Consider the following 57,671-nt stretch of genomic DNA (forward strand, 5'->3'; position numbering starts at 1 on the left):
CTGGTACGAAATTGCACGTTTAGATCATTCATTTGAACGCGGCCTTGAGGGCATTACCGCTGAATACTCAATTAACCCTGATGGCAGTGTAAAAGTTATCAATAAAGGTTACAGCGCCGAAGATAAAGAATGGCAGCAAGCTGAAGGTAAAGCGAAGTTTGCAGAGCAACAAGACATTGGTCACTTAGAGGTATCATTCTTTGGGCCATTCTATAGCTCATATGTAGTGTTTGAATTAGATAAGCAAGACTATCAATACGCTTATATTACTGGCTATAACAAAGAGTATTTATGGTTTTTGTCGCGCACTCCTAACGTTACTGAACAGCAAATGCAGGACTTTATAAACACAGCAAAAAAATATGGTTTTAAAACAGACGAACTTATTTATGTTGACCATGAGAGCTTGTAAAGGGGCTTTACAACTGTCTTTAAACTATCACGAATTTGCAACACAACTGTAATGGATGCTAGGCAAACTTAGCGTCGTTAATTTGAAACAACATGTGATCCCCCAATTTAACCCCCTGCTTGGGTAGGCATTGCCTACCCATTTTTTTATTACTTAATTAAGCACTATTGCGAATTGGTATCAGATCAGTTTTTTACTAACTACACTACAAAATCATCACCGAAAAGCCACTCAACAGCAAAACAGACATAGTTAATACACTGACATGCTTTACCCATGAAACAGTAAAACTGTATAAAATCATGAGCATAAGTACACTTAAAGCCATATAACCGCAAAATAGCAATGCGCCGTACCCAGCATCTGACAGCACGCAAAGCACCAAACTTAGTAAAATACTGATCCAGCCGCTGAATAAAAAGCTACTTCGCTGTTTTTCGGTTAATTTCTTTTTAAATACATCACGGAAATGATTGAATTTTGCAAGTGCAAAACAATTAAAGCCTAAAAAGCAGAGACTAAATTGCAGTAACTCCATCATCCTTGTTGCTCCTTTAACAGCCTGTTTTTATTTAATTTAGTCTTATTTGTAGCGGTTTTATGGCTAGGTATTTTTTTGCTTTGTAGTAAAAACAGCAGCCCAGCACAAATAAACGCACTATCAATACCTAATAAGGCCCACTGCTGAGTTAGTAAATACGTGATCCAATTACCATCTGTTGTCAACGCATTTACCACAGGTACTAATAAGCAAGCAGCAGCGTTAAGCCAAGCACTATAGCGCCAGTGGCGTTTTTCTCGGCCGATCACAGCAACGATTAGCATCGCCAGCCAAGCTAAGAAAAACACGAGTATTTCTTTATCGGCACGCCCGGCTAACCCTAAAGGTAATAATCGATTAGCAATGAAGAACGCTGCGGTTGCAATTGGTAAACCCATCAGGGTGGCTAAATTTAGAGTCTCAACGAGCTTAAGCCCAAAGCTTGGTTTTTGGTCTGCTTTGAGCCTCTCGCGTAAGCGTTTTGCCCACATGATGCAGCCTGTAGCTATCATGGCACAGCCAGCTACGCCACAGAAAAAATACAACCAACGCAGCAACGGCTCGGCTAAACGACCACTATGTAATGCTGTCATTGAGTCATAAAACTGCGCCGAAGCGCTCCAATCTTCGCCTGAACTGGCTTCAAGCTCACCTGTTACACCACTAAATAAGTAGCGTGGTCCGTTATCTACAACCTCTTTGCCGGTTGCCAAATAAACCACGATTTGTGAGGTCGCTGTATTGGCATTTCTAACAAACACGTAGCTAATGTCGGCATTCGGTGACTTAGTATAAATCTGATCTAACACATCTTTGATTGCCACCATAGGGCGCTGCTCTTCACTGGGCTTTGCACGTTTATTAATAGGCAATGCCTCATCAAACATTTGCCTTAAGCCATTTTCATATACAGTCTCGGCAGGGTAGGGGAACAGCATAAATATAAGCGTGATAATCCCCGTGTAGGTGATCATAATATGAAATGGTAATGCCAGCACCGACGAAACATTGTGTGCATCGAGCCAACTTCGGCTGCCTTTGTTTGCTCTAAAGCTAAACATATCTTTAAAAATACGTTTGTGGATCACGATGCCTGTTATAAGCGCTACCAACATAAATAATGAGGCTAAACAAACAATTATCCGTGCAGTAAATACATCTATGTAATGTAAATCAAAGTGTAAGCGATAGAAAAAGTTACCCCCCTTAGTTTCCCGAGGTTCGGGTAATTGCTCTAAGGTATTAGGGTCTAGATGTGTATAGTTGAAAGGTGCACGGCGCTGACCAGGCTGTTTAGGCTCAGCAAACCCATAGCTTAAAACAGGGTTACGCGGCTCAGGTAAGTTTATCCGCCAAGATAATGAATTAGGTGCCTGTTGCTGTAATTGCGCAAACACATAATTAATTTGCTCAGCTTGAGACTGAACCCGTTGTGCTTGATGCTGCACATGGTGCGTTTCAGGTTTGGCCCAAATAGTGATTTCATCTTTAAAAAAGCTGATGGTGCCAGCAAAAAAGATTAAGAACAGTAGCCAGCATACCAGCAAGCCAACCCAGGTATGAAGCCAAGTCATTGAGCGGAAAAAGCTCTCTTTCATAACCAATCCTTAATCAATGAAAGGGCCAGCAATTGCCCACCAGTTGTTAGTAAAATAGTGATCCAAACAGTCTTTAAAGACTTAACTGCAAACACCCAAATAAACACACAACAGTAAAAAAATACCGATAGAGTCGTGGTTAACAGCACGCTGTCGAGTTTATTAAGTGGTAATAACACAGCTAGTAATGAAATAAGCACACTGGTAAAGGCGTAACCACCAATGATGGCTGCAACGAAACGCAAAAACACAGCAACACGATAAGATAGACTCACAGAGCGATTTTTAGCTGTATTTTTAGGGCGATTGGTAGTCACTGCATCTAATGATTGAGAATGCATGATAATCCCTTAAAAAATAACACGAGAAGAAAACCCCGTATTATATCGCCGACAAACAGAAAAGATAGTAGTTATCATTTGCATACACGTATTAAATAATGAAACAAAACCAACTAACTCGATCTGTTAGTAAAATAATGATCTGCTAGCTTTGTTCTGTGCAATATCATATGGTGTTAAGTAAATAAAAAGGGAGCTGCAATGAAAACAATAGGCTTAATCGGTGGCATGAGTTGGGAGTCTACACAAAGTTACTACCAGCTTTTAAATCAAGGTATTAAAAACAAACTTGGGGGGTTGCATAGTGCCAAGATAGTTCTCGTTAGCCTCGATTTTGCCGAAATAGCTATGCTTCAACAGCAACAAGATTGGCCACAGATGGCCGAGATACTCATTAAAGCCGCTAAGCAAGTTGAAGCTGCGGGCGCGGATTATTTATTAATTTGTACCAACACCATGCATAAACTTGCTGAGCAAGTACAAGCGGCGGTTGCAATTCCTTTGTTACACATTGCAGATGCAGTTGGTGAAAACCTGATCCAACATAACTTTAAAAAAGTGGCTTTGTTGGGCACCCAGTTCACTATGGAACAAGACTTTTACAAGCAACGCCTAGCTGATAAATTCGCCATAGATGTGTTAATTCCTGATACACAGAGGCGTGAAACAGTGCATCGAGTGATTTATGATGAACTATGTAAAGGCATCATCAGCCCAGAATCTAAAGCTGAGTATTTAACCATTATTGATGATCTAACTCAGCAAGGTGCTGAAGCCATTATTCTTGGTTGCACCGAAATAGCGCTGTTAGTTCAACAATCAGATACATCTATTCCATTACTTGATAGTACAGCACTTCATTGCGCTATGGCGCTTGAGAATAGTTTAAATTAGGAGCACACCATGTCGAACCACCATAGCTTAAATTATGTTGAATTTGCTGCTAAAGATTTAGCCGCAACAAAGGCATTTTTTCATCAGGTTTTTAAATGGCAATTTACCGACTATGGCCCTGAATACACGGCTTTTAGCGCTGAATCAGCGGGCCTTGATGGCGGTTTTTATCAAGCCCCATTAACTAGCTTAACCAATAATGGCGGCGCGCTACTGGTGCTTTATTCAAATAATATTAAAGAGACTCAAGCACAGGTAGAAAAACACGGCGGCACAATTATTAAACCCTTGTTTGATTTTCCTGGAGGCTGTCGTTTTCACTTCACAGAGCCAAGTGGTAATGAGTTAGCAGTTTGGTCAAAGCAAGCATAGATCATATTTTTACTAACTCATGAGTACTCAATCATTATTAGAACAAGTTAGTAAATGCGTGATCTGCGAACCTCATTTACCACTCGGAGCGCGGCCCGTTATTCAGTTTAACCCACAGGCTCGTATTTTAATTGCTGGTCAAGCACCAGGAATTAAAGTGCATGAAAGTGGCAAACCTTTTAATGATGCAAGCGGGCAAAGGCTTCGATGTTGGCTTGGTGTAACGAGTAATGAGTTTTACGATGAGCGCAATTTTGCTATCTTGCCGATGGGCTTTTGTTACCCGGGCAAAGGAAAATCAGGTGATTTACCGCCAAGAAAAGAGTGCGCGATTGCATGGCGTGAAAAACTCTTAGCGCAACTTAATAATATTGAGCTCACCATTATCTTAGGTAAGTACGCGCAGGCATATCATTTACCCCACACTAAGCAGCTACCTTTAACTGAGTTAGTAAAATCGTGGCGTGAATATTGGCCAAATTACTTGCCACTTCCTCACCCAAGCCCTCGCAATAATATCTGGCTAAAGAAAAATCCGTGGTTTGAGCAACAAGTATTGCCTGAGCTTAGTAGTAAAATACGTGCAATTTTAGCAAGGTAAAAAATGGAAAATAACTTTTTTGCTGAAAACGGCTACTACCATGTAAAGGGCCTTTACACAGAGAGTGAGCTTAGCAAGGTAAGGCCAATTCTCGATAAATTTCATCATCACTGGTTGCAAGAAAACCAATCTTTTTACCAATCCAGAGGGATTAATAGCTCAGGTTTGACTGGTGCTGCATGTTTAAGTGTTGAGGAAAAGTTTACTCTTTTTGAGTTTGTCAGCGCCAACACACTATTGAAACAGGTTAAGGGTATTGTTGCTGAGCCCCAGTTTATGAATACTCAACTATTCTTTAACCCTTACAACCCTAAACAGGCAAATTATTGGCATCGCGATATGCAGTATCACTTAGAGCTTGATGCGCAAAAGGCCGCTCTTAGCGGCCCTGAAGTGTTGCATTGCCGCGTTGCTTTTGAAGATGAGCCGGGAATAGAGCTAATACCAAGCAGCCATAAAAACTGGGATTCAGATGAAGAATTAATAGTTAGATTAGAACAGCAGGGCGCTCGAAATAGTGACTCACTAACTCGTGGTAAAAGTGTAGCACTCAAAAAAGGTGACTTACTCATATTTTCGGCAAATATGATCCATCGGGGCTTATACGGTATGAATCGTTTCGCCCTAGATATTTTATACTTTGAACGTCACCCAAGCCTTAATGAGTTTGTACAAACTGGATTTTTACCAACTGCACAACAAAAGCAGCATCTAAAAAACCCTATGGTATTCAAGTAAGCACAAAAAAGCGGCTTCTTAGCCGCTTTCTTTATTTTATTGTGCAGTTACTGCAACATTGCGAACAATTCTTTTAACTGCGGCATATACTGCTTAACTAAGTTAACGTTACTTTCGCTAACATTTGCTGTTGCAGTACTTGCTTTAACACCTTCTAAAGCACCTGCCATTGAGCGAGTCCCCGCATCAGATGAAGATGCTGTAAGGCTTTGTAAACCACTCATTGCTTGATTTACACGTTGCTTGTTCTCTTCTGACATACCCGCTTTAAGGTTTTCTAAATACGCCATTGATACCTCTGAGCCAACAGTAACTAACTGCTCAGGTGTGAAACCATATTGCTTGGTCAGGGCTTCAAACTCTGTGTATAGCTCGTGATCTTTAATGTGGCCTAATGCATCCATTACTGACGAACTGTCAACACCATCAGAACTACCTAGCATACCACCGAGATTTACAGTATCTAATTCAGACTGATTTTGTGACCAATTGACCACAGCAGGTAAGGCTTTTATATAACGCTGTAGCTGGCTTTCAGTAATATCTTCTGCGAAGCTAGAAAAACTCATCGCAAGTAGGCTCATAGAAATAAGTAGTGCTTTCATCGTGATCTCCTTTCTTTCAAAATGGTTAGCAACCGGCGCAAATAGTCGAGCTATTATGTTTAGCCAATTACAAATGTTACAATACCTTTTTTACCATAGCTAACTGAACCTGATGTTAATTATTTCTAATACCGTCAAAATTGATGAATGGGAACTCGACTTTAGTGCGATCCGCTCGCAAGGCGCTGGCGGGCAGAACGTCAATAAAGTAGCTACAGCTATTCATCTTCGTTTTGATATTAATCGCTCAAAGTTACCTGACTTTTACAAACAACGTTTACTTAATTTAAATGATTCTCGAATTACCAAAGAGGGCGTTATTGTCATAAAGTCGCAAAGTCATCGCACGCAAGAAATGAACAAAGAAGATGCGCTTAATCGTTTGAAAGAATTAATCATTAATGCAACACAAATACAAAAGAAACGAAGAGCAACAAAACCAAGTAAAAATTCTCAGAGAAAGCGCATGGACTCTAAAACAAAAAGAGGACAAACAAAAGCATTAAGAAAAAATGTAAAATTCTAACTTTCACATCAGAAGATCGTGTCAAAAATAAGCAGAACTGTAAAGAAGTGTAACTTGTTAACAAAGTTAATTGATGGTTAATCCTGCCGCGTCTATAATAGTCATACAATCTCACCATTAATGAAGGAGCCGCGTATGGGCCAGAAATCACGCATTGTTGCCGCTGCAATGATAACGCTGTCAGCTTTGCCTATGTCGAGTTTTGCTGTAGATTCATGGCAAGCCGGAAGCGCGTATCCGCAAGGTAGTGAAACCTGTTACAACGAAATTCTTTATAAAGCCAGATGGTGGGCAACCCCAGGAGAAGAGCCTGGCAGTTCACAATGGGGCGCTTGGGTTGCAGATGTCGCCTCAAAAACCTGTGTACAGAGTGTCGTAAAGAAACAAGACGATTTACTTAAGTCTCTACCTACAATTTTCGAACCAAATATCAATAAAAAAGGGAGTTCTGATTAACTCCCTTTTTTAATCTTTAATCAAACGTGTGATGCCTAGTCATTGCAAAGCGATTTAAGATGTGATGCATTATATACACCGCACATAAGCTCAATAGTATGGCCACAGACACCGACGAAAAACGATAGAGCGCACTGTAAACCAAATCTTGCCCCGGCCCTAATGACTGGCCAAACAAAATACCAAATGTGGTGATAATACCAAAGCCAACACCCGGAATACCGCCACCAATTATGTGATAACGACTAAAGATAAAGGTCAAAATCCACAGAATTAACGCAGGAAATATCAAAATATCTGTATGGTTATACAAAAATAACTGTGCCACTAACGCTAAGTTACAACCGATTAGGGTGCCTATCGCGCGCTGCCATGCAGCCATACCTGCCGCTTTCCAGCACAATGAAAATAATATCAGTACCGAGGCTGCTTGAGCGGAGATAGAGTCTTGTAAATCAAATACCTGAAATACAACAAATGATAAAGTCGCGACGGTTGAACAAAGTAATACTTCGTGGCGTATACTTTCTTTTGCTTTCTCTGGCATTACCCGACCTTGGCGTGGTGCAACATCAGGGAATAAACCATGCATTAGCATCGAAAACAGCACAGTTACGACAACTGCAACAGCGTTACTAATGATCAGCGGATAAATACTGACACCACCGCCGGTGTAGGTCGAAAAATGTAATTGAATCGACAAACTCACCACCGTTGTGGCGCCAAATAAAAAGTTAGCACCACGGCTCATTTGATAGAACAAAAAGGCAAAGGCTATAAAGCTCATCATTGTCATTACAACAGGCAAGTGTGCAAACAGCCCTTGCACAACCAGCACAAATAGCGCACTGAACACCGCGCCTGCGTAAAACTGACGAATAATATGCATGTTAAGCACAGGCACTAAACCGAGTAGTAGCATAGGATAAACAGTAAAAAAGATACCATTCGGCCAGTTCATCAATTTTGCCAGTGAAAACCCTAATGCTGAGCCCGTAGCAATGCGTAGTGCTTGGCGTAAGCCATTACCATCGAGTTGCAATACTGACATAACTCACCCAGCCTTAGTAAATGAAGTGCAGAACACTAATAAAGCGAATTTGCATGCTTGCAAACCAACTGCCAATGCTAGAGTCAGGCAAAAGCTGTACGGTTGCACGCGCACCACTTGGAAATTTTGCCAGCATCTGGTGTTCATCTAGCTTAATATGGATACGTTGACGCTGTGCATCTCGTACCCAACGGTTGCTGCTTTCAGTGGCACTGAGTAAACCGTTAGCATTAAGCTGGCCATCACTCACACCCGCTTCAAAACTAACAATTTTGCCTGTAAACACTTTGCCCGGTAGCGCATCAAAGCTGACTTTTGCAGTGCTACCAATTTGAACGTGAGCTAAAGACTTTTCACGAAAATCAGCCACTAAATCAGCTTTATTAGCAACAATCGCCATTAACGGCTGGCCCTTATTAGCATAGGTACCCGGTGTTACCTGTAAGTTTGCTGTTTTACCGTCGGTATCAGCTGTCACTGTGGTGTACGACAGGTTTAGTTTCGCTTGTTCAAGCTGGTTTTGAGCATGACGAAGCGCTAAATTGTCATCCCCTATTTTACCGCGCGCTAATTTAGCCTCGCTAAGCTGGGCTTCAATTGCAGCCACATTGGCTTTGCTTGATTGATAGTTCGCATTGATAGTTTCGTACTCTTGCTCTGAAATAGAACGCTTTTTCAATAGCGACTCACCGCGTTCAAACAGCAACGTTTGCTCATGTAGCTTAGCTTGAGCAGCCGCTAACTGTGCTTCTATTGCCTTCACACTACTATCTAAACGTTGGTTTTGTAGTTTTGCATCATCATATGCAAGTTCAGCTTGTTGCACGGCAAGCTCAAACGGCTCATCGTTAATCTTAAACAAGGCTTGCTGTTTTTCGACGGCTTGATTATTAGTCACTAACACGTCAGTCACACGACCACTTACCTGTGGGGTCACTTGCACAACCGGATGATACACACGGGCCTGCGGTGTAACAGGCATATACAAATCGGCAATCACAAAATATAAAAATAAAACAATAAAACCCGCTAAAGAGATTTTTACGTAACGGGCAAACTTTTGATCTGGTGTCATAACGTTACTTATCTCCTGAATAATGACGGATACACTGACGAGCATTCTGTTCCATCTGAATTAAGCCATGCGCCATGGTATCGAGTTGCTCAGTGGTTAAATCGGCATAAAGGTGCTCTTTCACATCGGCAATAATCACCTGCAATGTGTCTAACAATTGTAGACCTTGCTCAGTGAAGTACAGACGTTTACTGCGTTTATCTTCAGCGTCAGCTTTACGAGCAATAATCTCTTGTTGCTCAAGCTGCTTAATAGTGCGAGTTAGTGAAGGCATTTCAATGCCTAAGCTATTTGCCAACTCTTGTTGCGTACAACCTTGGTTTAAATGAAACAGGTGCATCATCGCAGTCCAGCGAGATTGAGTAAGGCCTAAAGGCTCAACCGCCAAAGTGACAGCATCGCGACATAAACGATGCACACGGCCCATACTGCCGCATAATGTTAAATCAAGAGTTTCGTGAAAAGGGGGAGTGGAAGACATGATGCGCTCCATTTACTTAGCATGCTAACTATCTTAATATAGTTAGCATGCTAAGTAAATATTGGTGCAATTAATAAAATAGATAGCTGCGTTCGATAAAAGCGAACAACAGCAAAAGTTATCTGATAGATAACACTATTTAGCAATTAACTCCTTGATATGGCTTTCATAGAGGTCTAATTTATCAGCAACAAATCCTGTGTGTTGGAATCGTACTATGCCTTCTTTATCAATTAAAAAGCTGCTCGGCATCCCTTTAAGTTGGTATTGCCTGCCAATAACAGCGTCTGGGTCATAAATAATATTAAAGTTCACTGCAAACTCAGCTAAAAATGCATCGGCATCACCGCGCTCAACATCAATATTTACAGCTATCACTTCAAGCCCTTGCTGTTGATACTTGCTCTGCATCGCTATAAACCAAGGAAACGAGCGTCGGCACGGGCTGCACCAAGATGCCCAAAAATCGAGTAACACGACTTGCCCTTTGTATTGATTTAATAGTTTAGACAACTGCTGCTGACTTGCAGCTAAAGGTGGGGGAGAAGGGGGCTCTGCCATAGCAGCAGAGCTGGTAAATAAAAGACATGCAATTAAGGCGTATTTGATCATTGATAATTTAATAAATTCGCTGGTGAATATTGGTCAGTGAGCACCTTGGTATCCGCTGGCCAATCTTGATTACCCTTAGTATAAAACAAATGCTCGCTGAGTAACTGCAAATCAACATCGTAAGGGGTTAGCTTATTTGCGAGTTTGTTGACGCGTTCGGCTAACTGTTGCTGGCTAGGCATAGTCTCGAAGCCAGCTAAAATAATGCGATTAGAGTTTTCATCGGTCACAACATTAACAAAGTCACCAAACACATCGAAGTAAGTTGCCGACTCATGCTGGTACAATTTACTCGATGAAAAAGTATTTGCAGCGACAATTCCGCCATCAGCCAAAACACTTTTTACTTCCGCAAAAAACTCCTTAGTGAGGAGGTGCTCAGGGATATAATCGCCGTTAAAGGCATCAAGAATAATCCAATCGTACTTTTGTTTTTTAAGTGCGGCACGTTTAATAAAAATTCGGCCATCTTGCACCTTAGACGTTACGTTATTAGTTTCTACAAAGCTAAAATAATCACGGGCAACTTTTATTACCGCGGGGTCAATTTCGACATTTTCGATATGAGCGCTAGGGTAAAGCTCATGAATGGTATTAGAGAGTGAACCTCCTCCTAAACCTATGATCAATACATTTTTAGGATCATCAATAAATAGTAAGCTTGCGAACGTCATTTTGGTGTAATTAAACACCAGCTTTTTAGGCTCACTCTTATACATACAACTTTGCGTACTTTTACGGGTTTTTTCGTTAAATTTTAAACACAGTAAATCGCCTGTCTTCTCCACTAAAATATTTCGATAAAGCGAGCGCTCTTTATGTATTACTTCGGCTAAGCTGCTAAAAGGCAATGTCATGAGCAAACAAACCATTAAGACTCTAAACATACAGTACGCTCCTTTGTTTTTATTTGACTAACCGCAATTGCAAGCAAACCAAGCGCGCCTAATACCGCTGCAAAGGTTTTAATGATGTCGTTAACATCAAACGCTAACACCATATAAAAAGAGGTAATAATCGTACCAAGCGCACTACCTAGGGTGCTCACAAAATACAAACCACCGGCAACCTGGCCACTTTTTTCATGATCGGTAACCAATAATCGCACTGAGTAAGGTGAGATCATACCGAGTATTGTTGTAGGAATAAAAAACAACGCCGTTGATGCCAGCAACGAGCCGTAACGACTGTCTTCAACATGGGTGAAAATAAAGGTCATAATTGGCTCAGCAAACAATACTATTGGCACCACCATAATACTCGCTACAAAGAAAATGAGACCATATTTAGTTAACGAAGGATTGCGGGTTGAGAGCTTACCGCCAAGTAAATAGCCGAAAGATAAGCTCAACATAAATACAGTGATAATACTGCCCCATATATGCACACTGCTACCAAAGTACGGCGCTAAAATTCGCCCGCCTAAAAGCTCAATTCCCATAATGCAAAAGCCGCTACTAAAGGCTAAAAAGTAGATAAGCGCATTGATTTTATTCATTAAACACCCGCTGATTTTGTTGTTATTTTACCCATCTTAACCTGATGCAGATAAGGATGCCATGACTGTTTTTTAAGCTGTAAAGGCCGTTGACAAAATATAGTCTTTTTAAAATAAATAATTAAAAAGGCTAGGTTAAAGTACATGTGCTCTGGTATTTTACTGGGAACAAATTAAGCAAGGATAAATGCAATGGATCAGCAAGTAACACACATCAATATCGACAACCCAACGACTTTATTTGGCCTCAAAGTTCGCACCAGCAATATTAATGAAATGAGTGGGGAAAGTGCCAAAATAGCGGGCCTATGGCAGCAGTTTTACACAGACATAGCGCCAAAATTAACCCCATCTAGTCAAGTTTATGGCGTGTATACTCATTATGAATCTGATGTCACAGGGGAGTTTGATGTCTTTGCGTGTACTGACATGCAAGTCACATCATCAGAGATAGAACAAACTACACTCGCCACAGGTAACTACCTTCGCTTTAGTGGCAAAGGAGCAATGCCACAAACCGTCATCGATGTTTGGGGCCAAGTTTGGCAGTACTTTAGTAATGAACAGTGCCCTCATATTCGTGCATATAAAACTGACTATGAGTTTTATAAAAGCAGTGAAGAAGTTGAAGTATTCATTTCAGTTGAATAACGCCAACCCCTATTTTTAGTGTAAAGCCCCATTACAGATAAAGCCGCTTATTGCGGCTTTTTGTTTGCTTAATTGGCGTATCTCAGCGCTAATTGTTCTGCTTTAGCATAAGCGTTAGTCAAAGAACGTTGATGTCTTTGGTCGTTAAATTCTTGATACTCACAGGCAATTTCATCAATGTGCTCAGCACCTAAATACTTACTCAAGGTTTTAATGTGCGGCACTAAATGGCTCATACTCTCGCGTATACCACCGACCTCAAAACCAAACTCACCCGTTGAGGTAATAACCAGCAAACGTTTACCTGTTAACAATGGTTGCAAAGGAAAATCCCCCCGCTGCAAGTCAAAATCAAACGTTTTATTGATCCTAACGATTTGATCAAACCATGCTTTTAATTGCGCAGGCATGCCATAGTTATACATAGGCGTTGATATCACTATGGTATCAGCCTTAACTAATTCATTTATCAATTCATCAGATTCAGCCAGTACTTCTTTTTGCTCTAGCGTTAACTTGTTGGCTGGCGTAAACACAGCACCAATCCAAGATTGATTAATAAAGGAAGGTGGATTAATCCCAACATCACGATAAATATACTCAGCTATAGCATTATTTTGCTGTAAATGATTTACAAATTTCTTAGCAATATTTTTAGAGATTGAATCATGATTAGGGTTTGCATTTTTAGCTGAACGCACACTAGCATCAATGTGTAGCAGAGTAGTCATAGTAAATACCTCATTAGTTAATGAGTTGGTATCATCAATAAATAAGGGATATTTAACAAACGAGTTATTATTTACCATAAGTAAGTTATACTCACCTATAAATTTAGGTGGGTTTAACTATGCACATATCATTACAAGCTTTAAAAGCCTTTGAGTCAGCTGCGAGACTAGGTAGCTTTAAAGCAGCCGCCGCTGAGCTTGCGATTACACCTACAGCGGTATCGCACCACATTGCGAACCTAGAAAGCCGCTTAAATATTGACTTATTTCATCGCGAAGTGAGAAAGATTACCTTAACTCCATCAGGCGAGTACCTGAGCCAAAACACAACTAGCGGCTTTAAGCTTATTTTTGCGGCAATAGAATAATTGAGCCAAGCACATAACCAAGTACGCATCACCACAACATCATCTCTAGCAGCCCTAAGATTAATACCCGCTTTAGATGAGCTTTATAGCGAGAAACCACATTTACAGCTTGATATATCAACCAGTGAAACTTTAGATAAGCAACTGCATACCTTGCCTGTTAGGTTAGGAAATAGTGAGGAAGTAAACAAAGCAGATATCATCAAATATGAGCGCTTTGATATGTTTGCGGCAAACGCGCAACAAAGCGCCCCTTGGCTTGATAAACAGGTTACTTTATACACCAGCCAATGGAAAAATAATGCCCTACCAGCCCCACCATTAACGCGGTGGCTCAAAGTAAATAACCTAAGTGATTCATGTTTCAAGGTAAAAACATTCGATCAAGAGCTGTTTGGTATAAATCAGGTGCTCGCCAATAAAGGTGTGGTGTTTTGCTCAAACACCTTAGTACAACCATACCTAGATGCAGGGTTACTAACATCGTTTAATAGCCAAGATGTTGAATCAAAACTGTGTTACTACATTCCCGAAAAGTCTCGCTTTGAAACAGCAACACATAACGTTGTGATTGAATGGCTTGAGCGGTTACTGAATTAATGATGTACAAATAACCATCATTTAAGTTACTGTGGTTTAGTAACTTTTAGTCACCAATAAGGATGTTGTTGTGTATAAATTACTACTCTTTGCTAGCCTATTTCTCGCTGTTTTTTCTACCAGCGCAGCGAAAATTATCGATGATGAACACGTCACAAAAGAAACAGACTGCTTCACAGGTATCTTTGCTGACTATGATTCGTGGCATCAATTTATTGCGCAAAAGAATAAACGCAAAGCTAAAAACGAAGAAGCATACTTAAAGCGCATTAAAGCCTTTGAAGAAACCTTTCCACAAGATATGTTCGATAACTTTAAAGCTAATTTAACCTGCCATAATTTTAAATATCAGGTCGATAATGTTGAGGTGCTTGGTTATATCATCAAACCTAAAGTCATCAAGAATAAGCTTCCAGTATTAATTTATAACCGCGGCGGTAACGGTAATTTTGGCAGTGTTTATTTTGCAGCAATGATGCGCAATTTATTTCCTTTAGCAGAGCAAGGCTTTGTGGTTATCGGCAGCCAATACCGCGGTACATTAACTAAAAATGATGATTTAGATGAGTTTGGTGGCAAAGATGTTAACGACGTACTTGCGCTTATAGATTTTATTCCTCACATAGCAGGTGCAGATGAAAGCCGCATTGGCATGTTAGGAGTAAGTAGAGGCGGTATGCAAACCCACCTTGCGATGCAACACACAAACAAGATAAAAGCCATTGCAACCATTGCAGGGGCGACTGATTTAGTCAAAGAGCTTACGTTTAGACCTAACATGGAAAAAAACGTGTATGTGCGTCGTATCCCCAATTATAAAGAGAACAAACAAGCAGAGCTTGAAGCACGCTCTGTGATGAACTGGGTTGATAAGCTATCACCTAAAGTGCCCATATTACTTATTCATGGCAGTGACGATAAACGAGTATCGGTCGAAAACTCAATTCAATTTGCCAAAGCGCTAGATAAGCATCAAATACCTCATAAACTTGTGGTGTATGAAGGTGATAACCACTTTTTAATGAACCATAAAGAACAACTTGAATCAGAGCTAGTTAATTGGTTTAACAGCTATTTGTAAGTTTAAAGGGTCAAAACCCTCTCTAACGAACTAGCTAACAAAGTTTTTAAAGCCATTATGAATCAAAAGGTAAAATCTTGAATAAATTTTATCTTGATAAGATTATTATCAAGTAAGGTGTTATGGTGAGTATTTTTTAATACTATTAAATCAGGCTTTATAGACAATTACATATTATCTATCAACAAGCTAAAAGAATAAATGGGTCTCTATTAAGGAAACTAAAAATGACAAGGAAATGGCTTTTTGCATTATGCTGCAGTATTTTTTCAAGCTCAGTCGTTGCGGTAACTATTGAGGATGTGAATGTAGCAATTAATGATACTTTCAATTATTTACATTCTAATAAATCTATCACAGAGATCGATGAAAAACGCCTTCAAAATAATATTGATATCCTTGAGTCAGGCTCTCGAGAAATGACATTTTCTCCTGAAGATTTTGCAATCATACTACGCGCTCAGTTAAATGCCGCCGAAGCTATTAATAGAAAGTACAAATTTAATAACCTTCCTATCGATGTTTCTCAAGTACAAAAACTACTTAATAACTTAGATGACTTAAAAGAAGTAACTGACTCATATCTAGGTGACCTTGAATATACTGCGGGACAAATTTCAGCTCATCAATTAGATAATTACAGCTTAGCTTATCGTTATTGGTCAACGTGTGGGGAATCAGGTCATGCTGGGTGCATGAATATATTAGCATCTAGCTACGAAAGTGGTGAATTTGTTGTGGAGCAAGATCTTGATAAAGCAGTCTATTGGCATTCCAAAACAATAAATACCGGTATACGTTGGATGTGTGCAGGACTGTTTTCAGCACGCCGATTAGCAATCCTTAATACAATAGGCATAGAGACTCATAAATCAACATCTTTTTGGCTAGATACAGCTTCAGAACTGAGAGCAAAATTAGCAACTCATACGGATAAACCAGGTGTCTGTGATGAAGACAGTGAATATTTGCTTAACTATGTTTTACTTGGTTTTGATGATAAATGGCTCGATAAAATAGCAAAAATAAAACTAGATTCAAAAAATATAGTTAATAATGGCCGAGAAAAGTATTTATCTCTTTTTAGTAAGGCTAAAACGATTGAAGAATTACAGCCAGCGTTAGATATTATGTATGATGACAATAGACGCTGTATTGGCGCAGAGGAATTTGCGTTAAAAGTACGAAGAGATAGCACAGCATTGAGTCAGATTTTAAACTACGTATCAAATTTAGACCCTGAACAATGTGCTGCAGAAAAATATACCATCAACCGCCTACACCAACAAAGTATGGCAGATTAAAAGAGAGACCATGTCACTATAGAATTACAATAGACAAAACTTTTTCCTTATCAAATTTATACATAACCCTCGTAATTTTTTCGTGTAACGGGGGTTTACAGTTTGCATAAAAAAACCGCAGCTTAATGTCTAAGCTGCGGTCTTAATGTCTAAGCTGCGGTATTTTTTAATAAAGCATATTTACTTGTTAAGTAAATGCTTTTCGAAGAAGTTAGCCATCATAGTGTGATAGTGCAGGGTAGTGCCTTTACCTTCTCGTAGGCTGTGAGAACGGTTCGGGTAAGAGAAAAACTCGAACTGTTTATTGTGCTTAACTAATTCGTTAATTAAACGCTCTGAGCCTTGGTAGTGTACATTATCATCTCCGGTACCGTGGATCAGTAGCAACTTACCTTGCAGGTCTTTTGCAAAGGTGATCGGAGACGTGTTGTCGTAACTTTCAGGATCAGTATTTGGGTTACCCGCATAGCGCTCTTGGTAGATAGTATCGTACAAGCGAATATCAGGCACTGGGGCAGAGGCAATCCCAACTTTATATTTATCACCATGGCGGAATAACAAATTAAGCGTTGAACTACCACCACCTGAGTGACCCCATACACCAACACGGTCGGTATCAATGACATCCCAACGTTTTACCATTGCATCTAGGGCGTCAACTTGGTCACGCACGGTTATAGAGCCTATTTTTTTGTAGATAGACTTACGCCAATCTCTGCCCTTTGGTGCGCGCGTGCCGCGGTTATCAACTGAAGCAACAATAAAGCCTTGCTGAGTTAGATACGACTTGTATAAGTAACTGTTACCTTCCCAGCGATCTTGTACTGTTGAGCCCCATGGCTCACCGTAAACATAGAAAACGATTGGGTATTTTTTGCTTTTATCCATATTCGCTGGGAACATGATGTAGCCATCAAGCTCAACACCATCGCGCGCATTAACCGTAAAGAACTCGTGAGTCGGTAATTGCTCAGTCGCTAATTTCTCTTTTAATGCTTTGTTCTCAACTAAGGTTTTCACATTACTGTGATCGCTTACTTTGATGATCTCTTTCATTGGTGGGGTGCCAAATTTAGAGAAAGTATGCATTGCCCAAGAGGTATCTTTAGACATGTAATAGCTGTTTGAACCATCAAATGACGCAGGCGTTACGCGCACCGGTTTAGAGCTGCCATCAAGCGAGGTACGGAATAAGTAACGCTGGCCCGGATCATCCGGTGATGCAGTAAAGTACATAACGTTTTTATCTTCGTTGAGCGCTAACATATCAATGATGTCGTACTCGCCCGGTGTTAAATCGACTATCGTTTTACCATCGCGAGATACACGGTACAAATGGCGCCAGCCATCACGCTCACTGTGCCAAATAAAGAACTTACCGTCTTTTGACCAGTTTGCTTTATAAAACCATTCAATAAAGGCATCGTCTTTATCTTCAAGAATTTTAGTCAGCTGCTGTTTTTGCCAGTCGAATAACCAAACCTTGTTGTGGCTTTGCGGGCGGTTAAGATCTTGGATCATCAAAGATTCACCAGTGCCTGCCCAGCTAATACGTGGAATATAACGATCGCGATTATCACCACCTAGTTCAGCCCAACGGGTTTTCTTGTCATTAAGACTAACCACCCCCACTTTAACCGCAGAGTTCATCTCGCCGGCTTTTGGATACGGGAATTCTTTAAGGGTAGGGTAGAGATCATCGGTGTTATTGATCATGGTGAAGTATTTCACGCCACTGGTATCAAGCTGCCAATAGGCAATTGATTTGTTGTCTGGACTCCAGCGAAAACCATCACGAATGGTAAATTCTTCTTCGTATACCCAGTCAAAATTACCATTAACAATGGTGTCGTTACCGTCAGTGGTTAAAGCAGTCACAGCCTTGCTGCCGACTTTTTCCATGTAGATATTGTTATCACGCACGTAAGCTACTTTTGAGCTATCTGGTGAGAACTTAGCAAACATCAGCTTTTTCGCTTCGATGTTTTCGCCACCTAACTGATACAGCGAATCAGTTTCGAGGTTTAATAGCCAAAAATCACCACGGCTACGTGAGCGCCACACTTGCTCGCCATTGGTAAAAACCATCAGCCATTTACCATCTTTAGACCATTGATAGCTTTCAACAGTGAGTGGCTCTTTATCACCTTTGGGAATTAATTTTTCGTAGCTAACCAGTACCTTACGACCCGTGACATCAGCGTTATAAAACACAATATCATTGCCTTTTACGCCGTGCTCATCGTCTTTAGCTTTGTCGTCTTGGTTGTTTTTATCGCTTTCGCGCTCTTCAAGTACCGTATAACCAGTACCATCATCGAGCCACGTAAAATAGGTGCTACGCTCAGCTTTAAAGTCTTTTTCTTTATAAATTTGTTCAAGCGAGAGCGAATTAGCCGTTGCGTTCACTGTTGCTGATGGTGTGCTTACTTGCTCTGTACTTGAGCATGCTTGCAAACCTAAACCCGCAACCACAGCAAACGCAAGGGTTGATGTTTTTATCAAGTTCATTTTGTTGTTCCTAGGTTTTAACTTACCTAGCGTACCAAAATAAACTTATAAAATCTGAGCTTTTATCGTGTTATCAGGGGGGTTGAACTTAAACTCAATCGTCCCACAAGAACATACTGGCTTGCTTATTGGCAATACGTAGTTCGTAGATATCACTACAAGGGCGCATCGCCGCACCATAGCAAACATGTAACGGCAATAAGTGCTCTTCTCGAGGATGACTAAAACGCGCCACAGGGGCCATTTGCCATTCTAATAACTTAGCTTGTCGCTGCTGTTCACTCAGTTCAGTATTGCCACAGACATCGACTAACCATTGCTCAAAAGCCATATTTTGCGCTTTAATTTCAGCGGTTTCAGGGGTGAAAAATGCGCGCATATTATGAAAAGTAAAGCCAGAACCAATGATCAATAAATTATCGTAATCAAGCTGTTGTAAAGCCTCACCTATCGCTAGGTGTAAGCTCGGCTCAAGGCTTGGATGTAACGACAATTGCACACAAGGTATATCTGCTTCTGGATACATAATTTTCAAAGGCACATACATACCGTGATCAAAGCCACGAGATGGGTTTAATGTGCTATCGATATTAGCTTTTGCCAATGCTTGATGTACTTTTTCGGCAAGGGCTGGTTCACCTGGGCTTGGGTACTCAATACTGTAAGCAGGCTCAGGAAAACCATAGTAATCATAAATTAGCTCAGGAGCTGCGCTCGAAGTAATGCTAATAGGGTTCGCTTCCCAGTGCGCACTCACCATCAAAATAGCTGACGGCTTTTGAATTTTTGCAGCAATAGACTGCAAACAAGTGACCATATCGGCATGACTTGGATCGCCAAGTAAAGGCATAGGACCGCCGCCATGAGAAACAAAGAAAACGCGTGGCTTTTGCATAAATGTGCTCCTTAAATACACTTTTCACTATAGTGCACGCACAGAGATACAAAAACTAGCCAGAAAAACGCACAACTAGAGTGTGAATTTACACACCACTAGTTTGTAAGTACTAACTTAAATGCCAAGCTACGTTCATGGCGGGGACTTGCCCTTTTAAGCCACCTTCGAGAGGTTCCTTGCACAGTAATGTTAGTTGATAAAAAGCATCGTAGTGCTGATGTAGCTCATCGGCGACTACACTAAACGGCGGGCCCGAAAACTCATTTTGCTGATACTCAAAGACCACCACTAATTGTTTAGCTCTATTGGTCAACTCTAGTAAATGCTGGGTATAGCGAATGCGCATTGGCTTTGGCAGCGCAACTAAGGCAGCACGGTCATAAACCGCGTTGATAGTGCCAAGTTCATTCGCGGTCAGTGCAAAGATATCACCTACCCAAACGGTTAGATTTGCGCCTTGGTAACGTAATAGCTCGCCGTGTTGGCTGATTTCGGGTTCTAGCTTTAACTCATCAAATAATTGCTTAATGGCAATCTCACTAAGCTCAGCCCCAACAACACGCATACCTTGTGCTAGCAAATAATGAATGTCGTGAGTTTTTCCGCACAGTGGTACAAAAACAGTATCGCCTTGCTGCAAATTCAAGTTAGTAAAATACTGATCTAGATAACGGTTAACGTCTCCTTCATGAAAACCAATTTCGTTATTTTCCCAACGTTGATGCCAATGCTTTGCGTCCATTACATACCCCTAAAATGTTTCAATAAAAACATGATAACTAATTACAAAAATGCTAAAAATAGCAAGATAAACAAACTATGATTGCATAAATGAGAACATGATTGACGATATTGCCCTATTCATACAGATTGTTAAACAAGGCGGCCTAAGTAATGCGGCTGAAAGCTTGTCGTTGCCTACCGCAACAGTATCGAGACGCTTGCAACGACTTGAGCAACGCCTAGGCGAGCAGCTTTTAAATCGCTCAGCAAGGCAATGCACGTTAACACAAGCAGGAGAGGTGTATTTTCAAAGTTATGTTGAATTAATTGAGCAATTTGAACAAACTCACCGCCAACTTAATGAGCAAAAAGCACAATTGTCAGGAAAGCTTAAAGTTTTAGCACCTCTGAATATTAGTCATGGTTTCTTAAAGCCGATGTGGCTCGCATTCACTAAACAGTACCCTGATATTCAACTTGAGCTACTGCTTAATAACCAACTTGTAGATCTCAGTAAAAGCCAAGCTGATATAGCAATAAGAGTCGGGCCGCAGGCTGATTCTATGCTCCATCAGAAAAAGTTAGGCAGTGTTGATACCTTATTTGTAAGCACAAAAGCATACCTTGATTCGTCACCTACCATAGAAGAGCCTGCAGATTTAAAACAGCATAGGTTAATTGGTACCACGTTGAGAAATAAATGGCAGCTAACTAATACACAAACAAATGCAACTCATACTCACATGTGCCGCTTTGCTAGTACTTTTAACGATACTGGATTTGTAAAATACTTAGTTTGTGATGAGCAAGGTATCGCTTTGTTACCTCGGTTTGAGGTTATCGATGAATTAAAGTCTCAGCAGTTAGTTCAAGTACTGCCACACTGGCGAGGAGAAAACCGCGACATTTATGCCATCTGGCCAAGCGCACGTTTACTGAGTAAAAAGGCTGCCTGTTTAAAACAGTTTATAACCGACTATATTGCTGAACAATTATAACGTCTGCCATTTATATTCCATCTGTTTGGCGGTCAGTAGGGCGTGTTCGTAACTAATAAATTCAGCGACTAACGCTAGGCTCATATCAATGCCTGCAGAAATTCCTCCTGAGCTGGTAAACTTACCGTCGGTGACCCAACGAGTATCTGCAATCACATTGAGATCAGAAAACAAAGCAGCCAGCTCAGGTTGATCTTGCCAATGAGTCGTGACATTTTTACCGTTCAAAAGCCCTGTTTTGGCAAGCAAAAACGCCCCCGTACAAACACTCGCAACACGCTTGGTGTTAGTGGCTGTGTGTTTTAACCAAGTAATAACCTCTGCTTTTTCTAGCTCTCGTGTATGGTCACCACCAACCACAACAAGGAGATCAAGCGAAGGGCAGTCAGCAAAGCTGTAATGGGGGTTTACACTATAACCACCGCGGGCAAGTACAGGACTATCACTTTCGGCAATTAAACTCACTTGCCAATCATTATTCGCTAGGCGCTTAGCAGTACTAAACACCTCAAACGGACCTGAGAAATCGAGTACTTCGGCATCATCATAGATGTAAATTCCAATATTCATACAATTGTTCCTATTATGTGGATTTATTTCTCAAGTAAAAAAACGTACTATGCCATTTTTGCAGTTCGTTAATGACATATTATTAAATTGCGCACTGTATACAAATAAAACTTCAAGGCATTGTTAATGCGTTTTTTATTCTTATTGAGCGTGCTGCTGGTTGGTTGTAAAACAACACAGCAAAGCGTTGCTGAAATTAGTGAAGTATCGCCGGGCACTATTTATTTTCAGGGCGAAACATCAAAGCAAAATGTTGAAAAGTTCGAACAGTTATTAGTAAGTAGCGATCAACAAATCAACACCTTGGTTATTAATAGCCAAGGTGGTGATGTGATGGCGGGTTTACATTTAGGTGGCTTAGTTCATGAATATCAACTCGATGTTGTGGTACACGAGCTTTGTGCATCGTCTTGTGCAAACTATGTACTTACCGCAAGCCCACATGTCCTCGTTGAAGAGCAAGCCGTTATCGGCTGGCATGGGGGCTCATTACAGCCATTATACGTGCCCATGGAGCAACCGCCTGAGGTCGCTAGCTATATAGCAAAATGGCAAGCCGCAGAGCGACAATTCTTCGATATCATTAATGTTGAACAGGCAGTTACTATCATAGGTATGATGCCTGGTATTACAGAGAAACGTGATTCTGCTATTTATAGTTACGACGCCCAAACCCTGAAGCGTTTAGGGTTGCATATTGAGTTTGCTGGTGCGCAAACAGGGATGTCAGCAAGTGGCGAAAAACTAGCGCAGGTATTCGAACTTGAAGAGTCTGTACTTAACCACTTTTTGATGCTCAACGATATTGTTTCAGCAGAACTTATTAACTAATAAAAAGCCAACATGACGTTGGCTTTTTATTAGTTATGTTGGCTAAGCCAAGAGTGGATTTGTTTAGCACTTCTTGGTGACACTATTTCAGCACGACGTTTTAACTCTTTATGCCACGCCAGATCATTTAAAGCCGCATCACTTAATGGCGCGTTTCTGTCTGTGTTTTTTAGCACATAATAGGCGTCTACAACATCCGCAAGGCTAATACTATTGCTTGTAGCAAAGCGTTTAGACATTGACGCTAACGGCTTATTCAACGAACTATTAACCGATAAAGGGATCAAGCTGTCGGCAGGGTATGATGATGCAATACCATCGTTTTTCATCGCTGGCCAAATAGTGTATGTGGAGCCCGGTTTTTGCTGCTCAAGTAATGCAATAACAGAACTAAAAGGCGAAGTTTGATTGCTTATAACTACCGGCATTTTAAACGTGTGGAATGCACCAAAGAGTAAGATTGCACGGCGCTGCTTAGCGAAAACATGCTGATTTATAGCCTCTAAATAGCCAGTTTCACGGCTACGCTCTAGCTTTTGCCAATCCTCTTTAGAGAGGGTTTGCCAGTTCATTGCAGGCTCAGCAAGGACAAGGCGAACTTTATGTTCACGGGAACTATTAAGCTGTTTTAACTTTAAAACTAATTGCTCATAAACATCATATTGCCATGCCATAAAATACAGGGTGTCGCGCCAAATGTGCCTTACGTCATCAATGCTTATATTCTGTTTGCTCAACAAATATTGATCAGCTAAATCTTGATACCGCGCATTACCAAACTCAACGACAAGATCATCAATCTGCTGCCAGTTACTAGGCTCATCTAAGTATTTAATAAGCCTAGTAACAACATGCTCGCTGCCATGAACATCACCAATCGCAACGAGTTTATTAGCGTGTAACGCTTTATTAAGTTGGCTGTCGTAATCATAATTTGCAGCTTTGACATTACTTGCAAAACATACAGATGCCAAGACAACAAACCCGATGAGCTTTAAAACCTGCATATTAATCTAACTCTAATTGTGCTTTTTCAACAGTTTCCGCGGGTAACTCTTTTTGAACAGAAACCCCCAATTCTTTGAACTCTGAGGCCTGCTTAATCAAGTTTCCTTTACCACGATACAGCTGAGAAAACGCTTTATCATAGCTTTCTTTGGCGCGATCTAATTGCTTACCAACCCCTTCCATACTGGTTAGGAAACTATTGAGTTTGTTGTAAAAACGCTCTGCACGAGCGGCAAGCTCTTTTGAGTATTTAGTTTGCTCTTCAAAACGCCACAGTTGTTTTACGATATTCAAGCTAGTCAATAAGGTCGTTGGAGTTGCAACTAAAATGTTTTTTTCGATTGCTTGCTGATAAATATCACTCTGGTACTTAAGCGCTTCAACAAATGCAGATTCTATTGGTACAAACATGATCACCACTTCGGGGGAGTTAATACCAGGTAGTCTGTCGTAGGCTTTGCTTGCTAACTCGTTTATACGTGATTGCACCGCGGTGACATGCTCTTTAAGCGCTTGCTGCGCTTCAAGCTCTGTATCGGCATTTACATAGCGTGTATACGCGTTTAAAGAGGTTTTAGCATCGATAACTAAATGACGTTGCTGAGGTAAATACACCACAACATCTGGGCGTAGACGGCCATCTTCTGTGTTAAACGATACTTCTCGCTGATAATCTACTCCAGCACGCAGCCCTGCGCTGTCTAGTACGTTTTCAAGCATTAACTCCCCCCAATTACCTTGGGTTTTCTTTTGCCCTTGTAATGCGGTGCTCAGCCTATCAGCTTGTTCGGTGATAGCTTGGCTTTTAGCCTGTAAATGCAACAACTCAGTTTTTAGTGCTGCACGCTGCTTTAGATCTTCCACGTGGATCAATTCCATCTTATCGCGAAAGCCTTTTAGCTCTCCCTGAACCGGTTTTAAAAGTTGCTCAATACTCTCTTGGTTTAAGGTTTTAAAACGCTGCGATTTTTCTTCAAGGATTTGATTAGCGAGGTTTTCAAACTCTTTTTTGAGTTGCTCTTTGCTTTCTTTGATATGACTAAGCTGCTCTTTAAAATGCAGTTCTTTTTGTTCTATAGTGCTTCTTAAGGTACTTAAATCAACATCGCGCTGATTGAGTGCAGCTTTAGTATCAGCTAGCTCAGCTTCAACTTGACGCCAAAACTGGTTGTATTGTTGTGCTTGCTTTTCTTGCTCTACAAAGCGGGTTTTAAAGTGTTGAGACTCATCACGTTGCTCAGCGTAATCTTGCTGTAACTGCGAAAGCGTAAGTTGGCTTTGTTCAAGTTGCAGCTGCTTTTGTTCTAAATGATTTTGCTGGATTTGCTGACTATTTTGCAGTTCGGTTAACTGATTTTTTAAGCGACTTTTTTGTAAGGCAAAAATAACACCACTTGCAACAGCACCTACAGCAGCACCAAGCACACCACTTTGCCAATTAATCTGTGCAATCAGCTCTGTAATCATAACGAAAACTCAATAACTTAAAGACACATCATCATAACGAATTAGTGCTCAGCAGAGTAGGGGGTTTAGGCATAAAAAAAGCCAGCTCAAAGTGAGCTGGCTCTAACATTACTAAAATTTAGTAACCAAATGGGAAATCAACATAATGCTTATGTAAACTGCAATTTAACAACAAGCATAATAATAGACGCCCCAAAATTTGATTAGTTCAAAAAAACTTTAAAAAAATTTAATTTTTTATCAGAGCAAGCATTTGCTCTTCATCAAACTGAGTGAAACTCATTGATTTTTCGGTAAATAATGCATCAACAAGGGCTTGCTTATGCTGCTGCATTTTAAATACTTTTTGTTCAATTGAGTTAGCCATAATCAATTTATAAACAAACACTGGGTTAGTTTGGCCAATACGGTAGGCACGATCTGTCGCTTGTTTCTCAACAGCAGGGTTCCACCAAGGATCAAAATGAATCACAGTATCGGCTTGAGTTAGGTTTAACCCTGTACCGCCGGCTTTTAAGCTAATTAAAAACACGGATGTATCACCTTGAGTAAACTCTTCGATAACACGGTCGCGGTGTCTTGTTTGCCCGGTAAGCATACTAAAACTGATGCCTAATTCATTTAATCGCTCTGCTATCACATCAAGTGCCATGGTGAATTGACTGAAAATAATCACCTTACGACCTTCGCTAAGCATGATAGGCAAATGCTTAGATAACCATTCAAGTTTAGCGCTACCAGCCTGTGAACTAGGGTCGATCAATTTTGGATGACAACAGATTTGTCTGAGCTTTAATAATGCATCTAAAAAGGCTAGCTTACTTTTTTGTACTCCTTGCTGTGCAAATAGGTCGACTAATTTCTGCTCTAAAGATTCAGTTATACCGTTGTAAATTTCTTTTTGTTTGCTCTCAAATTCAAACTCTTTAACTAGCTCAGTCTTCTCTGGTAGCTCTTGCGTTACCTGTGCTTTAGTACGACGCAAGATAAATGGCATGATCAACGACTTAAGTTCATCAGCTCGGGCAACGTCGTTATCACGCTCAATTGGCGTTTGAAAATAGCTCTTAAAATGTGCTTGCGAACCAAGTAAAGAAGGCATTGCAAAGTCGAGCAAAGATTTAAGCTCAAATAAGTTATTTTCGATAGGCGTGCCGCTTAAGCAGAGCTTAAAGTCAGCATTAAGGCGCTTAACCAAGCGTGAAACCTGCGCAGCGTCGTTTTTAATATATTGCGCTTCATCAAGAATGATGTTTTCAAAATACAGCGGCGAATAAAAGGCAATATCACGCTTCAATAGAGGATAAGTTGTTAAAATACAATCTGCTTGCGACAACTGTTGTAATTGGTCGCTGCGCGCAGCACCGAAGACGGTGGTAATTTTTAAGTTACTCGCAAATTTATTAATTTCACTTTGCCAGTTACCAACCAAGCTGGTTGGGCAAACAATTAACGTGGGGCCTGCTTGTGGTGATTGCTTGGCATTAGCTAAAAAGGCAATAACTTGTAGAGTTTTACCTAGCCCCATGTCATCAGCCAAAATACCACCAAGCTGGTGACGTTTTAAAAAGTTAAGCCAATCAACACCATGTTGTTGATACTCACGCAATTGCACACCCTGGTTTAAGCCTTGAATATCGGACTTTTTAATAAGCTGTTGTGAGCTATTTAATTCAGCTAGGTAAGCATCTAGAGCATCGTCAACAATATTAACCTTAATTGCTTTTTGCTCGATGAGCTTAGGCAAAAACGACAAAGGCATTAAGATTTCGTCACGGGTTTTAATATGCTCAAAACGTTCACGATAATCATTAAGCTGCATCATCGCGGCCTTTTCAACCACAGCAAAGCGTTTTCCTACAGTAAAGTAATAAAAACGCTCACTTTGTCGATTAAGCGATTGATAAGTATTGTTATCAGTGACAAACAACTGTTGAGTTTTAACACCAGAGATCACGATTTTACTAACTATCTGATGACCTTTACCACGCTCAACTTGCAGTGAAAGCTGTTTAAGGACTTTGCCGACGGCTAACTCATCATTAATTTTCCAACCGCGTTTTAATAAGTTTGGAATTATTTCAAACTTTAACCAGTGCTCATGAATAACCGATTGTTTATTAAAGATAAACTCTGTTTGTAAAGCCCCTTTACATAATTCAAAGCCAAGGTTAGTTAATTCATTTACAACGGTGTTTTCTAATGACTGGTTTAATATATCAGCTGGCGCCTGGCTTAAATCATACAAAGAGTTTTGATAATTAAACTGCAATCCTAAGCGGATTGTGCCCTCGTCATTATTAATACTGATGACAGGGAATACAGTTCGAGCTAGGCTTTTTTTGCTTTCCTTAAATGCATGAGGGATCACACCTTCACCAAAATTATCATTGAGCTGTTGATAAACGCGGTCAAAGTTCTCTGTGTGAATAGCAGGCATATTGGCAAGTAGCGCTATTTCATCAGCCGTTAACGGAGTACGAATTCGGCCTACTTTTAGCTTTTCAGGGTCAAGGTAAGTAGGGGGCGTTGTTTTTAACAATAACCAATTATCTTGCCCAGCAAGCGTCATGCTCAATGACGTTAAGTCTTTGTTTTGTTTCCAATCAAACTCTAACGCTTGCATACTGTCAGCTTTAATTGCTTGGCGCGAACGGCCTAAAAACAAACGCTGGGTGGCAATTAATTGCTGTAGTGCTGCAAAGCCCCATTGACCTTTAAGCTCTAGTTTACCAAGGGCATTTTGAGAACGGATCCAGCTATATAACCGAAAATCCGATTCTAATAAATCAGTGGGGGTTACAAAACTATTTAATTGCTGCTCGGTAAGGTTACGACCAAGCGTATAGTTATGCTCAGCGTCATAATTAGCTATTTTAGGGGTAAGGGTTACAACTGATTTCTCTACATCAAGAACAAATAATAAAACCTGTTTGGCATTGTCACTAGCAACTTGCTTAAGGGTTTTTAGCTCACTAAACCAATCGTTAATGATGTAGTCTTCACCATAGTCACCTGAATGTTCAATTTTGAGTTTTAGGAGCACAGCTGCAATATGACGGCATTTAGTTTTAGAGCCACAAGTACAATGCGAATCGACCGAAAAACCACTTGGTAATTTACTGATCTCAATATGCTGAGTAAAAGTATTCCCTTCGTTACCAAACATAGATGCATCAATAACGCTAAAATCACTGTTATGTTCTAACCAGTTGATTTGGCCGTTCTGGTGATACTCTTTTGCTTTACTTAACACATGCGGCTTAAATAGCTGTTTAATGAAGCGCTCAGACAGAGGAAACTGAGTTTCTTGCTCTTGTTTGATTTCTTCAAAGATAGCTAATAAGTCATTTTTGGATAAGTTAGCAGACATAACGCTTTTGGCAGTAAAAACAAAAAATAATTCTGCCAGTATATGATCTATCGGACCAGAGCTAAAGCACTATTGAGCAATATTGGACTGGTTGGAGCTGATAACTTGGTAAAAATCTGCTTTAAAATAAAATCAAAGCTGAAAACTGACATGCTGAGTATTTAACAAACAACAATCGCACAAGATATAAACAGGTTAATAACAAGGCAGGGGCTTTACAGATCAATTTTTTACTAAGCAATCTAATTATGAGAGTAAAAAACCTGTAAAGGGGTTATTAGTTGGTAAAAAACTGATCTGAGAGTGTAATAAGTACCAATTTTACTGGTAATAGATCAATATTTTACTAACGAAAGGGAAGGGGAGATCACGCTTTTACTAACAGTAAAAGCGTGAGAGATCATTCTTTTACTAACTAATTAAAGCTATTTAATAGCTTAGTTAGCTGCTCTAAGCGTTTGTCTGTCATCACTTTATTATCGATTTTCACAGATAAATCACCGCTTTTTATGTTACGTTGTACGCTGACAAACTCACTATCAATAAGGGCTTCACGACGGCTTGGCGCTGCTGGCTCAGCAGTTAATAGCTTGGTAATTGCAAGAGCACGTTTATCATCGCTGCTGATTTGCGCTATTTCGCTATCACTACTTACGTCATTTACAAGCTTGGTAAACAGCTGCTCATCACGCTCTTTGGCACTAATAAGCTTTTTAGCTACTTCACGGCCAACATGATTCGCAGTTGGGTAAAGACTTAAAACCTCAGAAGGTAGATTCTCAAACGCTTTAATAGCATCAGCAATAGCAGTGTGTGATACACCTTCAATTGCCGCAATCTCACGATAAGAGCCTTTTTTCCCCTCAGCAATAAGCTCATCACGGGTCTGTTGATATGCTTGACCTAGCTCCCATAGACTTGGGGCAATGTATTGATCAGATGATACAGCAAGAATTTTAGCATCTTGATCTGTGAAATCTTCAGAGCTTAAAACTAAGTAATCAGAGTTACTTAAGATACATGCTTTTCGACGACGAGAACCTGCTAATACAAGCATTTCGTCACCTTTATCCCAACATAGGGCAGGGTGCTGGTTACGGCCGTCTTCGGCAATTGCAGGAAGGATATCGGCAACTGACTTTTCATTTAGTAATGATTGTACACGGCGGTTTTTACCATAGACCTTTGTTTTAGCTTCAATTTCTGAGCTTGGAATAACCTTACACACCAAAGTAATTTGACGTGTAGGATCGCTTGGAGCAGGCATACTGATAACATCACCAGCAGAAGCTTGCTCTAGCAAAGCATCTAAACTGCTACTTTCGATAGACGTTGAAAAAGGGTCTAAGCTGGTATCGTTTTTACGTTTTTTAGCCATTTTTATTAATTACCTTACTTAGCTGTATTTAGAGACGATTGAGTTGACTGCCAATTAGAACGGATCAGCATTTCAAGTTCATCAACTACATCTTTGATATTTTCTTGCGCACGAAGTAGTGACTCACGACTAGCTAAGCTATCTGACGTTTTTTGATCAAAAATGGTATTAAAAGAAGATGAGCTGGCGGTAATTGCCGAGCTATGATTAATTGGGTAACTCATTACTTGACGACCAAATGCACTACGAACATCTTTAACGATGTCGCGCTGTGAATGGTTCCCTTTAACATAGTTAGTTACTAAGAATTGCATGAAGTCCCAACCTTGGTGGCCAAGCGCAGCAACTGTATGGTAAATCTCGCCTAATCGCTTTAAGTATTTATTGTTTGCATCAAAGTCTACAGCTTCAGGATGAACAGGAATAAGCATCGATGTAGAAGCCATTAATGCATTATAAAACATAAAGTTAAGTGATGGAGCTGTATCAATTAGAATAATATCAAATTGATCTTTTACCGGTTCAATAACTTTTTCGAGCAATTTATGATAGTGACGAGTTTTATCATAACTAGAGCTATCTTTTAATAAAGTTGCTGTTTCATGCTCGAAGTAAAAGTCATCCATACCAGAAGGCAAAATACGTATATTAGGTATATGGGTAGGTAAGAAAGAGTTCGATACTAACTCATCCCAGGTTTCGTTTTCTTCAAGCTCAATGCAATCACGCATTAAATCACCAACTGTAATTGGATCAGGCTCACTTGGTGGGAAAAAGCTTGATGAAGAACCTTGTGGATCAAGGTCGATAATACCAATTCTGTATCGTTTAATATTGGTAGTAGCAAGTGCAGCAGCAATGTTTACCATGCTGGTAGTTTTACCACAACCACCTTTTAAGGAGTTAATAACAATAACTTGTAATTTATCATCAACTGTACGGTGATCAGGCTTAATATCCATGATATCAGCCATAGCAAAGATATTTACTAAGGTATAAGCGTAGTGGCCATTTGCACCACGTTTGATATCAAGTGCATCAAAATCACCATTATCATGACGTCGTTTTAAGGTACGATTATTACAGCCTAATAAGTCAGCGGCTGCTTTTTGCGTATAAGTACGAAGTTCTTTTTCTTCAGACTTTAAATGGGCACGATAATGTTGAATACGTCCTTCTAGCGATTTTTCAGCAACTTCTGCTGTCGCTTTTAGTAACCTATAAGTGGCTAGCGCATTATTATTGATAGACATACTTTCTTCCTCAAAGTTATGCTTTAAGTATAATGTCCATTCAAATTGCTGTAAACAAGTATTTAAGGCGACATACCTTTTATTTATAAGACATTTAATAAAAATTTGTAACTTTACTGATGCTAAGTATAAATAAGTAAGTTTAATATCGGTTAAGTATATAGGTATATAAGGTTAAGATGCTAAAATAGTGAAATATATTACTGATTTCGTTGAATATTTAGTAAAAAGCCAGATCGTGTTTTTACTTGGTAAAGATCAGATCTTTAATGACTCGCAGATCAGCCAATTACTAAGCAAAAAATGAGCTTTCGACTTATGCACAGTTTAACCACTGGTTTACTCACAAAAATAGTGGTGTAGATCAATTTTTTACTAACTAAATTATAAAGTTATGCACCGAGAGCATGACTAAAATGCACAATAAGTTAGTATGGATCTGATCTATAGTTGGTACAGATCAGATCTATGCTAACTTAAGAGCTGTTTATCCACATGGAGTTTTAAAAAAGCAATTTATGTCGTGTTAATTAGCTTTAAAAAGGTGATTCACCGGACATAATTTGAACTGAGTTAGTAAAATCGCGACCTATCAACTATAACTTAGTAAAAATCTGATCTAAAAATCAGCTATTACGAAACAGTTAGTATAAAACTGATCCGAAGAAATAAATTATGATCGGATCAAGTTTATACTAACTTAAACATTTAACTTTTGAAGTTTTATGTGTTGTTATTAACTGTCGAAGAAAAATTGGAAATAAGAACAATGAGCCGAAAGGTCAACATCTCGGTAGATAACTTACCCGATACATTACGCGGGCAGATCCACGGGGTGGAAAGTGCAATAGATAATGAAAGTCTTGCACTATTTACAGACAACAAAGATGTGCGTGTTTCAATTGAAAATGCTGCACATGGTTTGAGAGCTTACTCAAATACATTTAATCATTATGATTTATGGGGACGATTTGTCCGTTCTGGTCATAAGAAGCTTCCGGTTGAAGAAGCACCAAAGAAAACCATCGTTACACGAAAAATCTCTGAAAAAGTAGACGGCATTCTTTATGATGGTGAAATCAAAATTACACCTGCGGTAGTAAGCACAAGAAAAGATGGTGAAGATGTTGAATATCTTGTTTGGCCATCTGATCGTGAAGAAAAGGTCGAACGTGCCTTAATTCGTTTAGCCTCAAAAGGTAAAATTGTAAAAATCAATTTTAAGTCTGGTATTCAATACGCGGTTGTTTTTTCAATGAATGAATTAGCGCAAGAGCTGAAAGCTGTTGGTCAGTCGATGCCTTATCCGCAAATCAAAGAATCATTAGAAGCATTACAAGGTTCTAAACTTTCTTTTAAATATTCAGCAACAGATACTCGTAACTCTGATATTGATGACTCATTTTACGAATCGAACATGAACTTTTTATCGTCGCTTCATTTTAGTGGCAAAAAAGGTCAGGGTGGTAACGTAAAATGTGTAGCTTGTTTGAATGCCTTCGTTCATAACATGATCGACAACCTTGAGTACAAAGGTTACTATTTTAATAGTGCTCAAGAATTAAAACGTGGTTTATCTCGTTGGATGATGCTTCGTTTATATCATCTATGGCGTTATGCGGCACCGGGTAAGACCTACCATTTCCGACTATTATCTATTATGGAAAAATATGGCTCTATTTATTCAACAGACGAAATTACCGAGAATAAATTAAAAGCTTTGCGTCGTGATATGACTACGACAATGAAAGACTTAATTGAGAAAGGTGCAATCTCTGAATATAACATTACCAATGTCAAAGATGACAAAACGGGTAATATTATTGATTACACATATGAGATGCATCCATCTGATCAATTTTGTGATGAGATTCTTACGCTTAATAAGCATAACAAACGAATCGAAATTCAAGGTGGGAAACGCATTGTTGAAAATGCAGTTTTAATCGATGAAGATAAAATTGAAGAAATAGTCGAAGACTAATTTCTTTAATACTACTAACTACAAATAAAAGGCCACTGATGTGGCCTTTTTAACATAATCAATCTGTTACTTGTTCTAAGTAAAGTCTATCAACTAAGAAATCATATTCTCTTTTTCGAGGATGACTTTCTGGTTTTTGATAATCAGTTAATGTACCCAGTTTTACATCTGGTTCTGGGTTTATCAAAATAAAAGGTAAAGCAGCACTAACATGATATCGGTTTTGAGCTGTATACCTCACATTAACTTGTGGACTAACTCTTGTTGGTCTACGAATTCGTAATTTTTCTTTATCACCTAAACTTGCAACACGACTTTGTTCTTGTGCAACTAGCGCTTGCCAAGAGTGTTGGTCGATCATTCTTGGATTAGAATAACTAGCCGATTTATCGAGCATTGCTAAGGCCATTTTTTTAGTTAGCGTTTTAGTTGCGTGTTTGTGCATCCAAGTAAAACGAACAGAGTAGGGCGATTCAGTTTCAAAATGGATCTTACGATATGCAGCAAGTGTAATGAGATTAGGCACAGCATTGTGAACCGCTTCAAATCGCGCATCATTATTATCGATAGCTATTACACTATTTTTAAAATCAGCTTTGGCTTTATTTAACTGATTTATCCTTGCAATGAAATGTTGCTTATCGACATCTTTTAAAACTAATAAACCTGGATGTCTTTTTAATACTCGACTACTTAATCCTGTCTTTTTATAAAAATCACCAAAGGAATTTAGAATTAACTTATGAGCATCATCGCCTTCAATTTTTTGTACACTAATTGAAGAAGGGACTTTCTTTTCGTCGTTTATGTCGATATCTGGCAATTGATAATATGATGCCTTATGAAAACCCACTTCCTTTAATTCTTCACAAAACAAATGAGTTAACTCACTTACTAAATCAAACTGACTGCGTATTTCTAACTTCGTACTCATAGGAACACATCTTACTTATTGTTAGTTCAATTGTAACCTTATCTTTTGATATTTTGTAGTTTAAATTTTCCATGTAGCTGACCTTACATCTTAATTAAACTTAGTATGATGTGTTCCTTCCATTCCATTAGTACAAGTTTTTAATTTGATCAATGTAGAACTCAAAAAGTATATTTTAAGCATGTAAAGCTGAGGTTACAGTAAGGCATTAACTAGGTAAGATGTGTTCTTGTGCTGTGCGGTAACGAATAAGGTGTCAAAGATGTGTAACTGACTGGTTTGAAACAATAAAATGTTGGAACCCTAATTGTTAATATCGAAACTATTTATCAAATAACGAAATAATCGTAAATAGCTGAATATTGTCCTTGAACTTAGTACGTGCAATAAGTTAGTTTTCGTTAACGGTCTATGTTAGGAATGAGGAAAGAACATGCAATCGTGGAACCCAGACAGCTGGAGAAAACTGCCGATACTTCAGCAGCCAGAGTACCCAGATCAAGAAGCCCTTAAATCTGTTGAAGGGCAATTAAAAAGCGCACCACCTTTGGTATTTGCCGAAGAGACGCGTAGCTTATACAAACAACTAGAAGCTGTATGTGAAGGTAGAGCCTTCTTATTACAGGGTGGTGATTGTGCAGAGTCATTTAGTGACTTTAATGCCGCAAATATCCGCGATACATTTAAAACACTTTTACAAATGGCCGTTGTTTTAACTTATGGTGGTAAATGCCCTGTAGTTAAAATTGCGCGTATGGCAGGTCAGTACGCTAAGCCTCGCTCATCAGATTATGAAACAATCGATGGTGTTTCATTACCTTCGTACCGTGGTGATATCATCAATAATTTTGAATTCACAGAGCAAGCCCGTGTACCTGATCCACAGCGATTGATGACGGCATATCATCACAGTGCTGCAACGCTAAATTTATTACGCGCATTCGCACAAGGTGGTTTAGCCGATTTACACCAAGTAAACCGTTGGAACATGGGTTTTGTAGCAGCAAATCCGCTTAAAGAAAAATACCAACAGCTAGCTGACAGAATTCAAGATGCGCTTGAATTTATGGAAGTGTGTGGTATCGACTCAACCGTTGCACCGAGCTTAAAAGAAACAGACTTATTTACATCACACGAAGCGTTGTTATTAGGTTATGAAGAAGCACTAACACGCCGTGACCACTTATCAGGTGATTGGTACGATTGTTCTGCACACTTTGTTTGGATTGGTGAACGTACACGTCAACTTGATCATGCACACATCGAATTCTTTAAAGGTATTAAAAACCCTATCGGTGTGAAAGTTGGCCCGAGCATGGACCCAGATGAGCTAATCAAACTTATTGATGCAGTTAACCCTGATAACATTCCAGGTCGCTTAACGTTAATTACACGAATGGGCGCTGATGTTCTTCCAGAGAAACTACCGGCACTAGTACGTAAAGTACAACAAGAAGGCCGTAAAGTTATTTGGAGCTCAGATCCAATGCATGGTAATACTGAGAAAGCGAGCTCAGGTTATAAAACACGTAGCTTTAATAATATTCTTCGTGAAATTAGCCAGTTCTTCGCAGTACACAAAGCTGAAGGTTCATACCCAGGTGGTGTTCACCTTGAAATGACTGGCCAGCACGTGACTGAATGTACTGGTGGTGCGTATGGATTATCTGATGAAGATTTAGCACAACGCTACCGCACACAGTGCGACCCACGCTTAAATGCGGATCAAGTTTTAGAACTAGGTTTCTTAGTTGCTGACTTATTAAAAGACGCACGTAAGTAACACTAAGTTATTCAAAAAAGGCTGCATATTGTAGCCTTTTTTCATGTCCGATACTAAATAAGTTAGTACTTACGTCTTTCAAGTCCAGTATCAGATATAATCTTTGCAGAAATTTCTTCTACTGAATGATGAGTTGAATTTAAAAATTGAATCTTCTGCTTTTTATAAAGCATTTCTACTTCACGTACTTCGATACGACACTGTTTTAAAGACGCATATTTTGAATTTGCCATACGACGCTGGCGAATATCGGCAAGGCGAACTGGGTCAATCGTTAAACCAAAAAGTTTATGCTTGTAAGCTTTTAAACACTCAGGCAGGGTGCCTCTTTCTAAATCATCTTCTGTTAGCGGGTAATTGGCTGCTTTAATACCATATTGTAATGCTAGGTATAAACTAGTGGGTGTTTTACCGCTTCGGCTAACCCCCACTAAAATAATGTCAGCTTCAGAGTAGTTTTTAATGTTAGCGCCATCATCATTGGTCAACGCATAGTTAACCGCATCAATACGAAAATCATAACTTTTCTCGTGCATTGAATGCGTTCTATGAACCTTAGGTACCGGCGCAACTTTTAACTCTTGAGAAATTTTATCACTGTATTGTGATAAAAAGTCATAACACACCGCGCAAGACGATTTAATAATTTCACTTAGCTCGTGGTTAACAAAAGTGAAGAACACGAGTGGCTGTTCTCCATCACGTTGCGCTGTTGAATTAATTAAGTTCTTAACTTCAATTGCTTTTTTTTCAGTTTCAACAAAAGGAATAGTTTTGTGATTAAACTCAACAGGAAACATAGATAAGGTCGCATGACCAAAGACTTCAGAGGTGATTGCTGTTCCATCAGAAATATAAAATGCAGTTCTCATATTTAACCTTTTTATTACCTTTATCTGCAAAATAGGGGCTTCACGGTTTACGTGAGGTCTGTTGCCAGTGTAGAATGACTACGACCTTTTTAGAAGGTTTTCTTTCTTAACTCTCACAGTTAGTACTACAATTTGTTTATGGAGAAAGATCCGTGCAAGAATACGTTCTCTGGTATCAAGAGCTTGGTATGCAAGATGTTCCTCGTGTTGGCGGTAAAAACGCTTCACTAGGTGAAATGATCTCAAACCTAGCTAACGCTGGTGTTCAAGTGCCAGGTGGTTTCGCTACAACCGCTGATGCATTCAATGAGTTTCTAGAGCAATCTGGTTTAAACTCAAAAATCCACGATATTTTAGACACATTGGATGTGGATGATGTAAATACACTCGCTAAAGTCGGTGCCGAAATCCGCCAATGGATTATCGATACACCATTCCAACCAAACCTAGACCAAGCCATCCGCGACGCATATAGCCAACTACACGGCGACGCATCACAAGATGTTTCATTTGCAGTTCGCTCATCTGCTACAGCAGAAGACATGCCAGACGCTTCATTCGCAGGACAACAAGAAACGTTTTTAAACGTACGTGGTATTGATTCAGTAATGACTGCTATCAAACACGTGTTTGCCTCACTATTTAATGACCGCGCTATTTCTTACCGTGTTCACCAAGGTTATGACCATCGTGGTGTTGCACTTTCAGCTGGTATCCAACGCATGGTTCGTTCAGATAAAGCAGCTTCAGGTGTTATGTTCAGTATTGATACTGAATCTGGCTTTGAAGATGTTGTATTTGTCACTTCAAGCTATGGTCTGGGTGAAATGGTTGTGCAGGGTGCTGTAAACCCAGATGAATTTTATGTTCATAAACCAACACTTGCTAACGGTAAACCAGCGGTAGTTCGCCGTAATATTGGTTCAAAAGCAATCCAAATGATTTACTCTGCAGATGAATCACATGGTAAGCAAGTTGAAATTGTTGACGTTGATTCGTCACTTTCAAACAAATTCTCAATCACAGATGCTGAAGTTCAAGAACTTGCAAAGCAAGCTGTGATCATCGAAAAGCACTACGGTCGTCCAATGGACATCGAGTGGGCAAAAGACGGTAACGACGGTAAGCTTTATATCGTTCAAGCTCGTCCAGAAACAGTTCGTTCCAACGAAGACGCTAACGTAATGGAGCGTTTCCAATTAAATGGTACAAGCACTGTTGTTGCTGAAGGCCGTGCAATTGGTCACAAGATTGGTTCAGGTACAGTACGCGTACTAGATTCAATTGATGAAATGGACAAAGTACAACAAGGTGACATTCTAGTTACTGACATGACTGACCCAGACTGGGAGCCAATCATGAAACGTGCCGCTGCAATTGTTACAAACCGTGGCGGTCGTACATGTCACGCGGCAATCATTGCTCGTGAATTAGGTATTCCTGCAGTTGTTGGTTGTGGTAATGCAACTGATTTAATTAAAGCAGGCCAAGATGTAACTGTTTCGTGTGCCGAAGGTGACACAGGTTATATCTACGAAGGTATTTTAGATTACGAAGTACTTACTTCACGTGTTGATGAAATGCCAGAGTTACCAATGAAAGTTATGATGAACGTAGGTAACCCTGATCGTGCATTTGACTTTGCACGCTTACCTCATGCAGGTGTTGGCCTTGCGCGTGTTGAATTCGTAATCAACCGTATGATTGGTGTTCACCCTAAAGCACTTCTTAACTTTGATGCTCAATCTGACGAGTTAAAAGCTGAAATCTCAGAAATGATGGCAGGTTATGAATCACCTGTAGAATTCTATATTTCTAAGCTTGTTGAAGGTATTGCAACACTAGGTTGTGCGTTTGCACCTGAGCGTGTCATTGTTCGTATGTCTGACTTTAAGTCAAACGAATATGCAAACCTTGTTGGCGGCCAGCAATATGAGCCGGAAGAAGAAAACCCAATGATTGGTTTCCGTGGTGCAGCACGTTATATCTCTGAAGATTTCCGTGACTGTTTCGCGTTAGAGTGTGAAGCGATTAAACGTGTTCGCAACGAAATGGGTATGACTAATATTGAAATCATGATCCCATTTGTTCGTACGCTTGAAGAAGGTAAGCGCGTTATTGAATTACTTGAAGAACATGGCCTTAAACGTGGCGAAAATGGTCTGAAAGTAATCATGATGTGTGAATTACCATCAAACGCGTTACTTGCAGATGAGTTCTTAGAATATTTTGATGGTTTCTCTATCGGTTCAAACGACTTAACTCAGTTAACATTAGGTCTTGACCGTGACTCAGGTTTAATTGCGCATCTATTTGATGAGCGTAACCCTGCAATCAAGAAACTATTATCAATGGCTATTCAAACTGCTAAAGCAAAAGGCAAATACGTAGGTATTTGTGGTCAAGGTCCTTCAGATCATGAAGACTTTGCAGCTTGGTTAGTTGAGCAGGGCATTGATTCTGTTTCTCTAAACCCAGATACAGTATTAGAAACTTGGTTATATCTTGCTAAGAAATTAGCCGACTAAGTACTTTATTTAATTAAAATAAAGATTCTGATATAAAAAATGCCAGCACTTAGCTGGCATTTTTGTTACTTCGAAGGGCGTGTTGTCCTTTTATGATTGATTTTGCAGCAGTGTGTTTGGTATTTAGGCAAGGCAGAGCCTGTGTCGTGTGGTTGTTCCACATAAATAGGTGATAACGCAGCATCAATGCCAAACACGTGCTGCCCTTCGGGTTCTTTCTAGGGGCGATTAACTCTTTGTTGCTCGATTTTTACTTAGCCCACTAGGTTACAAATCTCGCGCCGCGATTAAATCGCCCCTAGAGTGAACAAAGTCTAATCTACAAAGGACAACACGCCCTTTAAATCAGCGAGCAAGTTTTTTATCAATATAAGCACATGACTTAGTCAGAGCCTTTTGGCACAAGGTTAAATAATCACGCGCTTTAGGATAGTAAAAAGATAAACAGAAAAGTCCTGCAATAAAGAAGATCAGCGACGGTCCGGGAATAATGACAAAAACTAAACCCAATAACATGCACAAGGCACCTAAACTGATTAATGCAATTTTTTTCATCTGACTATCTCATTTGCTGCTTTAATACACAGTATAAAAGTATTGCCCCCGAAATCGATAAAAAGAGTGTTACAAACTGTAAAATCTTCAATTTATCTTAGCTATTAGCATGATATAATTTGCAAAATGCCTTAATTTATCACCGTCATGATAGCAACAATAAGCCAACAACAAGCCGCCACAGAACTCGTTTCTAATTACTTAGATACAATACAAAAACAAGGTTTTAGTGGTGATACCGATGCAAGCTTTTCTACACGTTTAAGTTTATCGACCGATAACAGCGTTTACCAACAGGTACCTCAAGGTGTCATCTTTCCAAAGTCAGCAAAAGACATACAACTTGCTATGCAAATTGCTTCACGTGATCCATTTTTATCACTGACTTTTGGTCCACGCGGAGGCGGTACAGGTACTAATGGACAATCGCTAACCCCGGGTATAGTTGTTGATTTATCTCGCTACATGCGTGAAATCTTAGAAATCAATGTCGAAGAAAACTGGGTGCGCGTGCAAACGGGTGTAATAAAAGACCAATTAAACGACTTTTTGCGTCCTTACGGTTTTTTCTTTGCGCCCGATTTATCAACAAGTAACCGTGCAACAATCGGTGGAATGATAAATACAGATGCATCAGGTCAAGGCTCTTTGGTTTATGGCAAAACAAGTGATCACGTTTTAGGCCTAACAACTTATCTTGTTGATGGCACTGAAATGTCAACAACCCCTATGCCTATTGAAAAAGCAAAAGTAATTGCTGAACAAAACACGACTGTAGGTAAATTATATAAAACAGTTATCGATATTGGCCTTGAAAACCGTGATGCTATTTTAGAAAAATTCCCACGTTTAAACCGTTTTCTAACCGGTTACGATTTAGAACATATTTTTTCTGATGATTTACAAACCTTTGATATGAGCAGATTAATTACTGGCTCCGAAGGTTCTTTAGGTATTGTTACAGAAGCGAAACTTAACATTACGCCCATTGCTGAATTTAAAACATTAATCAATATTAAATACGATAGCTTTGATTCTGCACTTCGTCATTCACCCTTTCTAGTCGCAGCAAATGCAACATCGGTAGAAACAGTCGACAGTAAAGTACTTAACCTTGCTCGAGAAGATATCATTTGGCACTCAGTATCGGACTTAATAACCGATGTTGAAAACAAAGATATGCAAGGGCTCAACATGGTTGAGTTTAATGCGGTTTCACCAGAAGACATAAAAGACAAAGTAGACACTCTTTGTAAGTTACTTGATGAATGTGTTGCAAAGCAAACTAATGGCGTGATCGGTTATCAATTAACGAATGACAAGGCTGATATTTTAAAAATTTATGCAATGCGTAAAAAGTCAGTGGGTCTTTTAGGGAATGTAAAAGGCAATCAAAAACCATTAGCTTTTGCTGAAGATACAGCTGTACCACCAGAAAACTTAGCAGATTTTATAGTGGAGTTTCGTGAACTTCTCGATAACCACAATCTTCAATATGGTATGTTTGGCCATGTTGATGCGGGTGTTTTACACGTACGACCTGCTTTAGATATGTGTGACCCTGAGCAAGAAAAATTGCTTCGTCATATTTCAGATGAAGTCGTTAAATTGACTGCCAAATATGGCGGCTTAATGTGGGGTGAGCACGGCAAAGGATATCGAAGTGAATATGGCCCTGAATTTTTTGGCGAGCATTTATTTACACAACTTCGAAAAATTAAAGCGGCATTTGATCCAAATAACAGAGTAAACCCGGGTAAAATCTGTACGCCATTTGAAAGTAAAGACTTACTCGTTTCTGTTGACGATCAAAAGCGTGCCTGGTTCGACAAAGAAATTTCTATCGATGTTAAAACAGAATTTAATAACGCGATGACCTGTAATGGTAATGGTCTGTGTTTTAACTACGATGAAAAATCACCAATGTGTCCGTCTTATAAAGTAACAGGTGACCGCCGATATTCACCAAAAGGACGCGCGAGTTTAATGCGCGAATGGTTACGACTTCAAGAGTCTGAAAATATTGATTTACTCAATGTTGAAAAAGAATTGATCAATGGTGAAGTAATCACTTGGTGGGAGCGCTATCAACATAGTCGCGATAAGAAAAAAGGTGTTTATGATTTTTCTCACGAAGTGAAAGAATCTATGGATGAATGTTTAGCTTGTAAAGCATGTACTACTGCATGCCCAATAAAAGTTGATGTACCGACATTTCGTTCACGCTTTTTAAATTTCTACCACAGTTATTACGCTCGTCCCGCTAAAGATTACTTAGTAGCAGGTATCGAGCAAACTGCGCCGGTGATGGCAAAGTTTGCTAAGGTGGTAAATCCAATTGTAAATACAAAGCTTGTTTCAGGTTTAATTAAAAATACCATTGGTTATGTTGATACGCCAAGCTTAAGTGTACCGCAACTTTCTAAACGTATTTCTAAAGATCAGCAATTTAATTTTCAATTACTTAATTCGCTTTCAAAAGAACAACAAGCAGAATATGTACTGATAGTACAAGATCCATTCACTAGTTTTTACGAAGCCGAATTAGTCGAAAGCTTTATTAAAGTGATTAAAGCGTTAGGCAAAAAACCAATGCTATTACCGTTTAAACCAAATGGTAAAGCTCAGCATGTAAAAGGTTTTTTAAATGAATTTAAAACAACAGCAAAAAATGCAGCTGAGTTTTTAAATTCACTGAGTGAAATCAACGCTCCTTTAGTTGGGCTCGATGCATCTTTGGTTATGTGTTACAGAGATGAGTATGTCTCAATATTAAAAGATGAGCGTGGTGACTTTAAAGTTGAATTAGCTCATGAATGGCTTCAAACACAAAACTTCAATCAGCTTTCACTTACCACTAAGTCGAATTCTACTTTTAAATTATTAAGTCATTGTACTGAAACAACAGCAATGCCAAATGCGTCTAAAGTTTGGCAAACCATTTTTGCTGATCTAAATTTACAGCTTGAAACTACCAGTACGGGTTGTTGTGGTATGGCAGGAACGTATGGCCACGAAAAACAAAACCAAGAAAATTCACGCGCACTTTATGAAATGAGTTGGCAACCAATTATTTCAAGTAATGAGCCTGAAACTATTTTAGCAACTGGCTTTTCTTGTCGTAGCCAAGTGAAGCGCTATGAGAAATTTAAACCAAAGCATCCACTGCAATTAATTGCAGAGCTACTTTAAGTTGTAAAAATAAAAAAGGCGCTCAACGCGCCTTTTTTATTGGTAACTTTTTGCGATGGGCTTGGTACTCATGCCATGAATGAAAACACTAAATAAAATGGTTGTTAATGTTACCGTGGCAATTTGTTCTTTGTTTGCAATTGCTGTATCCATCACCATTAAAGTGAAAACGATAGACGCCAAACCTCTTGGGCCAAACCACGCAAAAGTAAACTTGTCTTTGAAATTTAGATTAGTAAACATAAGTGAAAGTAGTACCGGCACAATTCTAAAAACCGTCACACTTAATAACGCGTAAAAAACAATTGGCCAGGTAATATCATTCACAATTAAGTGACCACATACAAAACCGAATAAACACCAAATTAGTAGCGCAACAAATTCAGCGATATGCTCAGAGTCTTTAACTAATGTTGAACGTATTTTTTTAGGTGATAAGTAATCAAATAAAAGTCCCGCAACAAAAACAGCTATAAAACCACTGCCATGAAAATTTTGTGTTAAAGAGAAAATGGCCATTACTAAACCAATCAACAAAAATGGACTGCTATTATTTGCAAAGTAATGACGTGCTAATGCTATTTTTAAAAGTGGAATAAATACTGCCATCGACACGCCTGCAATAACCAGTGCAACACCTAACTCTCTTGCAAAAACAAGTAAAGTATCGATTGTCGTTACAGCACTTTCTGGGTTTTGAACTAATAAAAGTAAAACTAAAAAAATGGGGACACAAAGGCCATCGTTCAAACCACTTTCAGTATTTATTCCTTCGCGAACTTTTTCTGGTACCGATGTACATTCTAAAATTCCTTTGCTAAGCGCAGCATCCGTTGGTGTTAAAATAATCGCGATCAAGGCAGATTGAAAAAGTGATAACTCCGAAAAGAAAAACAATCCACCGGCAACACCTAACATTAGTGTCATCGGCAAAGCCATAAAAAGTAGCAGGCTAGGGTACTGATAACTATGTTTTAATACGGGGAGTTTTGATTTTGCTGCATCGGTAAATAAAAAAATACTTAAGGTTAATTCTACCAAAGGTAAAATGTCGCTGAGTCCGGCTTCGCCTAACTTAAACTCACTCGGCAAAAAGTAAGACATTGCAATTCCGACCAACACAAAAAACATCGGCCCAGTAATTTCTGTTCGTTCTAGCTGACGAATTGTCAGCGAGTAAAATAAAAGAGCTGAGCCAACTAATGCCAGTATTGTATATTCCATTAAACTTTCCTTTTTATTCCAGACTTTGCGCGTTCTTTTATATTTGTTTGAATATAAATTTGATCTGTCGTAGCGATTTTTGCATGACCTAAATCTTCAGATAAATGTTTTAGCGGTCTTGTTTGAGCATCGTGTGTTGCACCGGTATGTCTTAACCAGTGAGCAGTCGCCGCTTCAAGTTGTTCCGCATCATCTTTAAAGCCATCTTGTAAAAGAGACTGTTTTGCTAAGTCAAAACTTTGTTGTACCAAACGACGAATTTGACGAACAGTCATTCCACCTTTGCCACGAATTTTATGAACTAGCGGCTCAGCTTCATCAACACGGGGCAGGGCAGGTAAACCTCGGTAAAGCCTATAACGTTTTAGATATAATATAAAATCTTCACTTAAGGTAACATCACGTAACTTGTTACCTTTACCCATAATTCTTAAAAACCAAAAACCATCATTATCTTGCCAAAAATGTGACATAACCGGCGACCACTGAGGGCGTTCTGATAACTCAGATATTCGTAAGTACAATCCTTTTAAGCAAGCAAGAGTGAATAAATTTCTCTCTAAATCAGGTTGTTGCTCACATAAATCTCGAGTAACACCAAAAACATATTCCCATTGAATATCACTGAGTGTATCGGGGATTTTAATTTGCGATTGCACAACTAAGTAAGGGCTATTCTTTTTAACAACCGGTACAAAGTTAGCAAAGGTTTTTTCTTCTAAAATTGCGAACTTATAAAAAACATTGAGTGCTGTAAACATAGCTGCGAGTGTTTGTTGGCTAGCAATATTTTCTTTATTTATGAAAGGGCGCCAATTTGTATTGAGTCGTCTTATGCCTTGTTCATCTTTATAACGCCATTGCACTGAATTTGATAACCAGGCTGAATCTGGTTCAACCATAAAATCAACATAAGCTTCAATATCGTCACGCTTTAGATCGAACACCGATTTTTCAGCAACCAACCAAGACCATAAACAAAAACGCTCAAGCTCATTTCGAAAACGATTAAATGTGGCTTCTGATTTTCGGCCATACACATATAAAAATTGATAAAGAAAAACTAAGTCATTTTTTGATTCAGCAACAGTCAATCCAACTTGATGTATAAAGTTATCAAGTTCTGGATATTCTGTTGCAAGAGTATCATCTTCAAGATGGGCAATTTGGTAACGCAGTTGTTTTAGTGTATCGACGAGAGCAACGAGCATAATGATGTAATATCTTGTAAAATAGCTAGTTATAAGATTACCACAAAGTCCGATACTGTCTAGTATTGGACTTAATATATCTTTAGTATTTGCAACATTAACTAGATTGCCATACTAATATTCAAGGAATATGTATGAAAAAGTTTATCGCTATTAGTTTAGTTTTAATCACTACAATTTTAGCCGGTTGTGCTACAACAGGCAGTGCATCTCCCGATGAAAAACGTGCTTTAGTACAAAGCATGAAAAACAATACATTAAGAGAGCTTTACACTCAAAAACCTGATGTTAAACAACAAATTGCTAACTCTGCTGGTTATGCGGTTTTTGATAATGCCAATGTAAATGTTGTTTTAGCCAGTTTTGGCGGTGGCTATGGTGTTGTTAAAAACAACCTAACCGGTAAATCAACTTACATGAATATGGGTGAAGCGGGTTTAGGTCTAGGTTTAGGTGTTAAAGACTTTAATGTTGTGATGGTTTTTCATAACCAAGCAGCAGTAAATCGCTTTATTGAACATGGTTGGGCATTCGGTGGAAACGCTGATGCAGCAGCCAAATATGAAGATAAAGGTGGCGCTTTAGTTGCCGAAGCAATTGCAGACCAAGTAACTGTTTACTCTTTAACCGAAAATGGCCTTGCGTTACAAGCGGTACTGAAAGGCACTAAGTTTTGGGTAGATTCTGAGCTTAATTAAGCTATTTAAAACCCTTCTAAAAGTGGGCTAGTTAGCAACCTAACTCCCGCTTTTAATTATTTTATCTAATTTAACATAACGTAATTTATGGGTAATTGTTATATTTTAATCTTTAGGTAATCACTAGTTTTCTAAATCCACATTTCTAATGATTTAATACTTAAAACTGCTGTTCATTTCAAACTTTTTATTTATCTACGCTATCAGAAATTTCGTATTTAATTCATAAGCCACTAATTTTACTTAATATTATTTCTTCATCTTATTATAGTAAGACTTTCAGGTTGGGACATAAGGCTTAGGCCTCAATACCGCTCACGAATCACATTAGTCTAAACAATAATAACAAGGATTCATCATGAGGAAGTTTTTTCTAATCATCATAATTGGCTATTTCGCATGGGATTATTATGCAGTTAATTATGGGGGTATCTCACCAACACAAACGCTTCAAACAAAAATTATTGATCCCGTAAAATCAAATTACAGCCATAATCGAGATATCACAATATCTGATTATGAAAAGCCCGAGTATGAATGTGATGGCCGACAATATTGCAGCCAAATGAACTCTCTAGAAGAAGCGTTATTTTTTTCTAAAAATTGCCCTAACACAAAGTTAGATCAAAGCCCTGGTGAAGCCCCCTGCCAGAGTGATTTTATTTTGCGAGATTAATGTATTTTAAAAATCAAGTTGGCTAAATTTTACAATTTAGCTAACTTTTAACCCATCTCCCCAACTTTTCTTAGTTAAATAATATTAACTTTTGTAACATAAAACCGGAATTTTCCTAGTTCTTTATCACGAATTTATCGCTAAATTGTTTATAAACATTAGTGTTCAAATTAACACTACCTCTTTCTGGTTCAGACTGTTTTTACTCCGCTAATTTACTTTCTGAACTTAAAGCTGTACTTGGGTGATTTTAACGTGAAACATAGAATTAATACCGATACCGAAGTTAAATTTTCTGAATCTGACATCCTCCTATCGACTACTGATTTGCAAAGCCATATTACCTATGCCAATGATGAATTTTGCAAGATAGCTGGTTTCACGCTAGACGAAATGGTAGGTAAGCCTCATAACCTTGTTCGCCACTCTGATATGCCGAAACTGGCTTTTGCAGATTTGTGGCAACATCTAAAAAATGGTCAATCTTGGATGGGGCCTGTTAAAAATCGCTGTAAAAATGGTGATTATTATTGGGTTAATGCCTTTGTAACACCGATTAAAGATAAAAGTGGTTGTACTGTTGAGTTTCAATCAGTCAGAACTAAACAAAGTGACGATGTCGTACAAAGAGCGACCGCTGAATACGCTAAAATAAACAATAATCAAAAATCTCATGCCACTGCAGCAAAGTTCGATTCCACTCTTTACATAAGTGCCCTATTATTCATTAGTTTTTTAGGTTCGCTGGCTGCCGTTTTTAGCTCTGGATTCGATATTTTTCATTGTCTACTAGTTCTATTTTTAGCATCAGCTAATGGGCTTATGTATATTTGGCGTCAAAAATATTTAGCGCTTATAAATAAAGCAAAACAAGTCTACGATAATCCTTTAATGGCTTACCTGTATTCTGGTACCAATGATCAATCTGGCTTTTTACATCTTGCCCTTGAGATGCAACAAGCTAAATTAAAAGCTGTTGTTGGCCGAGTTAATGATGTGACCATGGGCGTTAATCACAACGCGCAACAATGTGCAGAGTCTGGTCATAACGTGACTGAACTTTTAAATAAACAAACAGATGAAGTCTCTCAAATTGTTGTTGCCACAGAGCAAATGACGGCCTCAATCAATGAGCTTTCATCAAGCACAATGCAGTCTAATCAAGCTGCTGAAGAGTCAAACCAAGCAACCGAACAAGGCTCACTTGCGGTCAAACAAACGATAACTTCAATTAGTGAGCTTGATGAAAAACTCAAAGAAGCAAGTAGCCAAGTAGAAAACTTAATTGAAGGTAATCAACACATTGTGGCAATTTTATCTGAGATAAACGCCATTGCCGATCAAACTAATTTACTTGCTTTAAATGCGGCTATCGAAGCTGCCCGAGCAGGCGACCATGGCCGTGGTTTTGCTGTTGTTGCAGGTGAAGTTCGTGCATTGGCATCACGTACACAGCAATCAACTGAAGAAATAAACAATGTGTTAAATCAGCTCACACACGCCTCGAAACAAGCACAACTTGCCATGAAAGACGGACTTAACTTGTCGGCTAAAAGTGTTGAGCTTGCACATCAAAGCGGCGATAGTTTAGACCATATTAAAGCCCAGTCTATCAAACTAAGTGAACTCAATAGCATCATAGCGCATGCAATGAACGAGCAACTGACAGCAAGCCAGGTTATTGCTACCAACTTAACGTCAGCACAAGACTTTGCTCATGAGTGTACAGAGCTTGGCCATACTTCGCAGCAACTTTGCGAAGCGCTCCTCAGTAAAGTGACAGAGCAAACTGCCTTGATTAATCAGTTTAAGTAGCGAAAGCAATACTATTTAATTAGGTTTATTTTCGGTGTGTGCTTATTAGTACACACCGCATCGAATGCTTCTGCTAACCGTTCTGTTTCTTTGAATACCTGCTGCCAATACTTAATTCGTGTATCAGCATCAAGTTCTGTAAAGTCTTTACGATCTGGGATTTTGCCATAAGGTAACGAAGCAACAAAGTCAGCTGATGGAGTGATCATCACTACGTTTTCATAGTTACTCGGGGTAACACTGCGCTTTAGGCTCTTATCAAACCAACCTGCTTTAGGGCTGTTATTAAAATGCGGATATAAAATAAGCCCGTCATTATGAATACTTAAGTCAAAGTGATAATCGATGATACCGCCATCGCGATACATACCTGGTGGTGTTCCTTTGATATTTTTAATGCCCTGCATGACTAATGGAATAGAGCCTGAAGCAAGTAACGCATCCGCTAAATTATCTTCGCTTAGCTCAATAGTATGCGTATTAAAGGTATTGTTATCTGAAAACGATAACTGACTATCCGCAGGCTGAAATACATAACGTTCATATTGCTTACTTAACAAACGTCTATTCATTCTATTGACTAAATAGCTTTTAGATAACCCCATTAACTGCATCACTTTGTTTTCTGATGCTGTAAAGCCATTCGATTTTGCAACTATAAAGTGGGCTTTAAAAATAGGGTTGTTAATAATTTCTTGAATACCATTTTCAGCAAAAACTGTGCTTAATAACTCTCGCGCTTTTGTTGTTATCTCTTCTGGTTTTGCTTTATTCGATGAATAGCGTGTTTCAGAGTAAGACTTTGCTAATCGAGATATTGCAGCAACAGGGTCATTTTGAGCAAAACAGGCAGATCTAAATGCACCGGCACTTGACCCTAACAAGTTTAGAGGTGTAGTGCGGTCTTTAAAAAATTCACCAAATAGATATTTATCTAAACCAAATAATGTAAACCATTTCGGCCCGCCGCTTGCTCCTAAAAAGGTATTAAACAAATCGGCAGACAGGCCTTGCTCTTGAATTACTTTTGCAGCACTTGGCCCTGCGTAAATATCTATCATGGTTACTTTTCTCGTTATTGTTTTAGATTATTTGCGCCAAATCCCTTGTTCTGTTTGACCTTGAACCTGCACTTTTTCAGAATCAAAACTCGGTTCTTGCCCTGCTTCACGTTGACTATGGTAGTCTTTTGTCACAGATAAGATGGTTGGCGTTAAGCGTATGATAGCGATAACGTTCACCACTGTCATTAAACCTAAAGCAATGTCTGCAAGATCCCACACTTGTTTAATGGTGGCCGATGCGCCCCAAATCATCATGGATAAATATAAACAGGTGTAAATTCCACGGCCGAGTTTATTATCTAGTTTAAATAAATGTAGGTTACTTTCTGCGTAGGCATAGTTTGCAACCACTGAAGTAAACGCGAATAAACAAATTGCAGCCGCTACAAAGTAAATGCCACCAGCAGCCATATGCGCTGTCATCGCAGATTGAGTTAAGCGGATCCCTTCCATTTCGCCGCTAATATCAATATTAGCCAATAAAATAATCACCGCCGTACAACTACACAGCACAATGGTATCGAAAAACACCCCTAGCATTTGAATATAGCCTTGAGTGACTGGGTGATTTGGTACTGGTGATGCACAGCCAGATGCATGTGGCACACTACCCGCTCCGGCTTCATTCGAATAAAGCCCTCGCTGAATACCATTTTTAATTGCGGCACCCATTGCTCCTGCGCCTGCTTCTTGTAAGCCAAAGGCTGAAAGTAAAATATCTTCAATCATCGCAGGCACTTTACCGATATTCAATAAAGTAATAATAATGGCGGCTAGTACAAATAAAATGCCCATAACTGGCACAATTCGTTCAGCAAAGCGGGCAATAGCTTTAAAGCCACCTAAAATAATAGAGCCTGCCAGTATCGTGATCACAATACCTGAATACAAAGTAGGAATTTCAAATGCGTAATTGAGGGCATCGGTAATGGTATTCGTTTGCATGGCACTAAACGTAAAGCCATAACCAAGAAACAAGCAAAAAGCAAAACACACTGCAAGCGCTCTACTGCCTAAGCCTTGCTGAATATAATAAGCAGGACCGCCTCTAAACTCGCCATTGGCATCCCTGACTTTATAAACTTGCCCAAGTACGCTCTCGGCAAAGCCTGTGGCCATGCCCAAAATGGCAATCACCCACATCCAAAATATTGCGCCACTGCCCCCTAACGAAATAGCAACGGCAACCCCCGCAAGGTTACCTGTGCCCACGCGAGCTGAAAGACCAGTACATAAAGCTTGAAACGAACTAATTGAGTTTTTATCGGTGCTGCTACTCGACTTTAATAGGCTAAACATATGGCGAAACTTAACCAATTGAATCGCTTTTAACCTTACCGAAAACCAGATCCCAGCAAACAGAAGAATATAGATAAGAATTTGGCCTTCTCCCCAAAGAAGACCATTGATTGTCGATACAGCACTGTTAAACATGGCAAGCCTTTATTGTTCTTATAGATAAAAAATCACAAAAAGTGAATAGCTAACCACTTTAACTCTATTTACAAATATCTCAAGTAGGCAATGGGATTAATTGCCCGGCCTGCTCCCAACTAATTTAGCAGTTGTTGCTGTAAAAAGGCACGACCTGCCGCTAAACCTAATTTGTGATCATAGCGCAGATCTGAATCTGTACTACCCAGTAGCTTACTGCGTAATTTATCGCCTGCAAAAATTTGCGTGATACGGGCATCACTTGGTGGGTTGGCAATGAAATCGAGTTCTTCTTGATAAGCTTGTTCGTGTTGAACCAAGTAATCAATGGTTTTAGGGCAATAACCTGATACGCAAACTAGTGACTTTAACTTATTTACCCATTCAGATTGTACTTGAAAGTTTTCATCAACAGTACGAATGACCACAATATCACGAGCACCACGGTTATAAGCTTCTTTCACAGGTAAAGGTGCGGCTAAACCACCATCTAAATACATATCATGCACTAAATCAGTATTAGAGCTTTGAATAATGGCATCGTTTGCGGCCTTTGTTGTTAGCCAAGGCGTTAAGTTCACTCCATCTTTATATAAAAATGGCAGTGCGCTTGATGCTTTTAATAATGCCAACCATTGCGTATCTTCACCATTTGGGCTCAAATAATACGGTTTACGATCAGCTGCGTTAGTGGTTGTGATCAACAGTTCGCGTTTACCTAGGCTTTGTGTTGCTGTTTTAAAATCAAGGGCACGGTTTACCTCTTTGGTTTTATCAAAATACCAATCAAGGTCAACAATGCTTTTACCAAACAGCCCGCGGCCAAGTTGGAAAAAACGTTTATGACGAGAAAGGCCTCTGATCAAACGTTTTGCATAGCCTTTTTGACGCGCTAAATAACTTGTTAAGTTTTGTGAGCCTGCCGATGTGCCAATGAATAAATCGAATGGATCGTAATTATTTTCTAACCATGCATCGAGCACACCTGCGGTAAAAATCCCTCGTTGCCCACCACCCTCAGCGATTAATGCTGTTTTTGTTTGTGGTTCTACTGCGGCAATTGTTTGAGATTTCACGGTGCACCTTCCTAGGGTTATGGTTAATAAATATATTGTATTAAGTTAATTTCAATCCTTAAAACGGATTATATAAATTGATTTAATCTATAAAATCGTTTAATAAATGAGTGTCAGGGCTTAATCAATGCGCATAAAACTCATTACACGCATTCACTATTTGCCAAACCGTATTAGTTCATGATGCTTGCTAATATTTCCAGCGCATGTTGTCTGTCACTCAATTCATACAGGTCATTTGTAAAAATAAACTCATCAACCTGTAGCGTTTGTTTAATCATACTCAGCTTATGCTTAACGCTCGCTTGACCGCCAACAACAGAAAGTCCTAAAAAGTTTTCTACTTGCATTTTTTCTTGCGCTGTCCACAAGCCTTCCATTGTTGCAACAGGCTCTTTAAGCCAAAGTGGCTTGCCGCGCATAAGTGCTAAGATGCGTTGTTTCGCTGTGGTTGCTAAAAACTGTGCTTGTTCATCGGTGTCAGCTGCAACAACGGGTAAGCCAAGCATGACGTATGGCTTATCTAATACCTCAGATGGTTGAAATTCTCTGCGATACAATGCAATGGCATCTTCAACAAAGCGTGGGGCAAAATGACCAGCAAATGCATATGGCAGGCCTTTTTTTGCCGCAAGTCCAGCACTATAAAGGCTTGAGCCCAGTAACCAGATTGGTACATTTGTATCTTCACCTGGGATTGCGCGTACTGGAGAGTCACCTTTATATGGGCCAAGTAAAGCTTGCAGCTCCGTTACTTCATCATTGAAGTGCTCAGCACGTTGTTCGTCACGGCGCAAAGCACGGCTGGTAATTGGGTCACTACCTGGTGCTCGGCCTAAACCTAAATCAATGCGACCGGGGTATAAACTCTCTAGGGTGCCAAATTGCTCAGCAACCACCAGCGGTGGATGGTTAGGTAACATCACCCCACCTGCACCTACGCGAATATTCTGAGTTTACCTGCGATATGACCTATCAGTACTGAAGTTGCGGCACACACGATTCCGCGCATATTATGATGCTCTGCCATCCAAAACCGATTAAAACCCAGTTTGTCGGCTGTTTTTGCATAGGTAACACTATTTGCTAGTGTTTGCGAAACGGTTTCGTGCTCTTTCATTGGGCTCAATTCAAGCAATGAAAAAGGTGTGTTGCTAAGATCTGACATTCGCTCTCCAAAATTTAACTCTTTATAATTAGTTAATGAGAGCGAATGGCTATTTTTCAAATGCTAATTAGGCTCGGCTTTGTTGCTGTTTTTCCACCTTTAGGCCATCGGCATCAATACCACGCTTCCAATAAGCTGATGCAACAATGTGTTCACGGTCAATTTCAAAACTGCTTGTTACTAATCGGCGAATTGCTTTTACCAAGTTTGCTTCTAGTGCCATAAACACCATAGGTTGCGTGTTATAGCCAGCACATAAGAGTGTTACTTGGTCGAGTAGATCTGTTTCTGGCTCATCTGTAACTAACCATTCAACACTATGTTGGATGTGTGCCTTAATTTGCTCAAGCTCAATGATGTCGGCTTTATCAGCAACATGAATAATGACATCAACAGTGGCATCTTGTGGCAGGGCTTGTAAGTAGCCATTGATTGCATTTACTGAAGTTAAATCTGCCAGCATTAAATAATGTGTTTGCGTAAAATCAGTGAGTTTTTTAGGGCCTGGGCCTGCTATACCTACCTCGTCGCCTACACACGCATTTTGTGCCCAGTTGGTTGCCACGCCTTGATGTTGGTTAACCACAAAATCGAGGGTAATTGCACCGTTAAATGGGTTGATATCACGAATAGTGTAAGAGCGCATTAATGCTGGGTGCTCAGCGTGTAAATCAAGTTCAACTTTTGATTCTCCGGCATGCGGGAGTAGCACCTTTACGTACGCACCTTTTGCATCTTGTGGAAAATCGGCAAACTCCTCTGAGCCAACAACAATTCTTTGTAGATGCGGGGAAATACGTGTAGTACTTAATACGTTTGCACGACGAACTTTTCTAGCCATCTTGGTCTCCTAGCTGGTTAAATTGCACAACGCCCCAATAGTTGATATAGTCAACTATACGCTTTTAATTGACTTTGTCAACTAATGTAAACTTGCTTAACTTAGGTGAATCATGCCACAAACCTCTCTTTCTTCAGCTTTATTTACACTGGCACAAAGTTACCGTGTCACTGTACGCGAAGCCATTAACGCCAACGAGCTTGGTCTTAACGCACTGCATGTACGCTGTTTACATATTATTGCCGAAACACAGCACTGTACTGCCAATGATATTGTTGCCAAAACTGGTCGTGATAAAGCACAAATAGCACGCTTAGTAAAAGAGCTTATAAAGCTTGAACTGGTTTCTAAATGTGCCGACGAAAACGATAAGCGCTGTTTAATTTTATCCTTTACTGATCAAGGTAACGCCCTGTTCTCGCGTTTAGAAGTTGCAGAGCAAGAAGTTGATGCCAAACTTTGCCACGGTTTAACTGATCAACAAGTACGTGATTTTATCGCTATTGCCACAACCATGATCGAAAATATCAATCACAACACCCCGTGATCTTATTGGCAAGATAACCACAAACCACTATACTGTACAAACGTACAGTATAGTGGTTTTGTTATGCGTGTTATTCCTATTTATATCGAAGCTGGCGTATGTGGTTTTGAATCACCGGCAGCACAATACAAAGAGCTAGGCTTATCATTAGATCAGCTATTGATTAAACACCCTGATGCAACATTTATTGGTATTGCCTCTGGCGAATCAATGCAAGGTGTGGGGATTTTTGATGGTGACTTATTACTGGTTGATCGCGCCGAAGACGTTAAAAATGGCGATGTCATTGTCGCGAATCTAAATGGTTTATTTGTTTGTAAGCTATTAGATAAACACAATGCACAGTTATTATCAGCCTCACCTAAATACCCCGCAGTGCAACTACGCCAATCGGATGAATTTCAATTAGAAGGCGTGGTCACTCGCTCAATTCGCTTACATCGCAGTAGTAAAGAGCTATTAGCATGTACGCCTTAGTCGATGCGGTGGCCTTTTATGCCAGCGCCGAAAAAGTATTTGATCCGGCTATTCGTAGTAAACCGGTTGTGGTTCTTACTAACAACGATGGTTGTATTTGTGCCGTGTGCCCTATTGCACGAAAGCTGGCTATTCCAAAATTTCAGCCTTATTTTCAAGTAAAGAAAATACTCGAAGATAACCAAGTGGTGATCCGCTCATCTAACTATGAGCTGTATGCGGATTTAAGCGAGCGGATGATGAACGTGATTGGCCGCTTTTGCGATAATCAGCACATATACTCTATTGATGAATCATTTTTAAACTTTACTGGTTTCAAAAAACTTATTCACGATTGGCATCGTTATGGCCATGATATTCGCCGTACCGTATGGCGCGAAACAAAGCTGCCAGTCGGTGTTGGATTTGGCCCAACAGCAACCCTAGCCAAAGCCGCCAATCATGCAGCGAAAAAACTCCCCGGCTTTGATGGCGTTGCAGTGATTGACTCAGAAACTTCACGGGTAGCCATTCTAAAAGCCATGGACGTACAAGATGTTTGGGGCGTTGGTCGACGCTTAGCTAAAAAACTCAAAGCAATGAATATTAATACAGCCTTTGATTTAGCCGAGCAAGACCCACGAAAAATGAAACGCCTATTTAGTATTGTATTAGAGCGCACAGTGAACGAGTTACGCGGTAAAAGCTGTTTAGCCTGGGATGAAGTACGCCAAGACAAAAAAGAAATTTTTTCGACCCGTAGTTTTGGAGAGCGTATCACTGACGCCACCGCGCTGAAAACGGCACTGATCAATCATTGTGTCATTGTAGCAAGAAAACTACGTGCGCAAGGCTCACACACTCAACGCTTATTAATGTTTGTGGCCAGTTCTCCTCACCAAGATGGCTATTATAAAAAGTCCTATATTTATGAGTTTAGTGTCGCCACCGCCGATAGTTGCGTGTTTGCCAATGCTATCAGCGAGGTATTTGATCATCTCTATAAACCTGGGGTACGATTTTATAAATGTGGTGTAGGTGCTCTTGAGTTATCAAGCCACATGTTTCAGCAACCTGATCTATTTCAAGCGCCTATCGATAACCCAAAACTGATGAAGTGTCTTGATAGCATTAACACCCGTTATGGCGTGGGTACCCTTGCCATAGCCAGCGAAACTCCAACGACCCGTTGGCATATGAAACGCGCGTACTTATCGCCTCATTACACAACCCGCTGGCATAACCTACCAAAAATACATTGTTAAAAATCTGCCAGCTTAGCATTTAGTAAACTGCATAAATCCTTAGGTGCCAACGAAATCTCAAGGCCTCGCTTACCAGCTGAAACATACATCAAGTCAAAGCTATCTGCAGATTGATGCACATAGGTATTAAGGCGCTTTTTCTGACCTAGCGGGCTTACTCCACCTAAAATATAACCTGTGGTATTTTCGACTTTTTGTTGTGGAGCCATTTGTACTTTTTTAACCTTTGCCGCCTTTGCCAGCATTTTCAGGTTAACTTGTTGGCTAACTGGCACAATAGCAACCAAAAGCTGGTGGTCAGCGTCTTCAAGTACTAAGGTTTTAAATACTTGCTCAGCTGGTAGCTTAAGCTTTTCAACCGCTTCAAGGCCAAACTGTTGTTGCGAAGGCTCATGCTGATAGCTGAGCACATCAAAGCTAATACCTTTCTTCTTCAGTAAGTTTATAGCCGGCGTCATTGATTTTCCTATAACTAATTAATTAGCAGTCACTTTATAAAACATACCGTGAACAAGGAATATAAGGCAATAGAAAAACCGCTACAAAACACACGAAATAGACCTAATTCGACTACACTAAAGTAATGAATCCTGGGCAGGGTAACAAGCATGTCTAGACACACAGGGCTCTATCTAGCCAAACAGTTATTTATCATACTCACCCTATTGTATGCAGTGAATTTTGTGTGCAACGAATACCTCGCGTGGAATGCCTACATGGATTGTCAAAGCAAATGCCATACGCTTGGCTTAGAAAAAGGCCGAATACAAAACACCACATTTTCAGAGGATGTGACTTTATG

At 39.6% G+C, this 57,671-nt stretch carries 55 protein-coding genes and 1 pseudogene (2 of these 56 running past the window's edge); 25 read left to right on the forward strand and 31 right to left on the reverse strand.

Going from position 1 to position 57,671, the window contains the following annotated elements; all coding sequences use genetic code 11:
* Positions 1–412, forward strand: the 3' portion of a protein-coding gene (locus PASHI_RS09710) for a lipocalin family protein (protein ID WP_062565439.1). Its footprint begins 122 nt before the window's first position; 412 of the gene's 534 nt are visible here — the last part of the coding sequence; its start codon lies beyond the left edge, outside the window; its stop codon occupies positions 410–412.
* Positions 413–617: 205 nt separating this feature from the next.
* Here the strand turns inward: PASHI_RS09710 and PASHI_RS09715 are convergent, their stop codons facing one another.
* Genes PASHI_RS09715 through PASHI_RS09725 form a run of 3 tightly spaced genes read right to left on the reverse strand, consistent with a single transcriptional unit; the run spans position 618 to position 2,892 of the window.
* Positions 618–953 carry a DUF3325 domain-containing protein gene (locus PASHI_RS09715; RefSeq protein WP_062565440.1) on the reverse strand — a complete coding sequence of 112 codons (336 nt, stop codon included), beginning with the start codon at positions 951–953 and terminating at the stop codon, positions 618–620.
* Positions 950–2,551: a PepSY-associated TM helix domain-containing protein gene (locus PASHI_RS09720; RefSeq protein ID WP_062565441.1), complete on the reverse strand. Its 1,602-nt coding sequence runs from the start codon at positions 2,549–2,551 to the stop codon at positions 950–952. The genes PASHI_RS09715 and PASHI_RS09720 overlap by 4 nt, the downstream gene beginning before the upstream one ends.
* Entirely contained in the window at positions 2,548–2,892 is a 345-nt protein-coding gene (locus PASHI_RS09725; RefSeq protein WP_244269388.1) for a hypothetical protein, read from the reverse strand. Before PASHI_RS09725 ends, PASHI_RS09720 begins: the two co-directional genes overlap by 4 nt.
* Before the next feature lie 201 nt (positions 2,893–3,093).
* On the opposite strand from PASHI_RS09725, the gene PASHI_RS09730 reads away from it, so the two are divergent.
* Genes PASHI_RS09730 through PASHI_RS09745 form a run of 4 tightly spaced genes read left to right on the forward strand, consistent with a single transcriptional unit; the run spans position 3,094 to position 5,497 of the window.
* Positions 3,094–3,786, forward strand: a complete 693-nt coding sequence (locus PASHI_RS09730) for an aspartate/glutamate racemase family protein (protein ID WP_062565442.1) — start codon at positions 3,094–3,096, stop codon at positions 3,784–3,786.
* Between the two features lie 9 nt (positions 3,787–3,795).
* Positions 3,796–4,158, forward strand: a complete 363-nt coding sequence (locus PASHI_RS09735; RefSeq protein WP_062565443.1) for a VOC family protein — start codon at positions 3,796–3,798, stop codon at positions 4,156–4,158.
* 19 nt (positions 4,159–4,177) lie between these two features.
* Complete coding sequence (locus PASHI_RS09740) at positions 4,178–4,759, forward strand: uracil-DNA glycosylase family protein (RefSeq protein WP_062565444.1); 582 nt, start codon at positions 4,178–4,180, stop codon at positions 4,757–4,759.
* Positions 4,760–4,762: 3 nt separating this feature from the next.
* Positions 4,763–5,497, forward strand: coding sequence for a phytanoyl-CoA dioxygenase family protein (locus tag PASHI_RS09745; RefSeq protein WP_062565445.1), 735 nt, complete (start codon positions 4,763–4,765; stop codon positions 5,495–5,497).
* Positions 5,498–5,544: 47 nt separating this feature from the next.
* Here the strand turns inward: PASHI_RS09745 and PASHI_RS09750 are convergent, their stop codons facing one another.
* Positions 5,545–6,102, reverse strand: coding sequence for a hypothetical protein (locus tag PASHI_RS09750; RefSeq protein WP_062565446.1), 558 nt, complete (start codon positions 6,100–6,102; stop codon positions 5,545–5,547).
* 112 nt (positions 6,103–6,214) lie between these two features.
* Between PASHI_RS09750 and arfB the strand changes: the two genes are divergently transcribed.
* A complete protein-coding gene (arfB, locus tag PASHI_RS09755; protein WP_062565447.1) occupies positions 6,215–6,628 on the forward strand; it encodes an alternative ribosome rescue aminoacyl-tRNA hydrolase ArfB in 414 nt (137 codons plus the stop codon).
* Between the two features lie 135 nt (positions 6,629–6,763).
* A complete protein-coding gene (locus PASHI_RS09760; protein WP_062565448.1) occupies positions 6,764–7,084 on the forward strand; it encodes a hypothetical protein in 321 nt (106 codons plus the stop codon).
* 16 nt (positions 7,085–7,100) lie between these two features.
* Here PASHI_RS09760 and PASHI_RS09765 read toward each other — a convergent pair whose 3' ends face one another.
* The 6 genes from PASHI_RS09765 to PASHI_RS09790 all read right to left on the reverse strand — a co-directional run bounded on the left by PASHI_RS09765 (position 7,101) and on the right by PASHI_RS09790 (position 11,801).
* Entirely contained in the window at positions 7,101–8,135 is a 1,035-nt protein-coding gene (locus tag PASHI_RS09765) for a DUF2955 domain-containing protein (RefSeq protein ID WP_062565449.1), read from the reverse strand.
* Between the two features lie 13 nt (positions 8,136–8,148).
* Positions 8,149–9,210: an HlyD family secretion protein gene (locus tag PASHI_RS09770; RefSeq protein ID WP_062565450.1), complete on the reverse strand. Its 1,062-nt coding sequence runs from the start codon at positions 9,208–9,210 to the stop codon at positions 8,149–8,151.
* 4 nt (positions 9,211–9,214) lie between these two features.
* A complete protein-coding gene (locus PASHI_RS09775) occupies positions 9,215–9,691 on the reverse strand; it encodes a MarR family winged helix-turn-helix transcriptional regulator (protein WP_058584360.1) in 477 nt (158 codons plus the stop codon).
* 135 nt (positions 9,692–9,826) lie between these two features.
* Positions 9,827–10,303 carry a TlpA disulfide reductase family protein gene (locus tag PASHI_RS09780; protein ID WP_082710901.1) on the reverse strand — a complete coding sequence of 159 codons (477 nt, stop codon included), beginning with the start codon at positions 10,301–10,303 and terminating at the stop codon, positions 9,827–9,829.
* Positions 10,300–11,190: a spermidine synthase gene (locus tag PASHI_RS09785; RefSeq protein ID WP_062565451.1), complete on the reverse strand. Its 891-nt coding sequence runs from the start codon at positions 11,188–11,190 to the stop codon at positions 10,300–10,302. Before PASHI_RS09785 ends, PASHI_RS09780 begins: the two co-directional genes overlap by 4 nt.
* Positions 11,175–11,801 carry a fused MFS/spermidine synthase gene (locus PASHI_RS09790; protein ID WP_062565452.1) on the reverse strand — a complete coding sequence of 209 codons (627 nt, stop codon included), beginning with the start codon at positions 11,799–11,801 and terminating at the stop codon, positions 11,175–11,177. The genes PASHI_RS09785 and PASHI_RS09790 overlap by 16 nt, the downstream gene beginning before the upstream one ends.
* A gap of 192 nt (positions 11,802–11,993) precedes the next feature.
* On the opposite strand from PASHI_RS09790, the gene PASHI_RS09795 reads away from it, so the two are divergent.
* On the forward strand, positions 11,994–12,452 hold the full coding sequence (locus PASHI_RS09795) for a GyrI-like domain-containing protein (protein ID WP_062565453.1): 459 nt from the start codon (positions 11,994–11,996) through the stop codon (positions 12,450–12,452).
* Positions 12,453–12,520: 68 nt separating this feature from the next.
* Here the strand turns inward: PASHI_RS09795 and PASHI_RS09800 are convergent, their stop codons facing one another.
* On the reverse strand, positions 12,521–13,183 hold the full coding sequence (locus PASHI_RS09800) for an FMN-dependent NADH-azoreductase (RefSeq protein WP_062565924.1): 663 nt from the start codon (positions 13,181–13,183) through the stop codon (positions 12,521–12,523).
* A 119-nt stretch (positions 13,184–13,302) separates the two neighbouring features.
* On the opposite strand from PASHI_RS09800, the gene PASHI_RS22220 reads away from it, so the two are divergent.
* The 4 genes from PASHI_RS22220 to PASHI_RS09815 all read left to right on the forward strand — a co-directional run bounded on the left by PASHI_RS22220 (position 13,303) and on the right by PASHI_RS09815 (position 16,536).
* A complete protein-coding gene (locus tag PASHI_RS22220; protein WP_244269389.1) occupies positions 13,303–13,551 on the forward strand; it encodes a LysR family transcriptional regulator in 249 nt (82 codons plus the stop codon).
* Entirely contained in the window at positions 13,552–14,151 is a 600-nt protein-coding gene (locus PASHI_RS09805; RefSeq protein ID WP_244269390.1) for a hypothetical protein, read from the forward strand. It abuts the gene before it with no gap.
* 70 nt (positions 14,152–14,221) lie between these two features.
* Positions 14,222–15,232: an alpha/beta hydrolase family protein gene (locus PASHI_RS09810; RefSeq protein WP_062565454.1), complete on the forward strand. Its 1,011-nt coding sequence runs from the start codon at positions 14,222–14,224 to the stop codon at positions 15,230–15,232.
* Between the two features lie 227 nt (positions 15,233–15,459).
* A complete protein-coding gene (locus PASHI_RS09815) occupies positions 15,460–16,536 on the forward strand; it encodes a sel1 repeat family protein (RefSeq protein WP_062565455.1) in 1,077 nt (358 codons plus the stop codon).
* A gap of 180 nt (positions 16,537–16,716) precedes the next feature.
* On the opposite strand, the gene PASHI_RS09820 is transcribed toward PASHI_RS09815, so the two are convergent.
* From PASHI_RS09820 to tmpT, 3 genes are all read right to left on the reverse strand, one after another.
* A complete protein-coding gene (locus tag PASHI_RS09820) occupies positions 16,717–19,047 on the reverse strand; it encodes a S9 family peptidase (protein ID WP_062565456.1) in 2,331 nt (776 codons plus the stop codon).
* Between the two features lie 94 nt (positions 19,048–19,141).
* Positions 19,142–19,942 carry a DODA-type extradiol aromatic ring-opening family dioxygenase gene (locus PASHI_RS09825; protein WP_062565457.1) on the reverse strand — a complete coding sequence of 267 codons (801 nt, stop codon included), beginning with the start codon at positions 19,940–19,942 and terminating at the stop codon, positions 19,142–19,144.
* 112 nt (positions 19,943–20,054) lie between these two features.
* Positions 20,055–20,687: a thiopurine S-methyltransferase gene (gene tmpT, locus PASHI_RS09830; RefSeq protein ID WP_062565458.1), complete on the reverse strand. Its 633-nt coding sequence runs from the start codon at positions 20,685–20,687 to the stop codon at positions 20,055–20,057.
* A gap of 97 nt (positions 20,688–20,784) precedes the next feature.
* Here tmpT and PASHI_RS09835 point away from each other — a divergent pair, with 97 nt between their 5' ends.
* Entirely contained in the window at positions 20,785–21,666 is an 882-nt protein-coding gene (locus PASHI_RS09835) for a LysR family transcriptional regulator (RefSeq protein ID WP_062565459.1), read from the forward strand.
* On the opposite strand, the gene PASHI_RS09840 is transcribed toward PASHI_RS09835, so the two are convergent.
* Positions 21,661–22,236: a DJ-1/PfpI family protein gene (locus PASHI_RS09840; RefSeq protein ID WP_062565460.1), complete on the reverse strand. Its 576-nt coding sequence runs from the start codon at positions 22,234–22,236 to the stop codon at positions 21,661–21,663. The genes PASHI_RS09835 and PASHI_RS09840 overlap by 6 nt on opposite strands.
* 126 nt (positions 22,237–22,362) lie before the next feature.
* Here PASHI_RS09840 and PASHI_RS09845 point away from each other — a divergent pair, with 126 nt between their 5' ends.
* Positions 22,363–23,067: a hypothetical protein gene (locus PASHI_RS09845; protein WP_054563110.1), complete on the forward strand. Its 705-nt coding sequence runs from the start codon at positions 22,363–22,365 to the stop codon at positions 23,065–23,067.
* Between the two features lie 29 nt (positions 23,068–23,096).
* Here PASHI_RS09845 and PASHI_RS09850 read toward each other — a convergent pair whose 3' ends face one another.
* The 5 genes from PASHI_RS09850 to PASHI_RS09870 all read right to left on the reverse strand — a co-directional run bounded on the left by PASHI_RS09850 (position 23,097) and on the right by PASHI_RS09870 (position 31,546).
* On the reverse strand, positions 23,097–24,041 hold the full coding sequence (locus tag PASHI_RS09850) for a hypothetical protein (RefSeq protein WP_156426477.1): 945 nt from the start codon (positions 24,039–24,041) through the stop codon (positions 23,097–23,099).
* Between the two features lie 34 nt (positions 24,042–24,075).
* Complete coding sequence (locus PASHI_RS09855; RefSeq protein ID WP_062565462.1) at positions 24,076–25,542, reverse strand: DNA recombination protein RmuC; 1,467 nt, start codon at positions 25,540–25,542, stop codon at positions 24,076–24,078.
* A 229-nt stretch (positions 25,543–25,771) separates the two neighbouring features.
* On the reverse strand, positions 25,772–28,915 hold the full coding sequence (locus PASHI_RS09860) for a DEAD/DEAH box helicase (RefSeq protein ID WP_062565463.1): 3,144 nt from the start codon (positions 28,913–28,915) through the stop codon (positions 25,772–25,774).
* Positions 28,916–29,330: 415 nt separating this feature from the next.
* Positions 29,331–30,293, reverse strand: coding sequence for a hypothetical protein (locus PASHI_RS09865; protein WP_062565464.1), 963 nt, complete (start codon positions 30,291–30,293; stop codon positions 29,331–29,333).
* 14 nt (positions 30,294–30,307) lie between these two features.
* A complete protein-coding gene (locus tag PASHI_RS09870) occupies positions 30,308–31,546 on the reverse strand; it encodes an AAA family ATPase (RefSeq protein WP_062565465.1) in 1,239 nt (412 codons plus the stop codon).
* Between the two features lie 769 nt (positions 31,547–32,315).
* Between PASHI_RS09870 and PASHI_RS09875 the strand changes: the two genes are divergently transcribed.
* Positions 32,316–33,530 carry a hypothetical protein gene (locus PASHI_RS09875; RefSeq protein WP_054563104.1) on the forward strand — a complete coding sequence of 405 codons (1,215 nt, stop codon included), beginning with the start codon at positions 32,316–32,318 and terminating at the stop codon, positions 33,528–33,530.
* 58 nt (positions 33,531–33,588) lie between these two features.
* On the opposite strand, the gene PASHI_RS09880 is transcribed toward PASHI_RS09875, so the two are convergent.
* A complete protein-coding gene (locus PASHI_RS09880) occupies positions 33,589–34,464 on the reverse strand; it encodes a DNA replication terminus site-binding protein (protein WP_062565466.1) in 876 nt (291 codons plus the stop codon).
* A gap of 433 nt (positions 34,465–34,897) precedes the next feature.
* Here PASHI_RS09880 and PASHI_RS09885 point away from each other — a divergent pair, with 433 nt between their 5' ends.
* Complete coding sequence (locus PASHI_RS09885; protein ID WP_062565467.1) at positions 34,898–36,247, forward strand: class II 3-deoxy-7-phosphoheptulonate synthase; 1,350 nt, start codon at positions 34,898–34,900, stop codon at positions 36,245–36,247.
* 62 nt (positions 36,248–36,309) lie between these two features.
* Here the strand turns inward: PASHI_RS09885 and ppsR are convergent, their stop codons facing one another.
* Positions 36,310–37,119: a posphoenolpyruvate synthetase regulatory kinase/phosphorylase PpsR gene (gene ppsR, locus PASHI_RS09890; RefSeq protein WP_058584340.1), complete on the reverse strand. Its 810-nt coding sequence runs from the start codon at positions 37,117–37,119 to the stop codon at positions 36,310–36,312.
* A 152-nt stretch (positions 37,120–37,271) separates the two neighbouring features.
* On the opposite strand from ppsR, the gene ppsA reads away from it, so the two are divergent.
* Positions 37,272–39,647 carry a phosphoenolpyruvate synthase gene (gene ppsA, locus PASHI_RS09895; RefSeq protein ID WP_054553332.1) on the forward strand — a complete coding sequence of 792 codons (2,376 nt, stop codon included), beginning with the start codon at positions 37,272–37,274 and terminating at the stop codon, positions 39,645–39,647.
* 345 nt (positions 39,648–39,992) lie between these two features.
* Here the strand turns inward: ppsA and PASHI_RS09900 are convergent, their stop codons facing one another.
* Positions 39,993–40,202, reverse strand: coding sequence for a PGPGW domain-containing protein (locus tag PASHI_RS09900; protein WP_054553331.1), 210 nt, complete (start codon positions 40,200–40,202; stop codon positions 39,993–39,995).
* A gap of 147 nt (positions 40,203–40,349) precedes the next feature.
* Between PASHI_RS09900 and ydiJ the strand changes: the two genes are divergently transcribed.
* Positions 40,350–43,394: a D-2-hydroxyglutarate dehydrogenase YdiJ gene (ydiJ, locus tag PASHI_RS09905; protein ID WP_062565468.1), complete on the forward strand. Its 3,045-nt coding sequence runs from the start codon at positions 40,350–40,352 to the stop codon at positions 43,392–43,394.
* Positions 43,395–43,430: 36 nt separating this feature from the next.
* Here ydiJ and PASHI_RS09910 read toward each other — a convergent pair whose 3' ends face one another.
* Both PASHI_RS09910 and PASHI_RS09915 read right to left on the reverse strand, forming a co-directional pair.
* Entirely contained in the window at positions 43,431–44,618 is a 1,188-nt protein-coding gene (locus PASHI_RS09910) for a cation:proton antiporter (RefSeq protein ID WP_062565469.1), read from the reverse strand.
* The gene (locus tag PASHI_RS09915; RefSeq protein ID WP_062565470.1) at positions 44,618–45,829 is read right to left on the reverse strand and encodes a tyrosine-type recombinase/integrase; all 1,212 of its coding nucleotides are present in this window, start codon (positions 45,827–45,829) and stop codon (positions 44,618–44,620) included. The genes PASHI_RS09910 and PASHI_RS09915 overlap by 1 nt, the downstream gene beginning before the upstream one ends.
* A 134-nt stretch (positions 45,830–45,963) precedes the next feature.
* Here PASHI_RS09915 and PASHI_RS09920 point away from each other — a divergent pair, with 134 nt between their 5' ends.
* The 3 genes from PASHI_RS09920 to PASHI_RS09930 all read left to right on the forward strand — a co-directional run bounded on the left by PASHI_RS09920 (position 45,964) and on the right by PASHI_RS09930 (position 49,018).
* A complete protein-coding gene (locus tag PASHI_RS09920; RefSeq protein WP_062565471.1) occupies positions 45,964–46,527 on the forward strand; it encodes a lipid-binding SYLF domain-containing protein in 564 nt (187 codons plus the stop codon).
* Between the two features lie 358 nt (positions 46,528–46,885).
* Positions 46,886–47,203: a hypothetical protein gene (locus PASHI_RS22420; RefSeq protein WP_062565472.1), complete on the forward strand. Its 318-nt coding sequence runs from the start codon at positions 46,886–46,888 to the stop codon at positions 47,201–47,203.
* A 255-nt stretch (positions 47,204–47,458) separates the two neighbouring features.
* Complete coding sequence (locus PASHI_RS09930) at positions 47,459–49,018, forward strand: methyl-accepting chemotaxis protein (RefSeq protein ID WP_130167501.1); 1,560 nt, start codon at positions 47,459–47,461, stop codon at positions 49,016–49,018.
* Positions 49,019–49,029: 11 nt separating this feature from the next.
* Here the strand turns inward: PASHI_RS09930 and PASHI_RS09935 are convergent, their stop codons facing one another.
* The 5 genes and pseudogenes from PASHI_RS09935 to PASHI_RS09955 form a co-directional block, all read right to left on the reverse strand.
* Entirely contained in the window at positions 49,030–50,079 is a 1,050-nt protein-coding gene (locus tag PASHI_RS09935; RefSeq protein WP_062565474.1) for a patatin-like phospholipase family protein, read from the reverse strand.
* A 27-nt stretch (positions 50,080–50,106) separates the two neighbouring features.
* Positions 50,107–51,516, reverse strand: a complete 1,410-nt coding sequence (locus PASHI_RS09940; RefSeq protein WP_062565475.1) for an alanine/glycine:cation symporter family protein — start codon at positions 51,514–51,516, stop codon at positions 50,107–50,109.
* Between the two features lie 119 nt (positions 51,517–51,635).
* Positions 51,636–52,592: a patatin-like phospholipase family protein gene (locus tag PASHI_RS09945; RefSeq protein WP_062565476.1), complete on the reverse strand. Its 957-nt coding sequence runs from the start codon at positions 52,590–52,592 to the stop codon at positions 51,636–51,638.
* A 173-nt stretch (positions 52,593–52,765) separates the two neighbouring features.
* A pseudogene (locus tag PASHI_RS09950) lies at positions 52,766–53,760 on the reverse strand (LLM class flavin-dependent oxidoreductase).
* A 67-nt stretch (positions 53,761–53,827) separates the two neighbouring features.
* The gene (locus PASHI_RS09955) at positions 53,828–54,601 is read right to left on the reverse strand and encodes a siderophore-interacting protein (protein ID WP_062565477.1); all 774 of its coding nucleotides are present in this window, start codon (positions 54,599–54,601) and stop codon (positions 53,828–53,830) included.
* A gap of 112 nt (positions 54,602–54,713) precedes the next feature.
* Between PASHI_RS09955 and PASHI_RS09960 the strand changes: the two genes are divergently transcribed.
* The 3 genes from PASHI_RS09960 to PASHI_RS09970 all read left to right on the forward strand — a co-directional run bounded on the left by PASHI_RS09960 (position 54,714) and on the right by PASHI_RS09970 (position 56,869).
* The gene (locus PASHI_RS09960) at positions 54,714–55,148 is read left to right on the forward strand and encodes a MarR family winged helix-turn-helix transcriptional regulator (protein ID WP_054563088.1); all 435 of its coding nucleotides are present in this window, start codon (positions 54,714–54,716) and stop codon (positions 55,146–55,148) included.
* Positions 55,149–55,211: 63 nt separating this feature from the next.
* A complete protein-coding gene (locus tag PASHI_RS09965; protein ID WP_054552219.1) occupies positions 55,212–55,625 on the forward strand; it encodes a LexA family protein in 414 nt (137 codons plus the stop codon).
* Entirely contained in the window at positions 55,613–56,869 is a 1,257-nt protein-coding gene (locus PASHI_RS09970) for a Y-family DNA polymerase (RefSeq protein ID WP_062565478.1), read from the forward strand. The genes PASHI_RS09965 and PASHI_RS09970 overlap by 13 nt, the downstream gene beginning before the upstream one ends.
* Here the strand turns inward: PASHI_RS09970 and ybaK are convergent.
* On the reverse strand, positions 56,866–57,327 hold the full coding sequence (ybaK, locus tag PASHI_RS09975; protein WP_062565479.1) for a Cys-tRNA(Pro) deacylase: 462 nt from the start codon (positions 57,325–57,327) through the stop codon (positions 56,866–56,868). The two genes, PASHI_RS09970 and ybaK, sit on opposite strands and share 4 nt — an antisense overlap.
* A gap of 150 nt (positions 57,328–57,477) precedes the next feature.
* Between ybaK and PASHI_RS22000 the strand changes: the two genes are divergently transcribed.
* Positions 57,478–57,671: the 5' portion of a hypothetical protein gene (locus PASHI_RS22000; protein ID WP_130167504.1), read on the forward strand. 43 nt of this gene lie beyond the right edge of the window; only the first 194 of its 237 coding nucleotides appear in the window; it begins with the start codon at positions 57,478–57,480; its stop codon lies beyond the right edge, outside the window.

The organism is Pseudoalteromonas shioyasakiensis (genome assembly GCF_001550135.1).
GTDB classification, from domain to species: Bacteria; Pseudomonadota; Gammaproteobacteria; order Enterobacterales; family Alteromonadaceae; genus Pseudoalteromonas; species Pseudoalteromonas shioyasakiensis.

Coding starts and splice junctions, on each gene's coding strand:
- tmpT (WP_062565458.1), bottom strand. CDS start 20,687: ATGGACGCAAAGCATTGGCATCAACGTTGGGAAAATAACGAAATTGGT.
- PASHI_RS09855 (WP_062565462.1), bottom strand. CDS start 25,542: ATGATTACAGAGCTGATTGCACAGATTAATTGGCAAAGTGGTGTGCTT.
- PASHI_RS09740 (WP_062565444.1), top strand. CDS start 4,178: ATGAGTACTCAATCATTATTAGAACAAGTTAGTAAATGCGTGATCTGC.
- PASHI_RS09795 (WP_062565453.1), top strand. CDS start 11,994: ATGGATCAGCAAGTAACACACATCAATATCGACAACCCAACGACTTTA.
- PASHI_RS09965 (WP_054552219.1), top strand. CDS start 55,212: ATGCGTGTTATTCCTATTTATATCGAAGCTGGCGTATGTGGTTTTGAA.
- PASHI_RS09875 (WP_054563104.1), top strand. CDS start 32,316: ATGAGCCGAAAGGTCAACATCTCGGTAGATAACTTACCCGATACATTA.
- PASHI_RS09900 (WP_054553331.1), bottom strand. CDS start 40,202: ATGAAAAAAATTGCATTAATCAGTTTAGGTGCCTTGTGCATGTTATTG.
- PASHI_RS09845 (WP_054563110.1), top strand. CDS start 22,363: ATGCGTTTTTTATTCTTATTGAGCGTGCTGCTGGTTGGTTGTAAAACA.
- PASHI_RS09970 (WP_062565478.1), top strand. CDS start 55,613: ATGTACGCCTTAGTCGATGCGGTGGCCTTTTATGCCAGCGCCGAAAAA.
- PASHI_RS09865 (WP_062565464.1), bottom strand. CDS start 30,293: ATGGCTAAAAAACGTAAAAACGATACCAGCTTAGACCCTTTTTCAACG.
- PASHI_RS09790 (WP_062565452.1), bottom strand. CDS start 11,801: ATGAATAAAATCAATGCGCTTATCTACTTTTTAGCCTTTAGTAGCGGC.
- PASHI_RS09750 (WP_062565446.1), bottom strand. CDS start 6,102: ATGAAAGCACTACTTATTTCTATGAGCCTACTTGCGATGAGTTTTTCT.
- PASHI_RS09820 (WP_062565456.1), bottom strand. CDS start 19,047: ATGAACTTGATAAAAACATCAACCCTTGCGTTTGCTGTGGTTGCGGGT.
- PASHI_RS09960 (WP_054563088.1), top strand. CDS start 54,714: ATGCCACAAACCTCTCTTTCTTCAGCTTTATTTACACTGGCACAAAGT.
- PASHI_RS22220 (WP_244269389.1), top strand. CDS start 13,303: ATGCACATATCATTACAAGCTTTAAAAGCCTTTGAGTCAGCTGCGAGA.
- PASHI_RS09955 (WP_062565477.1), bottom strand. CDS start 54,601: ATGGCTAGAAAAGTTCGTCGTGCAAACGTATTAAGTACTACACGTATT.
- PASHI_RS09760 (WP_062565448.1), top strand. CDS start 6,764: ATGGGCCAGAAATCACGCATTGTTGCCGCTGCAATGATAACGCTGTCA.
- PASHI_RS22420 (WP_062565472.1), top strand. CDS start 46,886: ATGAGGAAGTTTTTTCTAATCATCATAATTGGCTATTTCGCATGGGAT.
- PASHI_RS09730 (WP_062565442.1), top strand. CDS start 3,094: ATGAAAACAATAGGCTTAATCGGTGGCATGAGTTGGGAGTCTACACAA.
- arfB (WP_062565447.1), top strand. CDS start 6,215: ATGTTAATTATTTCTAATACCGTCAAAATTGATGAATGGGAACTCGAC.
- PASHI_RS09920 (WP_062565471.1), top strand. CDS start 45,964: ATGAAAAAGTTTATCGCTATTAGTTTAGTTTTAATCACTACAATTTTA.
- PASHI_RS09735 (WP_062565443.1), top strand. CDS start 3,796: ATGTCGAACCACCATAGCTTAAATTATGTTGAATTTGCTGCTAAAGAT.
- ppsR (WP_058584340.1), bottom strand. CDS start 37,119: ATGAGAACTGCATTTTATATTTCTGATGGAACAGCAATCACCTCTGAA.
- PASHI_RS09785 (WP_062565451.1), bottom strand. CDS start 11,190: ATGTTTAGAGTCTTAATGGTTTGTTTGCTCATGACATTGCCTTTTAGC.
- PASHI_RS09885 (WP_062565467.1), top strand. CDS start 34,898: ATGCAATCGTGGAACCCAGACAGCTGGAGAAAACTGCCGATACTTCAG.
- PASHI_RS09870 (WP_062565465.1), bottom strand. CDS start 31,546: ATGTCTATCAATAATAATGCGCTAGCCACTTATAGGTTACTAAAAGCG.
- PASHI_RS09725 (WP_244269388.1), bottom strand. CDS start 2,892: ATGCATTCTCAATCATTAGATGCAGTGACTACCAATCGCCCTAAAAAT.
- PASHI_RS09800 (WP_062565924.1), bottom strand. CDS start 13,183: ATGACTACTCTGCTACACATTGATGCTAGTGTGCGTTCAGCTAAAAAT.
- PASHI_RS09715 (WP_062565440.1), bottom strand. CDS start 953: ATGATGGAGTTACTGCAATTTAGTCTCTGCTTTTTAGGCTTTAATTGT.
- PASHI_RS09915 (WP_062565470.1), bottom strand. CDS start 45,829: ATGCTCGTTGCTCTCGTCGATACACTAAAACAACTGCGTTACCAAATT.
- PASHI_RS09745 (WP_062565445.1), top strand. CDS start 4,763: ATGGAAAATAACTTTTTTGCTGAAAACGGCTACTACCATGTAAAGGGC.
- PASHI_RS09835 (WP_062565459.1), top strand. CDS start 20,785: ATGATTGACGATATTGCCCTATTCATACAGATTGTTAAACAAGGCGGC.
- PASHI_RS09935 (WP_062565474.1), bottom strand. CDS start 50,079: ATGATAGATATTTACGCAGGGCCAAGTGCTGCAAAAGTAATTCAAGAG.
- PASHI_RS09940 (WP_062565475.1), bottom strand. CDS start 51,516: ATGTTTAACAGTGCTGTATCGACAATCAATGGTCTTCTTTGGGGAGAA.
- PASHI_RS09775 (WP_058584360.1), bottom strand. CDS start 9,691: ATGTCTTCCACTCCCCCTTTTCACGAAACTCTTGATTTAACATTATGC.
- PASHI_RS09815 (WP_062565455.1), top strand. CDS start 15,460: ATGACAAGGAAATGGCTTTTTGCATTATGCTGCAGTATTTTTTCAAGC.
- ydiJ (WP_062565468.1), top strand. CDS start 40,350: ATGATAGCAACAATAAGCCAACAACAAGCCGCCACAGAACTCGTTTCT.
- ybaK (WP_062565479.1), bottom strand. CDS start 57,327: ATGACGCCGGCTATAAACTTACTGAAGAAGAAAGGTATTAGCTTTGAT.
- PASHI_RS09780 (WP_082710901.1), bottom strand. CDS start 10,303: ATGATCAAATACGCCTTAATTGCATGTCTTTTATTTACCAGCTCTGCT.
- PASHI_RS09860 (WP_062565463.1), bottom strand. CDS start 28,915: ATGTCTGCTAACTTATCCAAAAATGACTTATTAGCTATCTTTGAAGAA.
- PASHI_RS09770 (WP_062565450.1), bottom strand. CDS start 9,210: ATGACACCAGATCAAAAGTTTGCCCGTTACGTAAAAATCTCTTTAGCG.
- PASHI_RS09840 (WP_062565460.1), bottom strand. CDS start 22,236: ATGAATATTGGAATTTACATCTATGATGATGCCGAAGTACTCGATTTC.
- PASHI_RS09910 (WP_062565469.1), bottom strand. CDS start 44,618: ATGGAATATACAATACTGGCATTAGTTGGCTCAGCTCTTTTATTTTAC.
- PASHI_RS09765 (WP_062565449.1), bottom strand. CDS start 8,135: ATGTCAGTATTGCAACTCGATGGTAATGGCTTACGCCAAGCACTACGC.
- PASHI_RS09880 (WP_062565466.1), bottom strand. CDS start 34,464: ATGAGTACGAAGTTAGAAATACGCAGTCAGTTTGATTTAGTAAGTGAG.
- PASHI_RS09720 (WP_062565441.1), bottom strand. CDS start 2,551: ATGAAAGAGAGCTTTTTCCGCTCAATGACTTGGCTTCATACCTGGGTT.
- PASHI_RS09825 (WP_062565457.1), bottom strand. CDS start 19,942: ATGCAAAAGCCACGCGTTTTCTTTGTTTCTCATGGCGGCGGTCCTATG.